53 protein-coding genes (2 of these 53 cut by a window edge) are annotated in these 55820 nt (G+C 64.5%); 29 read left to right on the top strand and 24 right to left on the bottom strand.

Going from position 1 to position 55820, the window contains the following annotated elements; translation table 11 throughout:
- Both lpxK and AC1Q7F_RS07640 read left to right on the top strand, forming a co-directional pair.
- Positions 1-427, top strand: the final stretch of a protein-coding gene (gene lpxK, locus AC1Q7F_RS07645; RefSeq protein ID WP_492505397.1) for a tetraacyldisaccharide 4'-kinase. 557 nt of this gene lie to the left of the window's left edge; 427 of the gene's 984 nt are visible here — the last part of the coding sequence; its start codon lies beyond the left edge, outside the window; it ends in the stop codon at positions 425-427.
- On the top strand, positions 420-1322 hold the full coding sequence (locus AC1Q7F_RS07640) for an LpxL/LpxP family acyltransferase (protein WP_492505395.1): 903 nt from the start codon (positions 420-422) through the stop codon (positions 1320-1322). The genes lpxK and AC1Q7F_RS07640 overlap by 8 nt, the downstream gene beginning before the upstream one ends.
- 3 nt (positions 1323-1325) lie before the next feature.
- Here AC1Q7F_RS07640 and AC1Q7F_RS07635 read toward each other — a convergent pair whose 3' ends face one another.
- Both AC1Q7F_RS07635 and AC1Q7F_RS07630 read right to left on the bottom strand, forming a co-directional pair.
- Positions 1326-1688 carry a cupin domain-containing protein gene (locus AC1Q7F_RS07635; protein WP_492505393.1) on the bottom strand — a complete coding sequence of 121 codons (363 nt, stop codon included), beginning with the start codon at positions 1686-1688 and terminating at the stop codon, positions 1326-1328.
- Between the two features lie 10 nt (positions 1689-1698).
- On the bottom strand, positions 1699-2166 hold the full coding sequence (locus tag AC1Q7F_RS07630; RefSeq protein WP_492505391.1) for a nucleoside deaminase: 468 nt from the start codon (positions 2164-2166) through the stop codon (positions 1699-1701).
- Between the two features lie 89 nt (positions 2167-2255).
- Between AC1Q7F_RS07630 and AC1Q7F_RS07625 the strand changes: the two genes are divergently transcribed.
- Positions 2256-3548, top strand: coding sequence for a pseudouridine synthase (locus AC1Q7F_RS07625; protein WP_492505389.1), 1293 nt, complete (start codon positions 2256-2258; stop codon positions 3546-3548).
- Positions 3529-4095: an RsmD family RNA methyltransferase gene (locus AC1Q7F_RS07620; RefSeq protein ID WP_492505387.1), complete on the top strand. Its 567-nt coding sequence runs from the start codon at positions 3529-3531 to the stop codon at positions 4093-4095. Before AC1Q7F_RS07625 ends, AC1Q7F_RS07620 begins: the two co-directional genes overlap by 20 nt.
- A 1-nt stretch (position 4096) precedes the next feature.
- On the opposite strand, the gene AC1Q7F_RS07615 is transcribed toward AC1Q7F_RS07620, so the two are convergent.
- From AC1Q7F_RS07615 to AC1Q7F_RS07605, 3 genes are all read right to left on the bottom strand, one after another.
- Positions 4097-5653 carry a sensor domain-containing diguanylate cyclase gene (locus AC1Q7F_RS07615; RefSeq protein ID WP_492505385.1) on the bottom strand — a complete coding sequence of 519 codons (1557 nt, stop codon included), beginning with the start codon at positions 5651-5653 and terminating at the stop codon, positions 4097-4099.
- 77 nt (positions 5654-5730) lie between these two features.
- A complete protein-coding gene (xseA, locus tag AC1Q7F_RS07610; RefSeq protein WP_492505383.1) occupies positions 5731-7314 on the bottom strand; it encodes an exodeoxyribonuclease VII large subunit in 1584 nt (527 codons plus the stop codon).
- Positions 7315-7356: 42 nt separating this feature from the next.
- Positions 7357-8454, bottom strand: coding sequence for a zinc-binding metallopeptidase family protein (locus AC1Q7F_RS07605; protein WP_492505381.1), 1098 nt, complete (start codon positions 8452-8454; stop codon positions 7357-7359).
- Between the two features lie 165 nt (positions 8455-8619).
- On the opposite strand from AC1Q7F_RS07605, the gene proS reads away from it, so the two are divergent.
- Both proS and AC1Q7F_RS07595 read left to right on the top strand, forming a co-directional pair.
- Positions 8620-9924 carry a proline--tRNA ligase gene (gene proS / locus AC1Q7F_RS07600; protein WP_492505379.1) on the top strand — a complete coding sequence of 435 codons (1305 nt, stop codon included), beginning with the start codon at positions 8620-8622 and terminating at the stop codon, positions 9922-9924.
- Positions 9925-10283: 359 nt separating this feature from the next.
- The gene (locus AC1Q7F_RS07595) at positions 10284-11867 is read left to right on the top strand and encodes an ankyrin repeat domain-containing protein (protein ID WP_492505378.1); all 1584 of its coding nucleotides are present in this window, start codon (positions 10284-10286) and stop codon (positions 11865-11867) included.
- A gap of 6 nt (positions 11868-11873) precedes the next feature.
- On the opposite strand, the gene AC1Q7F_RS07590 is transcribed toward AC1Q7F_RS07595, so the two are convergent.
- From AC1Q7F_RS07590 to AC1Q7F_RS07580, 3 genes are read right to left on the bottom strand one after another with little or no spacing between them, the layout of a single operon-like run.
- A complete protein-coding gene (locus tag AC1Q7F_RS07590; protein ID WP_492505376.1) occupies positions 11874-12485 on the bottom strand; it encodes a DNA-3-methyladenine glycosylase I in 612 nt (203 codons plus the stop codon).
- 13 nt (positions 12486-12498) lie between these two features.
- Positions 12499-12789 (bottom strand): YciI family protein, encoded by a 291-nt coding sequence (locus AC1Q7F_RS07585; protein ID WP_492505374.1) that lies wholly within the window; start codon positions 12787-12789, stop codon positions 12499-12501.
- A gap of 11 nt (positions 12790-12800) precedes the next feature.
- The gene (locus tag AC1Q7F_RS07580; protein ID WP_492505372.1) at positions 12801-13373 is read right to left on the bottom strand and encodes a TetR/AcrR family transcriptional regulator; all 573 of its coding nucleotides are present in this window, start codon (positions 13371-13373) and stop codon (positions 12801-12803) included.
- Between the two features lie 175 nt (positions 13374-13548).
- Here AC1Q7F_RS07580 and AC1Q7F_RS07575 point away from each other — a divergent pair, with 175 nt between their 5' ends.
- The 4 genes from AC1Q7F_RS07575 to AC1Q7F_RS07560 are packed head-to-tail and all read left to right on the top strand — an operon-like array spanning position 13549 to position 17587.
- Positions 13549-14790, top strand: a complete 1242-nt coding sequence (locus tag AC1Q7F_RS07575; protein WP_492505370.1) for a lipoprotein-releasing ABC transporter permease subunit — start codon at positions 13549-13551, stop codon at positions 14788-14790.
- Positions 14783-16030, top strand: a complete 1248-nt coding sequence (locus tag AC1Q7F_RS07570) for a lipoprotein-releasing ABC transporter permease subunit (RefSeq protein ID WP_492505368.1) — start codon at positions 14783-14785, stop codon at positions 16028-16030. The genes AC1Q7F_RS07575 and AC1Q7F_RS07570 overlap by 8 nt, the downstream gene beginning before the upstream one ends.
- A gap of 3 nt (positions 16031-16033) precedes the next feature.
- Positions 16034-16714, top strand: coding sequence for an ABC transporter ATP-binding protein (locus AC1Q7F_RS07565; RefSeq protein WP_492505366.1), 681 nt, complete (start codon positions 16034-16036; stop codon positions 16712-16714).
- A gap of 3 nt (positions 16715-16717) precedes the next feature.
- Positions 16718-17587: a DNA-3-methyladenine glycosylase family protein gene (locus AC1Q7F_RS07560; protein WP_492505364.1), complete on the top strand. Its 870-nt coding sequence runs from the start codon at positions 16718-16720 to the stop codon at positions 17585-17587.
- Here the strand turns inward: AC1Q7F_RS07560 and AC1Q7F_RS07555 are convergent.
- Together AC1Q7F_RS07555 and AC1Q7F_RS07550 are read right to left on the bottom strand one after the other, a co-directional pair.
- Entirely contained in the window at positions 17584-20148 is a 2565-nt protein-coding gene (locus tag AC1Q7F_RS07555) for a calcium-binding protein (RefSeq protein ID WP_492505362.1), read from the bottom strand. The genes AC1Q7F_RS07560 and AC1Q7F_RS07555 overlap by 4 nt on opposite strands.
- A gap of 147 nt (positions 20149-20295) precedes the next feature.
- Positions 20296-23541 carry a beta strand repeat-containing protein gene (locus AC1Q7F_RS07550; protein ID WP_492505360.1) on the bottom strand — a complete coding sequence of 1082 codons (3246 nt, stop codon included), beginning with the start codon at positions 23539-23541 and terminating at the stop codon, positions 20296-20298.
- A gap of 203 nt (positions 23542-23744) precedes the next feature.
- Here AC1Q7F_RS07550 and AC1Q7F_RS07545 point away from each other — a divergent pair, with 203 nt between their 5' ends.
- Positions 23745-24404 carry an RT0821/Lpp0805 family surface protein gene (locus AC1Q7F_RS07545; RefSeq protein WP_492505358.1) on the top strand — a complete coding sequence of 220 codons (660 nt, stop codon included), beginning with the start codon at positions 23745-23747 and terminating at the stop codon, positions 24402-24404.
- A 3-nt stretch (positions 24405-24407) separates the two neighbouring features.
- On the opposite strand, the gene AC1Q7F_RS07540 is transcribed toward AC1Q7F_RS07545, so the two are convergent.
- From AC1Q7F_RS07540 to AC1Q7F_RS07520, 5 genes are all read right to left on the bottom strand, one after another.
- Entirely contained in the window at positions 24408-24863 is a 456-nt protein-coding gene (locus AC1Q7F_RS07540; protein WP_492505357.1) for a hypothetical protein, read from the bottom strand.
- Positions 24864-25051: 188 nt separating this feature from the next.
- Positions 25052-25525, bottom strand: coding sequence for a transcription elongation factor GreA (greA, locus tag AC1Q7F_RS07535; RefSeq protein WP_492505355.1), 474 nt, complete (start codon positions 25523-25525; stop codon positions 25052-25054).
- Positions 25526-25607: 82 nt separating this feature from the next.
- Positions 25608-28892, bottom strand: coding sequence for a carbamoyl-phosphate synthase large subunit (carB, locus tag AC1Q7F_RS07530; RefSeq protein WP_492505353.1), 3285 nt, complete (start codon positions 28890-28892; stop codon positions 25608-25610).
- 194 nt (positions 28893-29086) lie between these two features.
- Complete coding sequence (locus AC1Q7F_RS07525) at positions 29087-29575, bottom strand: hypothetical protein (RefSeq protein WP_492505351.1); 489 nt, start codon at positions 29573-29575, stop codon at positions 29087-29089.
- Positions 29576-29577: 2 nt separating this feature from the next.
- Complete coding sequence (locus tag AC1Q7F_RS07520; RefSeq protein ID WP_492505350.1) at positions 29578-29910, bottom strand: hypothetical protein; 333 nt, start codon at positions 29908-29910, stop codon at positions 29578-29580.
- Between the two features lie 296 nt (positions 29911-30206).
- On the opposite strand from AC1Q7F_RS07520, the gene AC1Q7F_RS07515 reads away from it, so the two are divergent.
- The 5 genes from AC1Q7F_RS07515 (at position 30207) to AC1Q7F_RS07495 (ending at position 34670) form a co-directional block, all read left to right on the top strand.
- Positions 30207-30950: an N-acetylmuramoyl-L-alanine amidase gene (locus tag AC1Q7F_RS07515; protein ID WP_492505348.1), complete on the top strand. Its 744-nt coding sequence runs from the start codon at positions 30207-30209 to the stop codon at positions 30948-30950.
- On the top strand, positions 30931-31314 hold the full coding sequence (locus AC1Q7F_RS07510; protein WP_492505346.1) for a hypothetical protein: 384 nt from the start codon (positions 30931-30933) through the stop codon (positions 31312-31314). Before AC1Q7F_RS07515 ends, AC1Q7F_RS07510 begins: the two co-directional genes overlap by 20 nt.
- On the top strand, positions 31311-31808 hold the full coding sequence (locus AC1Q7F_RS07505) for a hypothetical protein (RefSeq protein ID WP_492505344.1): 498 nt from the start codon (positions 31311-31313) through the stop codon (positions 31806-31808). Before AC1Q7F_RS07510 ends, AC1Q7F_RS07505 begins: the two co-directional genes overlap by 4 nt.
- A 405-nt stretch (positions 31809-32213) precedes the next feature.
- Positions 32214-33890: an energy-dependent translational throttle protein EttA gene (gene ettA / locus AC1Q7F_RS07500; protein ID WP_492505342.1), complete on the top strand. Its 1677-nt coding sequence runs from the start codon at positions 32214-32216 to the stop codon at positions 33888-33890.
- A gap of 72 nt (positions 33891-33962) precedes the next feature.
- Positions 33963-34670: a pseudouridine synthase gene (locus tag AC1Q7F_RS07495; RefSeq protein ID WP_492505340.1), complete on the top strand. Its 708-nt coding sequence runs from the start codon at positions 33963-33965 to the stop codon at positions 34668-34670.
- Positions 34671-34672: 2 nt separating this feature from the next.
- Here AC1Q7F_RS07495 and AC1Q7F_RS07490 read toward each other — a convergent pair whose 3' ends face one another.
- Positions 34673-34810 (bottom strand): entericidin A/B family lipoprotein, encoded by a 138-nt coding sequence (locus tag AC1Q7F_RS07490; RefSeq protein WP_492505338.1) that lies wholly within the window; start codon positions 34808-34810, stop codon positions 34673-34675.
- Between the two features lie 64 nt (positions 34811-34874).
- On the opposite strand from AC1Q7F_RS07490, the gene AC1Q7F_RS07485 reads away from it, so the two are divergent.
- Entirely contained in the window at positions 34875-35639 is a 765-nt protein-coding gene (locus AC1Q7F_RS07485) for a TlyA family RNA methyltransferase (RefSeq protein WP_492505336.1), read from the top strand.
- A gap of 24 nt (positions 35640-35663) precedes the next feature.
- Here the strand turns inward: AC1Q7F_RS07485 and AC1Q7F_RS07480 are convergent, their stop codons facing one another.
- Positions 35664-37175: an AMP nucleosidase gene (locus AC1Q7F_RS07480; RefSeq protein ID WP_492505334.1), complete on the bottom strand. Its 1512-nt coding sequence runs from the start codon at positions 37173-37175 to the stop codon at positions 35664-35666.
- 182 nt (positions 37176-37357) lie between these two features.
- Here AC1Q7F_RS07480 and AC1Q7F_RS07475 point away from each other — a divergent pair, with 182 nt between their 5' ends.
- Positions 37358-37609 carry a hypothetical protein gene (locus AC1Q7F_RS07475; RefSeq protein WP_492505332.1) on the top strand — a complete coding sequence of 84 codons (252 nt, stop codon included), beginning with the start codon at positions 37358-37360 and terminating at the stop codon, positions 37607-37609.
- Between the two features lie 101 nt (positions 37610-37710).
- Here AC1Q7F_RS07475 and ftsY read toward each other — a convergent pair whose 3' ends face one another.
- From ftsY to AC1Q7F_RS07450, 5 genes are all read right to left on the bottom strand, one after another.
- Positions 37711-38820, bottom strand: a complete 1110-nt coding sequence (ftsY, locus tag AC1Q7F_RS07470; protein WP_492505331.1) for a signal recognition particle-docking protein FtsY — start codon at positions 38818-38820, stop codon at positions 37711-37713.
- On the bottom strand, positions 38820-40016 hold the full coding sequence (mtaB, locus tag AC1Q7F_RS07465) for a tRNA (N(6)-L-threonylcarbamoyladenosine(37)-C(2))-methylthiotransferase MtaB (RefSeq protein WP_492505711.1): 1197 nt from the start codon (positions 40014-40016) through the stop codon (positions 38820-38822). The genes ftsY and mtaB overlap by 1 nt, the downstream gene beginning before the upstream one ends.
- 137 nt (positions 40017-40153) lie before the next feature.
- Positions 40154-40996 carry a diaminopimelate epimerase gene (gene dapF / locus AC1Q7F_RS07460; RefSeq protein WP_492505329.1) on the bottom strand — a complete coding sequence of 281 codons (843 nt, stop codon included), beginning with the start codon at positions 40994-40996 and terminating at the stop codon, positions 40154-40156.
- Positions 40997-41065: 69 nt separating this feature from the next.
- Positions 41066-41968 (bottom strand): hypothetical protein, encoded by a 903-nt coding sequence (locus AC1Q7F_RS07455; protein WP_492505327.1) that lies wholly within the window; start codon positions 41966-41968, stop codon positions 41066-41068.
- 33 nt (positions 41969-42001) lie between these two features.
- Positions 42002-43015 carry a class I SAM-dependent methyltransferase gene (locus AC1Q7F_RS07450; protein ID WP_492505325.1) on the bottom strand — a complete coding sequence of 338 codons (1014 nt, stop codon included), beginning with the start codon at positions 43013-43015 and terminating at the stop codon, positions 42002-42004.
- A 101-nt stretch (positions 43016-43116) separates the two neighbouring features.
- Between AC1Q7F_RS07450 and AC1Q7F_RS07445 the strand changes: the two genes are divergently transcribed.
- Together AC1Q7F_RS07445 and AC1Q7F_RS07440 are read left to right on the top strand one after the other, a co-directional pair.
- On the top strand, positions 43117-43554 hold the full coding sequence (locus AC1Q7F_RS07445; RefSeq protein ID WP_492505323.1) for a GtrA family protein: 438 nt from the start codon (positions 43117-43119) through the stop codon (positions 43552-43554).
- 110 nt (positions 43555-43664) lie between these two features.
- Positions 43665-46682 carry a transglycosylase domain-containing protein gene (locus tag AC1Q7F_RS07440; RefSeq protein WP_492505321.1) on the top strand — a complete coding sequence of 1006 codons (3018 nt, stop codon included), beginning with the start codon at positions 43665-43667 and terminating at the stop codon, positions 46680-46682.
- A gap of 15 nt (positions 46683-46697) precedes the next feature.
- Here AC1Q7F_RS07440 and AC1Q7F_RS07435 read toward each other — a convergent pair whose 3' ends face one another.
- The gene (locus AC1Q7F_RS07435) at positions 46698-47591 is read right to left on the bottom strand and encodes a hypothetical protein (RefSeq protein WP_492505319.1); all 894 of its coding nucleotides are present in this window, start codon (positions 47589-47591) and stop codon (positions 46698-46700) included.
- 221 nt (positions 47592-47812) lie between these two features.
- Between AC1Q7F_RS07435 and AC1Q7F_RS07430 the strand changes: the two genes are divergently transcribed.
- Positions 47813-48775, top strand: a complete 963-nt coding sequence (locus AC1Q7F_RS07430) for a ribonucleotide-diphosphate reductase subunit beta (protein ID WP_492505317.1) — start codon at positions 47813-47815, stop codon at positions 48773-48775.
- 57 nt (positions 48776-48832) lie between these two features.
- On the opposite strand, the gene AC1Q7F_RS07425 is transcribed toward AC1Q7F_RS07430, so the two are convergent.
- Positions 48833-49954: a bactofilin family protein gene (locus AC1Q7F_RS07425; RefSeq protein ID WP_492505315.1), complete on the bottom strand. Its 1122-nt coding sequence runs from the start codon at positions 49952-49954 to the stop codon at positions 48833-48835.
- Positions 49955-50202: 248 nt separating this feature from the next.
- On the opposite strand from AC1Q7F_RS07425, the gene fabI reads away from it, so the two are divergent.
- The 8 genes from fabI to ruvB form a co-directional block, all read left to right on the top strand.
- Entirely contained in the window at positions 50203-50973 is a 771-nt protein-coding gene (fabI, locus tag AC1Q7F_RS07420; RefSeq protein WP_492505314.1) for an enoyl-ACP reductase FabI, read from the top strand.
- A gap of 12 nt (positions 50974-50985) precedes the next feature.
- Complete coding sequence (locus AC1Q7F_RS07415; protein ID WP_492505313.1) at positions 50986-51966, top strand: NAD-dependent epimerase/dehydratase family protein; 981 nt, start codon at positions 50986-50988, stop codon at positions 51964-51966.
- A gap of 107 nt (positions 51967-52073) precedes the next feature.
- Positions 52074-52826: a YebC/PmpR family DNA-binding transcriptional regulator gene (locus AC1Q7F_RS07410; protein WP_492505311.1), complete on the top strand. Its 753-nt coding sequence runs from the start codon at positions 52074-52076 to the stop codon at positions 52824-52826.
- 79 nt (positions 52827-52905) lie between these two features.
- On the top strand, positions 52906-53433 hold the full coding sequence (gene ruvC, locus AC1Q7F_RS07405; RefSeq protein ID WP_492505309.1) for a crossover junction endodeoxyribonuclease RuvC: 528 nt from the start codon (positions 52906-52908) through the stop codon (positions 53431-53433).
- Between the two features lie 61 nt (positions 53434-53494).
- Positions 53495-53776 (top strand): type II toxin-antitoxin system VapB family antitoxin, encoded by a 282-nt coding sequence (locus AC1Q7F_RS07400; protein WP_492505307.1) that lies wholly within the window; start codon positions 53495-53497, stop codon positions 53774-53776.
- Positions 53754-54191, top strand: a complete 438-nt coding sequence (locus AC1Q7F_RS07395; protein WP_492505306.1) for a type II toxin-antitoxin system VapC family toxin — start codon at positions 53754-53756, stop codon at positions 54189-54191. The genes AC1Q7F_RS07400 and AC1Q7F_RS07395 overlap by 23 nt, the downstream gene beginning before the upstream one ends.
- Positions 54188-54802 carry a Holliday junction branch migration protein RuvA gene (gene ruvA, locus AC1Q7F_RS07390; RefSeq protein WP_492505304.1) on the top strand — a complete coding sequence of 205 codons (615 nt, stop codon included), beginning with the start codon at positions 54188-54190 and terminating at the stop codon, positions 54800-54802. The genes AC1Q7F_RS07395 and ruvA overlap by 4 nt, the downstream gene beginning before the upstream one ends.
- A 44-nt stretch (positions 54803-54846) precedes the next feature.
- Positions 54847-55820: the 5' portion of a Holliday junction branch migration DNA helicase RuvB gene (ruvB, locus tag AC1Q7F_RS07385; RefSeq protein WP_492505709.1), read on the top strand. 106 nt of this gene lie beyond the right edge of the window; the window shows 974 of its 1080 coding nt (coding positions 1-974); it begins with the start codon at positions 54847-54849; the stop codon falls past the right edge of the window.

The raw sequence follows: 55820 nt of genomic DNA, 5'->3' as shown, positions 1-55820 counted from the left end.
GGTGGTCATCGGCGACGGACCGGGGCTGGCGGCCGCACGCGCCGTTGCCGGGGCGTGTCCGGTGCTGACCGCACGGTTGGTACCAGACAGGGCCGTGGCGGCTGGCCTGCGCGATCGCCACGTCCTGGCCTTTGCCGGCATCGGCCGCCCGGCCAAGTTCTTCGCCACCCTGCGCGGCATCGGCGCGCGGTTGGTGGCGGAATGTTCATTCGACGACCATCATCCGTTCAGCGCGGCCGAACTGTCTGCGCTGGCAGAGCAGGCCGCGCGGGAGGGAGCGATCCTGGTGACGACGCAGAAGGATGCGATGCGTCTGACACCCGCCTGGCGGGAACGGGTGATGACCCTGCCCGTGTGCCTGTCCTGGGACGATCCCACCGCTGTTGAAGGGCTGCTGGACCGGCTGATGGGAGATTGTCATGGCTAACCATGGGCGTCTGCGCCGTCGCTTCGACCGGGTGTTGGGCTATCGCCTGCAGGCTGGATTGGTCTGGCTGTTCATCCATGCCATGCGATTGCTGTCACCCGAACAGGCGTCGAACCTGGGGGGCGGGCTGCTGCGCCGGTTGGGGCCGCGCCTGTCGCGCTCCCGCCGCATGCGCCTTGATATCGAACGCGCCTTGCCTGGGCTGGAGCCGGCGCGGGTGGAGGCGATCATCCGCCAGGCGTGGGACAGTCTGGGCCGCACCTTCGCCGAATATGTGCATCTGGACCGGATATCGGCCGATTTCGACCGCCATGTCGAACTGACAGGGGCGGAGCATCTGCGCGCCCTGGCCACGGATGGGCGGCCGGGCATCGTCTTCGCCGGCCATTTTGCCAATTGGGAATTATGCGCCATGGTCTCGGCCCGGATGGGCGTGCATCTGACCTATGTGTTCCGCAAGCCCAACAACCCGTATGTCGCCCGGATGCTGGCCGCCGCGCGGACGGCGCTGGGCGGCACCATGGTGCCCAAAGGGCGCGAGGCGGCGCGGGGCCTGCTGTCGGCGATCCGCACCGGCGGCCATGTCGGCCTGCTGGTGGATCAGAAACTGAACGAGGGGCCGCTGCTGCCCTTTCTGGGGCGGGGGGCGCGGACGGGCACGGTGCTGGCCGACCTTGCCCTGCGGCATGACGCGCCGGCCGTGCCCATCCGGGTGACGCGGACGGGGGCGGCACGGTTTCGTGTCACTGTGCTGCCGCCGCTGGATTTCGTGCGCACGGGCGACATGCAGGCCGATACGCTGGCCGCCATGACACAGGTGAACCGGCTGCTGGAGGATTGGGTGAAGGAAGATCCCGGCCAGTGGATGTGGCAGCATCGCCGCTGGCCGGATTGAGGCTCACTCATACACCGCGTAATATTTCCGTGCCGGCTCCAGAATCTCCCACACGCCGGTGAAGCCGGCGGGCATGACGAATGCGTCTCCGGCGGCAAAGCGGCGCTTCGACCCGTCATCGCCCGTCACCACCACCACGCCGTCCAGCAGCTGGCAGAACTCGTTTTCCGTGAACACCACGCGCCAGGACCCGACCGCCCCGGTCCAGATGCCGCAATTGAAGCGGCCATCGGCGCTGCTGAACCGGTTGCTGACGCTTTGCACCGGGTCGCCGGACAGGATGCGGTCCTGAGCCGGGCGGTAGGTTTCCGGCTCAAGGCCGGCATCGGCAAGCGCCACCAAGGCGGGGAAGGGGGGCGGGGTCATCATTGTTCTCCTATCGCCTGTCCTTGAAGAAATCGCGCAGCAACCCAGCCGCCCGCGCCTCCCCGAAGCCGCCATAGGCGTCGGGCGCGTGGTGGCAGGTCGGTTGCTGGAAGTAGCGGGGGCCATGGTCCACGGCCCCGCCCTTGGGATCATAGGCCGCGAAATAGACGCGGCGCAGCCGGGCGAAGCTGATGGCGCCCGCGCACATGGCACACGGCTCCAGCGTGACGTATAGGTCCAGGCCCGGCAGGCGCGGGCTGCCCAGGGCCGCTGCCGCCTGCCGGATGGCCAGCATTTCCGCATGCGCCGTGGGATCGGCCAGTTCTTCCGTCCGGTTGCCGGCGGCACCCAGGATGGCGCCCGTGGCGGGATCGACCACCACGGCACCCACCGGCACCTCCCCGCGTGCGGCGGCCTGCTCCGCTTGCGCGAAGGCGATATCCATGGGGGAGGGGGCGCTGGGCGGGTCGGTGGTCATGATGCGCGCAAGGCTGCATGGGACGGTCGCGCCCGTCAAGGCGGGGGTCTGCTTGCGGCCATCCGGTTTCGCGCGTAATCTCCGCGCCCATGTCCCAGAATTCATACGACCCTTTGCGTCAGGTATCGGTCAACGCCGTCGCCGACGAAACCGATAGTGATGCCACGCCCGAGCTTGCCGGGGGTGAACGCATCGCCAAGCGGCTGGCCCGCGCCGGCGTCTGTTCCCGCCGCGATGCCGAACGCTGGATCGCCGACGGGCGCGTGCGCGTCAACGGCGTGACCCTGGAGAGCGCCGCCTTCCTGGTGCGCGACGGCGATCGCATCCAGGTGGACGGCCAGAATGTCGGGGAGCCGGAACCGACCCGTCTCTGGCGCTATCACAAGCCGGAAGGGCTGGTGACGACGGCACGCGACGAGAAGGGCCGGGCCACGGTGTTCGACCACCTGCCGACCACCATGCCGCGCGTCATTTCCGTCGGCCGCCTGGATCTTTCCTCCGAAGGGCTGCTGCTGCTGACCAATGACGGCGCCCTGGCCCGTCATCTGGAACTGCCATCCACGGGCTGGCTGCGCCGGTACCGTATCCGCGTGCACGGGGTCCCGACGCCGGAAACGATGCGCAAGCTGGCCGATGGTGTCGTCGTCGATGGTCTGGCCTATGGCCCCATCGAGACGGTGATCGACCGCACCGTCGGCTATAATTCCTGGCTGACCGTGGGCCTGCGCGAGGGCAAGAACCGTGAGGTCCGCCGGGTGTTCGAATGGCTGGGCCTGCCCGTCAGCCGCCTGATCCGCGTTGCCTATGGCCCGTTCCAGCTGGGCAAGCTGGAGCGCGGTGCGGTGGAGGAGGTGCCCAATCGCGTGTTGCGCGATCAGATGCCGGGCTTCTTCCCGGCTGGTGCGGAACTGCCGGTGGCGACGCCGCCCACGCCGGGTGCCGCCCCGCGCATGCGCTATGACCGCCTGCCCAAGGCCATGGCCGCGTCCGCCCCGTCCAGCGCCACCAAGGGCAAGGCCAAGCCGTCCGCCGCCAAGGCCCGCGACAGCGTGGAACGCCTGATGGGGGGGGGGCGCAAAGCCGCTTCCACCGTGCCGAAGAAGCCCGCCCCGGCAGCCCGGCTGGAATCGGAAGTGCCCAAGGCCGCCCGCCGTGGTGCGGGTGCCGAGTTGAGCGAGAGCGCGCGCCGCGCCGTGGCCAAGCTGGACCGTGCCTTGTCCGGCGCCGACATCCCCGATGACGACGCGCCGGCGCGCCGTCCCGCCAAGGCCGCGCCTAAGCGCCCACCGGCCGCCGTCGCCGCCCCGGCCAAGACCCCTCGTCCGTCTGGCGCCAGCAAGCCGGCGCCCAAGGGGGCCCCGCGTGCGGATCGTCGCCGGTAGGCATCGCGGCCGCCGGCTGGAGGCCCCCACCGGCCGCGACGTGCGTCCCACCAGCGACCGCACCCGCCAGTCCCTGTTCAACATCCTGGCCCATGGCGACTGGATGGGCGACGGGTCGGACGTGCTGGAAGGGGCGGATGTGCTGGACGCCTTCTGCGGCACCGGCGCCCTGGCGCTGGAGGCGCTGTCGCATGGTGCCGCTCGCGCCGCCTTCCTGGACAAGGCGCGGCCATCGCTGGACGTGGCGCGGCGCAACGCCGAGATGCTGGGGGAGGGGGCGAATTGCCGTTTCATCCTGGGCGATGCCGCCCGGCCGTCGGCAGCCCCCTTCGCCGCGCGCCTCGCCTTTCTGGACCCGCCCTATGGCCAGGACCTGTCGTCGCCCGCCTTGACCGGCCTGTCGCGGGCCGGCTGGCTGGCGCCCGGTGCGCTGGTTATCGTGGAGGTGGGGGCCGACGACGTCTTCGCGTCGCCCGAAGGGTTCGAGACTCTGGACGCGCGGGACTATAGCCAGGCGCGTATCCATTTCCTGCGCTATCTGGGCTGATTCAGGCGGCGATCATCGTGGGGCTGGCGATCTCCACCCGGTCGCGCCCGGCCGTCTTGGCGATGTAGAGGGCCTGGTCGGCGCGGTCGAGCGTCTTGTCCAGATTGAGTGCGCCGGTATCGCAAGTCGAGGCGGCCAGTCCGATGGAGACGGTGACATGGCCGTGCGGCGAGCCTGTATGGCGGATGCCCAAGGCGGCCACGGTGGTGCGGATGCGGTCGGCCACGGCGGTGGCACCCGACAGGTCGGTCTGGGTCAGCAGCACGGCGAATTCCTCGCCCCCGATGCGGGCCACCAAATCGCCGCCCCGCGTAACGGACCGCGTGACCGCATGGGCGACGGAGCGCAGGGTGGCGTCGCCGGCGCCATGGCCATAGGTATCGTTGAACGACTTGAACAGGTCGATATCGATCATCAGAACGGCGGCATCATGCTGGGTGCGGGTGGCCCTGGCCTCCTCCCGCCGCAACGTCTCGTCGAACATGCGGCGGTTGGGAATGCCGGTCAGCGGGTCGGTGGTGGCCATGCGTTCCAGCGTGGCGTTGGCCAGGGCCAGGGCCGTCTGCGCCTGGGTGTGGCGTCTGGATTCACGATGGAACAGCGCGATCAGGCTGATGATGCCGACAATCAGCGCGGTGGTGGTGATACTGATCGTCCAGGCCTTGGTCTGCCAATGCGCTTGGATCGTGTCCAGCGATTGGGCCATCTGCACCCGCATGCTGGACCCCTCCACCGCCGTGGAAACGACCAGCCGCGTGCCGGACACGTCATCTGCCGACTGATAGACGGCCAGCGGTGAACCGGCGGCCGCCGCGACCAGCGGGTCATTCCGCAGGTCGCGGCCTACGGCATCGGGGTCTCGGGGTTGGTGGGCCATGACCACGCCCTGGTCCAGCAGCAGGGTCAGGGTGGTGCCCTTCTCCAGCGACAGGTCGGCCATCAGCTCATCGAAATAATCGAGCAGCATGGAGGCCACGACCACGCCCTTGAACGATCCGTCCGGATTGTTCAGCCGCATGGACAGTACGATCACCTTGTCGCCCGAGGTGGCGGACACCATCGGCCCCGTGATCAGCAGGGCGGGATCATCATTTTGCTGGTGATAGGTGAAGTAGGGACGCCAGGCCCGGGTTTGTCCCTTGATGCCGTTGCGGCCGGATTCGGCGATGATGGTGCCATTTTCATCCGTCACGAACAGCACGCCCAGCGCCTTTGGGGCCGCCGTGTGGGAGAACAGTACAATATCATGCAGGTCGGGGGGGACGCGTTTGAATGCGTCGGAGGTCACCGTATCGCGCAGGGACGACAGTACGAAACGGAACAGGTCGACATGCCGGGAGACATCGCGTGCGATGGCACTGGTCAGGTTGATGGCGGATTCCTGCGCCTGGATTCTTGTATTGTCCCGGTCATGCAACAGCTGCAGGACGATGATCAGCGCCAAGGCCAGTGACATCACCACGCCCAGCGACAGCCCCAGCCATTCCGCGCCGCGCCGTCGGAGGCGTGGAACGGGGGTAGCCTCCAGGGCCGGTGGGGTGGAAAACAGGTCATTCATGCCTGCAAGCATACCGGGAGATGCTTGCTGCCGCATCGCGGCGGACTAATACCAGCGGATAGGTCTGGGTTATGCCGTCAGAACAGGCTGCCTTGCGGACCGCCGGTTGTTTTCCGCGCCGTCCGGACCGATTTCGGCGTGGGCGGTTGTGCCGCTCCACCATCGCCAATGACGGCGGCGCGTTCGCCATCCTGGAAGGCGATGGCCACCTGCTGCCCGTCGGCCAGGCCCGCCGCGTGCGTTACCGGATGGCCGGCCGCATCCGTAACCAGGGCGAAGCCGCGCGACAGCACCCCGCGGTAGGATACGCTCTCCAGCAGCCGGGCCAGTTGCGCCAGCCGGTCGGTACGGGTCGACAGGGCGGCCAGATGGGCCCGTTCCATGCGGGCCGGCAGGTCCGCCAGCCGGGTTGCGCCCTCCGCCATGGCACGGCGCAAGGCCCGATCGGACAGGCGGTCGGCGATGCGGTGGTAATGGCCCTCCGACAGGCGGATGGAGCTTTCCAGCCCCGTGCGCAGGGCCCGCGATGCCCCGTCCAGACGCGTGGCGGCCAGCCGCAACGCCTCGCGCGGGTGGCGCAGTTTCAGGCCCAGCTGACGTATGACGGTACCCCGCCGTTCGATGCCGGAACGCATGCACAGGATCAGCCGTTCGCCCCGGTCATCCAGCCGCTGCGCCAGCCCGTCCAGCAGGCTGCGCGGATCGCCCAGGCCGCGCGCCAGCCCCTGCACATAGGTGCGGCGCTGGTCCAGGGCACGGGTCATGGCCCGGTGCAGCCGATGCTCGTCATCCAGCACCTGGCTCAACAGTTCCGCCCGTACCGGCACGGCCATTTCCGCCGCCGCGGTGGGGGTCGGTGCCCGCCGGTCAGACGCGAAGTCGATCAGGGTCGTGTCGGTCTCGTGCCCCACAGCGGAGATCAGGGGGATGCGGCTTTCGGCCGCCGCCCGCACCACGATCTCCTCGTTGAAGGCCATCAGGTCTTCCAGGCTGCCGCCGCCGCGCGCCACGATGATCAGGTCGGGGCGCGGCACAGGGCCGCCCGGTTCCAGGCTGTTGAAGCCCTGGATGGCGCGGGCCACCTGGGCGGCCGCCCCCTCACCCTGCACGGCCACCGGCCAGAGCAGGACAGGGCGGGGGAAGCGGTCGGCCAGCCGGTGCAGGATGTCGCGGATGACCGCGCCGGTGGGGCTGGTGACGACGCCGATGACGCGCGGCAGAAAGGGCAGGGGCTTCTTGCGCTCCGGATTGAACAATCCCTCCGCCGCCAGCCGCCGCTTGCGCTCCTCCAGCATCTTCAGAAGCGCGCCCTCACCGGCCAGTTCCATGCTGTCGATGACCAGCTGGTACTGCGAACGGCCGGGATATGTCGTCAGCTTGCCAGTGCAGATCACCTCCATCCCTTCCTCCGGCCGGATGGACAGACGGGATGCGGTGCCTTTCCAGCACACGGCCTCGATCACGGCCGCATCATCCTTCAGGCGCAGGTACAGGTGGCCCGACGAATGGCGCTTGGGCTGGCTGATCTCGCCGCGCACGCGGACATAGCCGAAGGCATCCTCCACCGTGCGCTTCACCGAGCGGGCCAGGTCGCTGACCGTCTGTTCGGGAAGGTTGGTGCCGGGGCGGGTGGGGGCTGGGTCGGAGAAAAAATCGCTCATGGTGGCGCGATCATAGGGGTGGCGGCAGGCATCGGCAATGCTTCACGCCTTGACCATGGCACCACGCACCAGACCATGGATGAAGCTCAGCTTGCGCCGCACCGGATCGGGCAGGGCGAAAGGGTACAGGTCGGCCATGCCCATGGATCGGTTCAGCGTGTTCAGCGCCACGGTCAGCGGCACCCAGGCCGACAGCAGCCGTTCGGCCCGCCGCACGCGGTAGGGATCGAAATCGACGGCAGCGGACAGGTCCCCCTCCTCGTCCACCGCCGGCTCGATCCGCACGCCCAGGGCGCCGGCGCTTTCCAGCGTGTCGACCATATGCAGGTAATGGGCCCAGGTTTCCGCCCAATCTTCCCATGGGTGCATGGTGGCATAGGCGGAGACGAAGGAATCCCGCCAGCCGGGCGGCGGGCCTTCCTTGTAATGCCGCTTCAGCGCCTGGCCGTAATCCTGCCGTTCGTCGCCGAACAGGGCGCGGAAGGGTTCCAGGGCTTCGGTATCGCGGACCAGCAGGTCCCAGTAGTAATGTCCCACCTCATGCCGGAAATGGCCCAGCAGGGTGCGATAGGCTTCGCCCATCTCCGTCCGGGTCTTCTCGCGCGCCGCGTCGTCGGCCTCCGTCAGGGCGATGGTGACCACACCGTCGGCATGGCCGGTGATCACGCGGTCGTCGCTGTCGGGATCGTCGGCCAGGAAGTCGAAGGCCAGTGGCTCCGGATGGCCGTCGCCGGGTGCCGGATGCGGCAGGCCCAGGCGGCGGATGGTATAGATCAGCCGGCGCTTGGCCGCCTCGATCTTCTGCCAGCTGGCATGCTGCGCCGGGTCCGTCAGGTCGGGCACCGTGCGGTTATGCTGGCAGGCGGGGCAGAAGGCGGGGGCGTCATCCAGATCATCTCCGTCGGCGACGGGCACCATCCAGTTGCACGCACTCAGTTCCCAGTTGCGGCAGAAGCGCCAGCGCGCCGCGTCACGCGCCACACCCTCCGGGCCGGGTACCTGCCAGCAGGCGCCATCGGCCTCCACCGCCGCCATGCGGTCTTGTTCCGGCAGATAGCCGACCGACCGGCCGCAACGCAGGCAACTGGTATTCTCGAAATGCAGCGCCTGGGTGCAGCATTGGCATTGAAACAGCTTCATGGGCGGGTGTCCTTGGCAAGGGCTGCTGCGGCAACGCCGCCGGGGCGTTGGGGGTTCCGGATCGTACCGCAATCCGGCCCAGCACTCTCCCGCCTTGCCGCCGGCCCGATCTGCCCATAAAGTCGCCGCGCAAACCGTCACCCCACACCCGTGAGTTCCTCTCCCATGCGTATGTCCAGCTACTTCCTGCCCACGCTGAAGGAAACGCCGTCGGAGGCGCAGATCGTCAGCCACCGCCTGATGCTGCGCGCCGGCATGATCCGCCAGACTTCGGCCGGCATCTATGCCTGGCTGCCGCTGGGCTGGAAGGTGTTGCAGAAGGTCAGCCAGATCGTGCGGGAGGAGCAGGACCGCGCCGGGGCGCAGGAACTGCTGATGCCGACCATCCAGTCGGCCGATCTGTGGAAACAGTCGGGTCGGTACGAGGCCTATGGCAAGGAGATGCTGCGCATCACCGACCGCCATGACCGCGAGATGCTGTTCGGCCCCACGAATGAGGAGATGATCACCGACATCTTCAAGACCTTCGTGAAATCCTACAAGGACCTGCCCAAGAATCTCTACCATATCCAGTGGAAGTTCCGGGACGAGGTGCGCCCCCGCTTCGGCATCATGCGCGGCCGTGAATTCCTGATGAAGGACAATTACTCCTTCGATCTGGATGCCGAAGGCGCGCGCCTGTCCTATCGCCGGATGTTCCTGGCATATTTGCGCACCTTTGCCCGCATGGGCATCAAGGCCATTCCGATGCGTGCCGATACCGGCCCCATCGGTGGTGACCTGTCCCATGAATTCATCATCCTGGCCGATACCGGCGAAAGCCAGGTGTTCTGCGACAAGGCCTGGCTGGACATGGATGTGCTGGCCGACAACCCGGACGCCCATGGCGACCTGAAGGATTTCTTCACCAAATACACCAGCATCTATGCCGCGACGGAGGAGATGCACGACGCCGCCAAGGCGCCGACCGATCTGGTGACGGCGCGCGGGATCGAGGTGGGGCACATCTTCTATTTCGGCACCAAATACTCCGCCCCCATGGGTGCGGTGGTGACCGGCCCCGATGGGCAGCCGGTGACGGTGGAGATGGGGTCCTATGGCATCGGCGTGAGCCGCGTCGTCGCCGCCCTGATCGAGGCCAGCCATGACGATGCCGGTATCATCTGGCCCGACCAGGTGGCGCCGTTCAAGGTGGCGCTGATCAACCTGAAGGTGGATGACGAGGCCTGCCGCACCACCTGCGACGATCTCTACGCCCGCCTGAACGCTGCCGGCGTGGACGTCATCTATGACGACCGCAACGAGCGACCGGGTGCGAAGTTCGCCGATATGGACCTGATCGGCATCCCCTGGCAACTGACCATCGGCCCCCGTGGCCTGAAAGCCGGCACGGTGGAACTGAAGCGCCGCGCCACCGGTGAGAAGCTGGAACTGTCGTTGGAAGAAGCGCTGGCCAAGGTGATGGCGTAAGCGGCGTCTCTGGTTTGGTGTGATGGAAGGGCGGCGGTGCCGATGGTGCCGCCCCCTTTTTCATTGTGGGCAAATCTGATGCTACTCGATATGCTTCCACCAGCGGGAGTGGTGATTTTCTTTGCAGCCGGGAATTTCCGCAGGGGTGTACCGTGCCACGCATCTGCAATAGATTGAGTCTTTTCATTTTCCTGCCCCTTCTTACAGCATGTTTTTTTTCATGCTCTCCCGCCCAGGCTGAAGACTGTTGGGCGCAAGTGGCCGACACTGCGGATTCAGGCGTGACAGTTACGGTTGGCGGTGCTGAACAGGTAACGGTTCAGCAAATACTGGCGCGGGGGCAGGAGATAACGCCGCCCATGATGATCATGAAGGCGTTGGCCGGTATCGATCATTTCATTGATCATCCGCGAGAATGCCTGTCCGTATACACGGATTCGCTTCAGCTCCTGGAGAAATACATCCTTGCCAAGGACATCGACAATGCCGCCGAATGGAAGAAATATGTTGGAGAGCCCTGGTGGGTGGCACCATCGGCGCGCCTGAAACAAGTCCGGGAGAAATCTGAGGCCCTCATCTCTGCTGGGGGCATCGACGGCATTCCAGACATGATTTGGAATATCGAATCCGCCTCAGAAGGATCGGTGTTCAGGGCGATTGTTTCACTATTCGATCCCGACGACCTCTCCAGGATCACCGTGTCATGCAAGACTCTACGGGCCAGCGCCTTCTGGCGCTCTGTCATGGTGACGAGGATGGAAGGCGTCTATGAGGTCGTCGTCCTGAACGAGCAAAGTTGCACGTTCGAGGACTTCAACCTTCAAAATGCGATCCGTTATCGAGAAAATATAAATCGCACGTTTGGTGAAGGCTGGGGTGCCATCCACCGAGCGATCGATCAAATCCTCAAGGATCCATCCAGATACGTACGGGACCCCTGGCCGGGCAAGCCGCTTTGGCCCTATTTCAGCGCATGGAACTGGTTGAAATGGCGGGAGGCCGAACGCCTCGGCCTCAGTGCCGGGGACGAGTTGGCCGACTTCTTCCAGTCGGTAGGGCTTGAAGAGCACGATGCCCGCGCGGCGGCCGGTAACGCTGTCGTATCCCTGCTGCCCGTGGCGACATCGCTGCCCATCCCCGAACAGGATATCAGGGTGATTATCCTGCGCGGTGGTTCTCTGGATGAGATTGCAAGGGCGTATGAGACGCGGCGTGCAGGCAGCTTCGATGGCGAGGGGTACCGGTATCTTGATACCCACTACTACGGTCTAAGGGACCTTTGCCCGTACAAGTCTTCACATGACGAACCCTGCGCGTACGATCTCTACTATGATGCCGATTATCGCTGGGCGGAACATCTCAGGCTAATCGGCACGCCGGACCCCCCGCTGCTGATCGCGGTGCTTCGTCCGGAGGCGACAGCGTGGCTGCTGGATCGGGGCGAAAATATCGAGCAGACGAACCAGTTTGGGAAGACTGTGCTGATGACAGCGGCGCATTTGAATCAGGAGGAGACGGTGAGACTGCTGCTACAGCGTGGGGCCGAGGTCAATCATCGTACCTATGGGGAGATTTTGGCGGAGCGGCAGTTGGGCGACCCATATAAATATTTCAGCTATATGGAAGATACTGTCCGCAAGCCCCGTTCCCTGCTGCATGCAGGCCGCACGGCTTTGATGTACGCGGCGGAGAATGCCGATAGCGGCACCATCGACCTACTGCTGAAGGCTGGTGCCGACCCTTGCCTGGTGGATAGCCAGGGCAAGTCGCCGGGCGATTATTTCATGGGCTTCAGCAGGGAGGGTTTGCGCAAACAGGGTTCCGGCAACATCCGCGTCACCGACGAAGGGGAGCGTCGGCGCTTGGATGAGGCGCTGTACTGCCCGGTGGAGAGACATGTCGGCCCGCCACTGTTCGTCTCGCCGCAGGAAGAAGGCGAATAACCGCCCTCATTGTTTTGGCACCCGGAATGCCGCCCTGGCCTTCGCCGCTTCCTCCCGGATCACGCAGCCCTCTGCATGGTCGTTGATCAGGCCCATGGCCTGCATGAAGGCGAAGATCGTGGTGGGGCCGACAAATTTCCAACCGCGCTTCAGCAGGTCCTTGGACAGTTTCACCGAGGTGGGGGAGGTGGAGGCCGATTGCGGCACCCCATGTTCGCCCGGCGGCGGCTCATGGCGCCAGAAATACGCGGCCAGCGAGCCCTCCGTGGCGATCAGGTCCTGGGCGCGGTGGGCATTGTTGATCGCGGCTTCGATCTTGCCGCGATGGCGCACGATGCCGGCATCGGCCAGCAGCCGCTCCACATCCGCCGGCCCGAAACCGGCGACGGCATCGATGTCGAACCCGTGAAAGGCGGCGCGGAAATTCTCCCGCTTGGCCAGGATGGTGCGCCAGGACAGGCCCGACTGGAACCCCTCCAGGCACAGTTTCTCGAATAGCCGCCGGTCATCGGCCACGGGGAATCCCCATTCCGTGTCGTGGTAGTGCGGAAATTCCGGTGCCGATGCGCACCAGCGGCAACGGAGACGGCCATCGGGGCCGGGCAGGGTCTTGTCCATGATGACGGCTCCGTCAGGCTGCGCGCAGGAAGCCCAGCCGGTCATCCAGACGACCGGGGGCGATGGTGTGGATGTCGGGGGTGACGATCCCTTCGATCACAAAGGGATCAGCGGCGACACGGGCCGCGATCGCTGCCGCATCGGTGCCATGGGCCAGGATCGCCCCACCCTGACCGGCGTCCAGACCGCCGGCCAGCAGAAAGACACCATCCTCGAAGCCTTGCCGGACCCAGGCATTATGCGCCTCCATGAATTGCGATGCGCGCACCCTGTCTCCCGTGAAGCGCAGGAAGATGATGAACATGCGATGCTCCCTCATTGATTTGCGGGTGGTCCAAGCCGGGCCAGCCAGTCGCGCATCGCCGCCACCTCCCGCTGGATGAAGGCGCCATCCTTGAAGGCCGTGGCCAGCGTCGCCACACCCTGGCTGCGGCCCAGCAGGTGCAGCGCCAGTTCATCGGCATTGCCCCCCTGGCCCAGGGCTGTGAACTGCCGGGCCAGCCATGTCCGGAACAGGGTGAAGAGGCGGGCGGCATCGGGCAGGGCGGCATGGTCGAGCTTGGCGAGTTCGTTCGACAGGGTGCCGACGGGGCAGCCATGGGCCATGATCTTGGCCTGATTGGTGATCAGGATATGAATGAAGCGGGCGATCCGCGCCGCCGGCCCGTCTGCGTCGGCCTCCCACACATCCAGCATGGCCTGGGCGGTCGCTAATCGTCGGTCGATGACGGCGGCCAGGATCTCGTCCTTAGCGCTGAAATGATAGGTCAGGTTGCCCCGCGCGATCCCCACCGCCGCCGCAATATCCGCCAGCGACGTGTGGTCGAACCCGCGCTGATAGAACAGCGCGTCGGCGGCTTCCACGATATGGGTGCGGGTGTCGGACATGATGGTATTTAGGGTGATTGACCTAAATTGAAATTAGGTCGATTGACCTATATTCGTCAAGTCCTGTTGATCGCGCTGAAGCCCCCGTACCGACACCACCCTTCCGCCCACGCCCCATTTCCGCCTATAAGCAAGGCTAGACCCATGGCACCCCCACCCCGTATCCAGGGCCCCGATGATCTTCACCCCCTTTGAGCGCATGGTTGCCTTCCGTTACCTGCGGGCGCGGCGGCAGGAGGGGACGGTGTCGGTGATCGCCGGCTTTTCCTTCATCGGGGTGGCGTTGGGGGTGGCCACCTTGATCATCGTCATGTCGGTGATGAATGGCTTCCGGGCGGAGCTGGTCAGTCGCATCCAAGGTGTGTCGGCCCATGCCGCCGTGACGGTCGCGGGCGGCGGGCCGCTGACCGACTATGCCGGCCTGATGGACCGCCTGCGCGCCGCCCCCGGCGTGGTGCAGGTGATGCCGGTGGTGGAGGGCCAGGCCCTGGCCACCGTCAATGGCCGCGCCGTCGGCGTGAAGGTGCGGGGGCTGGATGTGGCGGATTTCCAGGCCCGGCCCATCGTGGGGCGCAGCGTGATCCGCGGCCTCTCCGACCTGGGCGAGGATGGGGTGGCGCTGGGCTTCACCCTGTCGCGGTCCCTGGGCATTTCGGCGGGCGGCACTGTCACGCTGATCAGCCCCAAGGGCACTGCGACCGCCTTTGGCACCATGCTGCGGCGCAAGGAATTCCCCGTCTATGCCGTCGTCGATCTGCGCATGCCCGAACAGGACGGCACATTGATCTATATGCCGCTGCCGACGGCCCAGGCGTTTTTCCGCATGGGCCAGGGGGTCAGCGCTATCGACGTGTTCGTCCGTGACCCACGCGACGTTGGGGCCATGCGTGCCACCCTGGAACAGGCGGCGGGACCCGGCTTCAAGGTTACCGACTGGCGCCAGTCCAACCAGGGGCTGGTGACGGCGCTGGGGGTGGAGCGGGTGGCGATGTTCATCGTGCTGACCCTGATCATCCTGGTGGCCAGCTTCAACATCGTCTCCTCCATGGTCATGCTGGTGCGTGGCAAGGCGGCCAGCATCGCGATTTTGCGCACCATGGGGGCAGAGCGGGGCAGCATCTCCCGCATCTTCCTGCTGGCCGGTGCGTCCATCGGCGCCATGGGCACCCTGATCGGCTTTCTGCTGGGCTGGGTGCTGACGGAGAATGTGCAGGCCATCGGTCATGCGCTGGGCCGGATACCGGGGGTGGGCGGCTCGCAGATGCTGGTGTTCCTGACCACCCTGCCGGCCATCATCGATTGGGCGGAGGTGGCGTTGGTGGTGGCTTTGGGCCTGTTCCTGTCGGTGGGGGCCACGATTTATCCTGCCCGCCGGGCGGCTTCGATGGACCCGGTGGAGGCGCTGCGCCATGGCTGACCGTTCCCGCATGTTCGGCGCGCTGGAGCGCTGGATCGCCTTTCGCTATCTGGGGGCCCGGCGACATGAGGGGTTCATCTCCGTCATTGCCGGTTTCTCCTTCCTGGGCATCGCGCTGGGCGTGGCGACGCTGATCATCTCGTTGTCCGTGTTCAACGGGTTTCAGCGTGACCTGCTGGCGCGTGTCTTGGGCTTCCAGGGGCATGTCGTGGCCATTGGCGGATCGGGGCCGTTCCCGGCATCCGACGCGCTGCTGGAGGGGGTGCGCACCGTGCCCGGCGTGGTCAGCGTCATGCCCAGCCTGGATGCGCAGGGGCTGCTCTCCTTCCGGGAGTTCGCGGGCGGTGTGCTGGTCAAGGCGCTGCGACCGGCCGACATGGCGGCCCGGCCGGCCTTCGCCGGGTCGCTGGTGGAGGGCACGCTGGCGGACGGCGACGGCATCGCCATCGGCAAGCGCATGGCGGAACAGGGTAATATCAAGGTCGGCGACCGCGTCACCCTCCTGTCGCCCAAGGTGGACGGGCAGGGCGGGTCACCGCGGTCGCGCGCCTTCACCGTGGTGGGAATCGTGGCGCTGGGCGTGTCGGAGTTCGACAATACGCTGGTGCTGATGGATCTGGCCACGGCCCAGGATTTCTTCGAGGTGGAGGATAATGTCACCGCCATCGAGGTGGATTTCACCGACCCGGCCCTGGCGCCGCTGGCCGTGTCCGACGTGGCCCGGCACCTGCCCGGCAGCCTGTTCGTGCGCGACTGGCAGCAGGTGAACGGCGCCTTCTTCGGGTTTATCGAGACGCAGCGCAACGTCGTCTCCCTGATCCTGGGGATGATCGTCGTGGTCGCCGCCTTCAACATCATTTCGGGCATGATCATGATGGTGCAGGACAAGGGGCGGGAGATCGCCATCCTGCGCACCATGGGGGCAGGGCGGGGCACCATCCTGCGCATCTTCCTGATGTCGGGTGCCTCCATCGGCATGGCCGGCACAGCGGCGGGGCTGGCGCTGGGTCTGGCTTTGTCCGGCCATATGGAACAGTTGCGCCAGTTGGTGAAGGCGGCGACGGGCATCGATCCGTTCAATTCGGACATCTATTTCCTGTCCTCCTTGCCCTCCTTCACCGATCCGTGGCAGGTGGCGCAGGTGGGTCTGGCCTCGGTGGCATTGTCGCTGCTGGCCACGCTCTACCCCTCCTGGCGGGCGGCGACGCTCGACCCCGTCGATGCCCTGCGATACGAGTGAACCATGGCTGATACCGTCCTGCGCCTGACCGGCATCCACCGGTCCTTCACCCAGGTGGAAAGCAAGCTGCATGTGCTGCGCGGCGTCGATGCCGCCATCCAGGCGGGGGAGATGGTGGCCCTGGTGGGACCCAGCGGGGCCGGCAAATCCACGCTTCTGCACATTGCGGGATTGCTGGAACCGGCCGACCAGGGCGGGATCGAGATTGCGGGGCAGCGGGCCGATGGTCTGTCGGATGCCCAGCGCACCGCCATCCGCCGCGACAAGATCGGCTTCGTCTATCAGTTCCACCACCTGCTGCCGGAATTCACGGCGGAGGAAAACATCACCATCCCGCAGATGCTGGCCGGTGTGGCGCGCGACCGGGCGCGTGAGCGGGCGCGGGAATTGCTGGGCCTTGTCGGCCTGGGCCCCCGCGCCGGCCATCGCCCGGCCAAGCTGTCGGGCGGCGAACAGCAGCGTGTGGCCATCGCCCGCGCATTGGCCAACCGCCCGCGTCTGCTGATCGCCGACGAACCGACGGGCAATCTCGACATGCATACCGCTGAGACTGTCTTCGCGCTGTTTGCCGATCTGGTGCGTGGCCAGGGGCTTGGCGCTCTGGTCGCCACCCACAATCTGGATCTGGCGCGGCGCATGGACCGGATCGTGGAGATGCGCGACGGCGTGCTGGTCGGGGGCTGATCCATGGCAAGCCTGCCCGATATCCCTTTGCCCGCCGGATACCGGGCCGACTGGGTGCTCTCCTACCATGGCCGCGACCCGGACGGGCTGTCGGAACGGGTGGTCGGCAACATCATCACCAAGCTGCTGGCCCCCGCCGGCCGGGCCATCCGGGTGGAGATCACGATCCACCCGTCCCATGCCACCCTGGCCGCCGATCCCGCCGATGTGACCGACGCCGAAGCCATCAGCCTGTCGGCGTCCGCCGCCCGCATGCTGGGCGTGTCGGGCGATGTCTCCGGGCTGGAGGCGCTGGCCGCGCGGGATGAACAGGTGGCCCGCCTGCTGTCGCGCTGCGGCCCCGGCCTGCGTCTGGCGCAGACGGCCAGCGTGTTCGAGGCCATGTGCTGGGCCATCGTCGGCCAACAGGTCAATCTGCGCTTCGCCGGTCAGTTGCGCCGGACCCTGATCGAACTGGCGGGCATTCCCCATGCGTCGGGCATGAAGGCCCACCCGACCCCGGCCGGCATCGCGGCATTGGACCCGGACCTGCTGGGCACCCTGAAATTCTCCCGCTCCAAGGCCGCCTATCTGATCAATGCCGCGCGCAGCGGCATCGATTTCGAAGGGCTGCCCAATGGCGATGCTGCTGCGGCAGACGCGGCGATGACGGGGGTGAAGGGTATCGGGCCCTGGACCCGTGCATATGTGCTGCTGCGCGCCTGCGCCTTCCCGGATGTGGCGCCCATCGGCGATGCCGGGCTGGCGGCCGCACTCCAGAATTTCCACGGGCTGGACCACCGGCCGACCATTGCCGAGCAGGAGGCGCTGATGCGCCCCTTCGCGCCGTGGCGCAGCCTGGCCACGGCGCATCTCTGGGCCGGGTGGGCTTAACCCAGTTCCGTGAAGGTCAAGGCAAGATTTAGCGGATAACCATCGTTCAGATAATGCAGCAGCGGGTTCATTCCCGTGGGGATCATATCTGCATAGCTCTGCTGATAGGCGCTGATATCGAACCAGCGTGAAGGGTCGCGCCCTTCCTTCCAGCCATATTGTGCGAAATGGGTAAGGGCGTCGGTGTAACCCGCCGTCACCGCAGCGGCCACGTCGGGATTGCTGGCCAGATACCAGTCCGTGTCGAACAGGATGTTCGGGTCGCGCCCCTCCCGTGCTCCCCATTGCTTGTAATGGGTCCAGGCATCGGTGATCACCCCGTCGCGGACGGCGCGGGCCACGTCAGGGTTGGCCAGCAGATAGTAATTGCTGTCGAACATCGCCAGCGGGCCATTGGCCAAGGCGGGCGAGGCGCGGTGTTCCCTTTGCCCGAAGGCCAGGAAATGTTCCTCCCCGTTCTTGAAAATGCCATTGGCGACGGCGGAGGCCACGTCAGGGTTCATGGCCAGATAGGCGGTATCATCGAACTGGGCATGATCATAGGGCTGAACCGTTGACCGGCCCGTCGGTGCAATCAGCGGCAGGATGATATCGTCGAAGATGCCGATCTCGACCCCGTTGAGCCTGTCGGTGCCTTCACCTGTGGTCCGGTGGTCGAAGACCTGGAAAAGGACATTGCCGCTGGCATCCGTTCCCTGGGTATAGCTGATGACGAAGGCGTTACCTGGCGGTGCAGTGAAATAGGCGGCGTCGATCCCGTCTCCGCCCTGCAGAATGTCATTGCCATCCCCGCCGATCAGCAGGTCGCCGCCCTTTCCGCCGATCAGGCTGTCCTCGCCCAACCCGCCGCGCACAATGTCGTTGCCATCACCACCGGTCACGGTCTGGGACTGGTATTGCGCCAGGATCGATAGATCGTAGCCCTGCACGAAATCGTTGCTGGTCAGGCTGCTGGCCTGGACATTCTTCAGCCGGGCCAGCACGCCCCGGTCCGCATTGTTCCAGGACAGGCCGCCCGCGTCGGGGTCGAGCGTGATCAGCGTGTCCGCCCCGTCCTGTTCCAGGCGGAGATACCGGCCGAAGGGATTGCCGCCCTCGAACCCGGCGATGGTGCGGATGATGACGTCCAGGTCGATCTTGTCGCCCTGGGCCGCGCTGAAATCCGTGATGACCGTGGTGTCTACGCCGTAATATTGCCAGGAACCGGCATAGGGCCGTGTGACTCCGCTCAGAACGAAGCGGTCTGCGCCTGCCCCCCCTGTCATCTGGCCTGACGTGACCAGCAACACGTCGTTGCCGTCGCCACCATCTACCGTGGCCCCGCCCGCCGTGATCGTGTCATCGCCGGCCTCACCGAAGAACTGGGCGCCGCCGCCGCCGGTCATCGTGTCATTGCCGGCCCCGCCGCGAACCGTATGCTGGCCGATGCTGTTCAGCGTGTCATTGCCGTTGCCGCCCAGCAGCAGGCCGCTGCCATCCAGGGTATCGTCGCCGTCACCACCATCCAGGGTGCCGTTGCCCTCAAGCTCGTCATGGCCGTTGCCGCCCAGCAGTAGGCCGTTGCCGGAAAGCCAATCGTTACCGGCTCCCCCCTGCAATGTGTCATTGCCGCTGCCGGAGATCAGGCTGTCATTGCCGTCGCCGCCCGACAGGGAATTGTTGCCGGACTTGTCGGAGATGAAATCATCGCCGGCGGCTCCATCAATCGTGTCATTGCCCCAGCCGCCGGCCAGGGTTTCGGATGCCGCCGTGCCGGTCTGCGTGCCGTCGACACGTTTCACATCGCGGGTCGGCACCATGCCACCGGCAAAGTTGGCCGCCGTCAAATCGTTGGCAAAGACACCATTGAGAACGACAAGTGTCTCCCGGCCATAGAACTCACCATACTGAAGCCCGGCACCGTCGCGGTCGAGGGTGATCAGGGTGGTGCCGCCCTGGACGGCCTCGATCCAGAGGTGGGTTCCGAACGGATCGCTGCCCTGCAGCCCGATCAGGTGCGGCAGTATGGCGCTGAGGTCCAGGATGTCGCCATTCGCACCTGCGGTGAAATCGGCTACCGTCACCCGCCAGGGATTTGGACCGTAACCGGTGGCGGACGGGACGATCACGAACCGATCCAGGCCGCTGCCGCCGCTGACGGGGTTGCTGACGTCGCCGCCGGCGACGGTCAGGACGTCGTTGCCATCCTCGCCATAGATCCAATCCAAGCCGCCGGCACCATTGACGGTGTCGTTGCCGGTGCCCCCCCTGACCGTATTGTTGCTCCCTGCCAGGGTGATCAGATCGTCGCCGGCATCCGCCGTGACCAAGGTGAAACTGTTGGCGAATATCTGATCGTTGCCGTCACCGGCATCGATCGTGTCGAAGCCCAGCCCCCCCGACTGCGATGAGCCGATGCCTGCCGACAATATATCGTTGCCGGCCCCGCCGACCAGGCTGTCACTTCCGGCCCCCCCGGACAGGCTGTCATTGCCGTCCAGCCCGATGATCGTGTCGTCATCGGCGCCACCCGTCAGCGTATCGTCGCCGTTGGTGCCCGTCAGAACCAGTCCCGTCGCCATGTTTCTCTCCCGGCTGCATCCGGCAATTTTCAGGAAGCATTAAGTGACTTTAATACCCACTGAAAGGAAGGGGTAGTCCCCATTGGTAGTAGGCAGTAAGCGATTCAGGACAAAGGGAGATGCAGTTTCCGAACTGGACAAGATCGCTCAGATCAGGCCCTCATTGTAATAGACCGCCCGGCCCTCGCCATAGCCGTAGAGCAGGTAATGGGTTAGCGGGTTGATGCCGGTGGCCGCCACGTCGGGATTGTCGGCCAGATACTGGCTGGTGTCGAACCAGCGCGACGGGTCGCGGCCTTCCTTCCAGCCATAGGTGGCGTAATGGGTCAGCGCGTCCATGCCGCTGGCTTTCACATCCTGATAGGTGGAGAGGTACCAGTCGGTGTCGAACAGGCTGTTGGGATCGCGCCCTTCCTTGGCGCCATAGAGCGTGTAATGCGTCCAGGGGTCCATGGACCGGAATGCATCCGACACATCGGGATTCTGGGCCAGGTAGAAGGCGCCGTCGAACAGGACCAGCGTCCCGTCCAGCCGGGGGGGCGCCAGCCGGGCCTCCGCCTGGCCTCGGGCCAGGTAATGCGCTTCGCCGCTGGCATATTCCCCACGCCGCACCGCGTCGGCCACATCCGGATAGAGGGAGAGATAGGCGGCCTCGTCGAACTGTGTATGGTCATAGGGGCGATAGGACGACAGGGACTGGGGAACATGCAGCGGGATCACGCGGTTGGCGAAGATCGCGACTTCCACCCCATAGAGATTGTCCAGGCCATCACCCGTGGGCCGGAAGTCGGAAATGCGGAAATGGTATTGCCCCTCGGACTGCCAGACCTGCTCGATGGAAATCTGCGGGCCGACCAGATCCAGGGTGCCGGTGAAGCGCACCGCGTCGATGCCGGCACCGCCGTCGAACCGGTCATTGTTCCTGGCGCCTTGCAGCAGGTCGGACCCGGCCCCGCCCTGCACCGTCACGGACTGATAGGCGGTGTCGGCCGGATTGAAGTCCTGGACGAAATTGGCCCGGGTCAGGGTGGCCGGATCGACATTCTGCAAGCGGATCAGCGTGCCGGGCTGTGCGAAGATGTAGGGGCTCTGGTTCAGCGGGTCGGCATCGACCAGCAGCAGCGTATCGGCCCCGTCCTTGACCACCTGGAAGAACCGGCCCAGCGGCGTGCCGCCGCCGATGTTCCACAGGTACGGTGTCACCTGCGACAGGTCGATGATGTCGCCGGCGGCGGCGTTGAAGTCGGTGATGGTCACGGTGCTCACGGGCCCGCCGCCGGCCAGATCGTTCAGTCCCGTCGGCACGAACCGGTCCGCCCCCGCCCCACCGGTCAATTGGCCCGCCCTGGCCTGCAGCAGGTCGTCGCCGGCCCCGCCATCCAGGCTGGAGGCGCCATAGACGGAGATCAGCGTGTCATTGCCATCGTCGCCGAACAGCAGGTCATTGTCGCCGGTATTGCGGATGCTGTCGTCACCGGCCCCACCGCGCAGCGTATCGGCAAATTCGTCGCCCAGGCCGGCGAAGATCGGGTCGCCATACCATTGCAAGCTGTCATTGCCGTCGCCACCCTCCAGCGATTCCGCGCCGTTGCTGCCCATCAGCGTATCGCTGCCGGCCCCGCCGGACAGGCGGCCATCGACGCCGCCGGTGATCAGGTCGTTGCCGCCTCCGCCCTCCACGGTGCCGTCGCGGCCGGCATAGAGTGTGTCGTCGCCCTCATCACCGCTGATCCGGTCATACCGGCTGCCGCCACGGACCGTGTCGTTGCCGGACCCGCCCGACAGGCTGTTGGTGCCGCTGGCATCGCTGATGACATCATTGCCGCCGGCGCCGTTGATCGTGTCGTCGCCATAACCGCCGACCAGCGTCTCCCCCGCTGCCGTACCGGTCTGGGTGCGGTCGGAAACGTCGCTGGTGGTGGTCAGGACCAAGCCGCTGGCGAAATTGGCGGCCACCAGGTTGGCGGCCGCGACATTGTTCAGATAGGCCAGCACATGACCGCTTTGCCCACCGCCGGAATCCGCGTCGACGATCACCAGCGTGTCGGACCCCCGCTGGGACAGAGTGATATAGCGTGCCAGACTGTCACCGGGCTGATAGCCCAGCAGGGTGGTGACCACACTGGACAGGTCCAGGACGTCGCCGCCGCTGCCGGTGGTGAAATCCGTGACGGTCACATCGGAAATCGCCGTGATGGTGCCGCTATGGTTGGCAAAGACGATGCGGTCGCGGCCGGTCCCGCCGGTGACGGAGCCGCCGGCCGTGGTCAGCACGTCATCGCCCGCACCGCCGTCCAATGTGGCGCGGATGGCCATCAATACATCGTTGCCGTCGCCGCCCAGGACGGTGTCGTTGCCGCTGTCGCTGATGATCGTGTCGTTGCCGGCGCCGCCATCCAGCAGGTCGCTGTAATAATCCAGGATCGTGCTGCCATCGATCAGGTCGTCGCCGGCTCCGCCCGTCACCTGGTCGTAACCGCCGCCCGGCGTGATCACATCGTTGCCAGCGCCGCCATCGATCGTATCGGAACCGTCGCCGCCGATGATCGTGTCGTTGCCATCATCACCCGACAGCCGGTTGCCGCCGCTGCTGGTATCGGAGATATGGTCATTGCCGGCCCCGCCGGATATCGTGTCCCAGCCCCAGCCGCCCGTCAGCGTGTCGTCACCGGCCGAACCCTGGATGGTTGCATCCGCGCCCTCCGGGCGGGTTACGGGGACGAAGCCCCCGGTGAAATGGCTGGCATTCAGGGCGGTAATCGGCAGGTTGCGGAAGGTGACCAGCGTTTCGGTAGTGTGAAGCGCACCGGCCCCGTCGCGGTCCAGGCGCAGCAGCGTGTCGGACCCGTTCTGTTCCAGCCACAGATAGCGGCCGAACGGATTGCCCCCCTGATAGCCGGTCAGGCTGGACAGGATGGGGGACAGGTCCAGGCTGTCACCCAGAAAGCCCGTGGTGAAATCGGTGATGGTGACCGACCATTGCGGCCCTACACCACCGATGACGAATCGGTCGCGTCCACCGCCACCTGTGGCGATGCCGTCGGAAAGTGTCAGGATGTCGTTGCCGGTCCCGCCGGAAATCGTGCCCTGCCGGGCGGTCAGGGTGTCATCACCCGCCCCGCCATCAATCGATTCCTCGCCCAGGCTGCTGGTGATCGTGTCATTGCCGGCCCCGCCGCGCGCCACATCGATATCGCCGAACTCCCCGGCTGTCAGGTCGATGCGGTCATTGCCGTTCCCGCCATCTGCCGTGTCGAACCCGAAGCCGCCGACCAGACTGTCATTGCCATCGCCGCCGGACAGGCTGTCATTGCCGGACAATCCCGTGATCGTGTCGTCCGCGCTTGTCCCGACCAACACATCATCCCCGACGGTTCCTGTCAGCACAGCCATGGTCCCACCATTCCCTGTTCCGTGTCGCTTGTTGGAAACAACACGATACGCGAACAGGGTGTCAATTATGAACGCGCTTGGGTGTTATGACGGACGGGCAGGGGCCGGGGAAATCCTGCCATAAATTCGCCGCGGGCAGGGCGCAGCCTGTGATTATGAACGATGTTCCAATTCGGAACATGCTTCCTGGTGGTGAGGCGATCATGGCTTTGCGTGATGTTGGCAAATTGGCGGTGGCAGCTGTCCTGGCCCTTTCCCTGGCTGTGCCGCCGGCTGTGGCGGGCGACTGGGATCGGGATGGCCGTGACCGCGACCGCCATGACGACCGGGATCGGGGGCGTGACCACGACCGCTACAACGGGCCCGACCGCCGGGATGATCGCGGCCGCGGCCCCGGTTATCACTATGGTGCGCCGCCGCCGGGCTGGTACGACCGCGGCGGCTATCCGGTCCGGCACTGGGATGTGCCGCCGGCCCGCCGCCGCGTCTATCGCGATGTGGTGGTCGTCCGGCCCTATGGTCACTGGTATGGCGGCTATGGCCATTACCGCCGCGATAATGACGCGCTGGCCTTCCTGGGTTTGACGGCCATCACCCTGCTGGCGCTGAATTCCCTGAATGAGTCCCAGCAGCGCGCGCATGAGGATGCGCAGATCCGGGCCACCACCGCCCCCATCGGCCAGCCCATCATCTGGTCCGACGGGCAGGCCACCGGCACGGTCACCAGCCTGCGCGAGGGGCGCACGCCCCAGGGCGCCTATTGCCGCGAGTTCCAGCAGCGGGTGACCATCGGCGGCCGGACGGAGGATGCCTATGGTACCGCCTGTCAGCAGCCCGACGGGTCCTGGCAGGTGGTAGGCTGAGGATCAGGGGCTGAGCGATGCCAGCTCGGCCCTTACCTCCGTCACCTGCAGCGGGCCGCGTCCCGGCGGGACCGCCTCACCGGGCTTGCAGCCCTCATCCATCAGGAAGCGTAGCTTCAGGTCGGGATGGGTGCTGTTGAAGGCGTGGGAAGGGACGGCACCGTCGAACCACAGGATGCCGTTTTCCGCCGGCGGCGGCGGGGTCCTGGGATCGATCATGATCTGGGCCACGAAGGCGGGCCCCGTCGGCACATCGACGATGATATGGCGGGTACCGTAGAAACTCTCTTCCCGGATACCGATACGCAGAGCCACCAGCTCGTCCGCCGTGGGGATGCGCGTCAGCGGCACCTTGCGCCAGGCCGGCCTGTCCGCCGTGACCTCTGTCACGTCCCCGGCCCCGGCCGCCGGCACCGGTGCCAGTATCAGGCCGAACAGAAGCAACAGAACGGCCCGCATGGCAAACCCCGCATCGACGTTGTTGCGATGATGATGCGCGGCAGGATACACGTATGCAATGTAAAAGTTATAGGTTGTGAGCGCGCCAAAGTGGTGGCGCCCATCCGCCGGATCAGGAAAAGCAGAACCCGCCGCGGCCGGGGCCGGGCGGGTTCGGTGCTTTCAGGCGGATGTCGCGGGTGATCGCCCTACTTGAAGGCGATGCCCACGACCTCATAACTCTTGGAGCCGCCTGGAGTCGTCACCTCGACGCTGTCACCGACCGTCTTGCCGATGAGGGCGCGGGCCAGCGGGCTGGTGATGCTGATCAGGCTCTGCTTGATGTCGCTCTCATCCTGGCCAACGATCTGATAGGTCACCTCTTCATCGGTGTCCTCATCAGCCAGCGTGATGGTGGCGCCAAACTTCACGGCATTGCCGGACAGTTTGGTTGGCTCGATCACCTCGGCCCGGCTGATCTTGTCTTCCAGCTCCATCACGCGGCCTTCGATGAAGCTCTGCTTCTCCCGTGCCGCATGATATTCGGCATTCTCGGACAAGTCGCCATGCTCGCGGGCTTCCGCGATGGCCTTGATCACCGCTGGACGCTCAATGCTCTTCAGGTGCTTTAACTCATCCTGCAGCCGGTTATACCCCCGAGCCGTCATGGGAACTTTTTCCATCGTGCCCTATCCCAGTAAAGGTAGCCCAGAAACAAAATAAGCCTGTCGGGGCGGCGTCCCGCCCCGGCCGACCAGACCGTCCTTAGTAAGATCCGCTCAAGTAAGACTGGAGCGGCGCCACGTCCAGACCGCCGACCTTCAACGCCGAGATGGCTTCAACTGCCGCTTCGGCTCCGGCCACCGTGGTGTAGTAGGGGATGTTATTGGTGAGCGCGGTGCGGCGCAAGCTGAAGCTGTCGGAAACCGCCTGCGACCCTTCGGTCGTGTTGAAGATCAGCTGGACATCGCCGTTGATCATGGCATCGACGATATGCGGCTGGCCTTCCACCACCTTGTTGATGGCCGAAACCTTGACGCCATTATCGATCAGCAGCTTGGCGGTGCCGCGCGTGGCGACAACCTTGAAGCCCAGCGACACCAGCTTGGCGGCCACCGGGATCATCGCCGCCTTGTCGCCATCGCGCACGGAGATGAACACGGTGCCCTCCTTGGGCAGCGTCACGCCGGCGCCCAGCTGGGCCTTGGCAAAGGCCAGGGCGAAGTTCTTGTCCAGGCCCATGACCTCGCCCGTCGACCGCATTTCCGGTCCCAGCAGCAGATCCACGCCGGGGAAACGGTTGAACGGGAAGACGGCTTCCTTGACCGCCGTGTGCGGCGGGAAGGGGCCGGACAGCTTGAACTGCGACAGGGTTTCCCCGGCCATGACCCGCGCCGCGATCTTGGCGATGGGCGTGCCGGTGGCCTTGGCCACGAAGGGCACGGTGCGGCTGGCGCGCGGGTTCACTTCCAGGATGTAGATGTCGTAGCCGCCAATGCCCGACCCGTCCGCGCTCTGCTTGACCGCGAACTGGATATTCATCAGGCCGACGACGTTCAGCCCCTTGGCCAGCTTCACCGCCTGCACCGTCAGCTCGTCGATGACCGGCTTGGAGAGCGTATAGGGGGGCAGGGCGCAGGCGCTGTCGCCGGAATGGATGCCGGCTTCCTCGATATGCTCCATGATGCCGGCGACATAGACCTCGCCCGTGGCGTCGGCCACCGCGTCCACATCCACCTCGATGGCGTTCTGGAGATAGCTGTCGATCAGCACCGGGTTGTTGCCCGACACTTTCACCGCCGTGGCGATATAGCGGTGCAACCCTGCCATGTCATGGACGATCTCCATGGCGCGGCCGCCCAGCACGTAGGAGGGGCGGATGACCACGGGGAAACCGATCTTCTCGGCGACCGCGACGGCCTCTTCCAGCGACCGGGCCAGGCCGTTGGCCGGCTGGCGCAGTTCCAGCTTGTGCAGCAGCTGCTGGAACCGCTCACGGTCCTCGGCCAGGTCGATGGCGTCCGGCGTGGTGCCCAGGATGGGCAGACCGGCTTCTTCCAGGGCCTTGGCCAGCTTCAGCGGCGTCTGGCCGCCGAACTGCACGATCAGGCCCTTGACCTCGCCGTTCTGGTTCTCCTTCTCCACCAGCTCGATCACATCCTCGGCCGTCAGCGATTCGAAGTACAGGCGATCAGCGGTGTCATAGTCGGTGGAGACGGTCTCCGGGTTGCAGTTGACCATGATCGTCTCATAGCCCGCTTCCTGAAGCGCATAGACGGCATGGACGCAGCAATAGTCGAACTCGATACCCTGGCCGATGCGGTTGGGACCGCCGCCCAGGATGACGACCTTCTTCTTGTCGGTCGGCGCGCTCTCGCACTCCGCCGGCTCCAGGCCGTTGCCCTCATATGTGGAATACATATAGGGCGTGCGGCTGGCGAATTCGGCCGCACAGGTGTCGATGCGCTTGAACACCGGGCGGACATTCAAGGCCCGGCGATGGGCCGACACGGCCGCTTCCGTGGCGTTGGTCAGGGTGGCGATGCGGGCATCGCTGAAGCCCATGGACTTGATACGGGCCAGATATTGCACATCCAGGCCGGACAGGCCGGCGGCGCGGATGGCCTCCTCCTCCTGCACGATGGCCTCGATCTGGCGCATGAACCAGGGGTCGTACTTGCACTCCTCATAGATCTGCTCGACCGTCCAGCCATGGCGCATGGCCTGGGCCACGATCAGCAGCCGTTCCGGGGTCGGCCGGCTCAGCATGTGACGCAGACGGCCCTGATCGACATTGCCGTTGGCATCGCGCAGGTCGATCTCGTCAAAGCCGGTCAGGCCGGTCTCCAGCCCGCGCAGCGCCTTCTGCATGCTCTCCGCGAAGGTACGGCCGATGGCCATGACCTCACCCACTGACTTCATGCTGGTGGTCAGCGTGTTGTCGGCGCCGGGGAACTTCTCGAACGCGAAGCGGGGGATCTTGGTGACCACGTAATCGATCGTCGGCTCGAAGCTGGCGGGCGTCGACCCTGTGATGTCATTGTCCAGCTCGTCCAGCGTGTAACCGACGGCCAGCTTGGCCGCGATCTTGGCGATGGGGAAGCCGGTGGCCTTGGACGCCAGGGCGGAGGAGCGGGACACGCGGGGGTTCATCTCGATCACCACCATGCGGCCGGTGTCGGGATGCACGCCGAACTGCACGTTCGACCCGCCGGTATCCACGCCGATCTCGCGCAGCACCGTCAGGCTGGCATTGCGCATGATCTGGTATTCTTTGTCGGTCAGCGTCAGGGCCGGGGCGACCGTCATGCTGTCGCCCGTATGCACGCCCATGGCATCGATATTCTCGATGGAGCAGATGATGATGCAATTGTCCTTGCTGTCGCGGACAACCTCCATCTCATACTCTTTCCAGCCCAGGACCGATTCCTCGATCAGCACTTCGTGTACGGGGCTGGCGCGCAGGCCGCCGCGGACAATGTCCTCGAACTCCGCCCGGTTGAAGGCGATGCCGCCGCCGGTGCCGGCCAGGGTGAAGGACGGGCGGATGATGGCGGGCAATCCCACCACAGCCAGCGCATCCAGCGCCTCGTCATAATTGCGTACGACGCGCGAGCGCGGGCTTTCCAGCCCGATCTTGTCCATGGCGTCGCGGAACTTCAACCGGTCTTCGGCCTTCTCGATGACGTCGGCCTTGGCGCCGATCATCTCGATCCCCAGGCGCTCCAGCGTGCCGTCATGGAACAAAGCGAGTGCCGTATTCAGCGCCGTCTGGCCGCCCATGGTGGGCAGCAGCGCGTCGGGCCGCTCCTTCTCCAGGATCTTGGCGACGACGGCCGGCGTGATCGGCTCGATATAGGTGGCGTCGGCCAGACCCGGATCGGTCATGATCGTGGCCGGGTTGGAATTCACCAGGACGACCCGGTACCCTTCCTCCTTCAGCGCCTTGCAGGCCTGAACGCCGGAATAGTCGAATTCGCAGGCCTGTCCGATGATGATCGGACCCGCGCCGATGATGCAGATGGATTTGATGTCGGAGCGCTTGGGCATGATCAGTCGGACCGTCTTTTTCGGGCGGGAAGGGCGATATGGTCGCGGCAAAACGCCCCCCGCGCCACAATGGGTGCGGGGGGCGCCCGGCTGAGGGGCCTATATAGAGGGGTCGGGGGCGGAGTGGAAGTGCCGAGCTTGGGGCGCTGGGATGCGCCGGGCGGGACGCAAAACACGGGTAATTTCGTTGCCCGTTACGGCCCGATATAAAAGCCGCGCAGATCATCCTGCCGGGCCGTGAAGACAGTGCAGTTGGTCGTTTCCTGCCCCTTGAAGAAATAGACCAGCCCCTCGTCACGCTGGCGCGTCGGGTCGAACAGGTTCACCGCCATGCGGCCATAGGCCACGCCCCAGGGCCGCTCGTCCGGCCCGAAGGCGCGGTAATGCAGATTGATCAGCTGGTTGAACCGGCCGGCCCGGCACAGTTTCGACAATTCCAGATTGACCGTCAGCAGCCCGCGCGACGGTGCGTCGAAGGCATAGACGATGCGGTCGCGCCGCTGTGGCACGGGGCGGGGCTTGGCGATGGCGGGGTCGATCCAGCTCTGCCAGGGCAGCTTGCCGAATCCACGCCCCTGGTTGGGCTGCGCCGGTGCGGGGCGGTCAGCCAGGGCGGGGCTGGCGGTTGCAAGCAGCAGACAGGCCAGGGCGGCACGCCCCGTTGTTCGAAAGCAACGCGTCATCATCAGCGCGCGATGGCGAGCCGGGCCAGGAACAGCGCCACGGCCTTCTTGCTCTCTTCCGGCAGGCTGGTGAAATTGATCTTGGTGCCGGTTTTCTTATCCACCGACGCCACGGTGCCGGCCCCCTTCAGCTTCAAATTCTGCTTGGGGTCCTTCAGCGCCAGATCGAAGGTGACCGACTGCCCGACCTTCAGCTTGGCCCCCGACACGGTGACGGAATTGACGCCCAGATTGGCGACGGTCAGTTCCTTGCCATCGATATTCAGGTGCGCGGTATATTTCGGCACCTTGACCTTCTCGATGACATCCACCTTCAGGAAGTCGAACATGCCCATGGGTGACCTTCCGACAGGATAGGTCACCATATTACAGCTTGTCTGCGTGACCGGTTAGCAGATTCCGACAGCGAAAGGTTAGGAGTTCGGCGAAGTGTCCGATCCTGCCCTCGGTCGGCCGCCTCCGTTCTGCTGAATTCGCATGAGGGGTTGCAATTTTTACACAAATTGTCATAGCGATATCGTCTAATTTTATATAAAGTCATATAACTATTTATCTGGAGCAATGAATGATTATCAAGGATCACTTCCTTCATGGTGACCAGGGGCCTGTGGCTCAACGCCCAAGCCCCAATGTGGGCGACCCCCTCACGCCCCGCTATCTTGTGATGCATTTCACGGCCGGGGCCAGTGCGGAAAGTTCGATCAACCATCTGTGCAATCCCGGCAGCAACGCTTCCGCGCATCTCGTGATCGGCCGCGACGGCGCCATCACGCAGTTGGTGCCGTTCAACCGTGTCGCCTGGCACGCCGGCAAGAGCGAATGGCACGGTCTGGTCGGGCTGAACAAGGCCTCCATCGGCATTGAGCTGGACAATGCTGGTGAGTTGCGGCGCACGAGCGGCGGATGGGTCTCCTGGTTCGGCGCCAAATATCCCGACGGGGTTGTGGATGTTCTGGCCCATAAATACGACCTGAAGGAAGGCGGCTGGCACCGCTATACGCAGGAACAGCTGGCGGCGGCGTTGGCGGCAGCGGCGGCCATCTGCCGGGAATATAAGTTGGTCGATGTCCTGGGCCATGATGACATCGCACCCGGTCGCAAGCGCGACCCCGGCCCCGCCTTCCCCATGGAACAGTTCCGTTCCTATCTGCTGGGCCGCCGGGATGACCAGTATGACCAGCTGGTCACCCTGACCGAGGTGAATATCCGTCAGGGGCCGGGCACAGAATATGAGAAGTTGACGGGATCGCCGCTTCCCGCCGGCCGGCAGCTTGCCCTGAAGTCACGCGAAGGCATCTGGTGCTTCGTTGAAGTTCTGGAGGCGCAAGGCAAGTCTGCCATGACGGGATGGGTGCATGGGAATTACATCGGCTAGACCGGTTCGCTTTGCTTTCCGTGCCATCGGTACTCTCATTTTATCCCTGCTTGCGGGCGGATGCGCTCTGGTGCTCCGGGATGAGGGTGGTGACAAGGGATTCGCCGCGTCTCTGGAGGGGCTGTCGGGTACCCCCAACCCGCATCCGCCCGGCATCGTCACGGAAAAGATCATGGGAATCGCGATACGCGGGGATGAATTGCTGGTCGGATACAAGAGCAGCATCAGGATCACGCTGCCCATCGATGATTGCCGCATCATCATCCTCGATGGTGACGAGGTGACGGCGAAACAAATGTCCAGCTTCCTGCGGGGCAAGAACATCTGTCTTTACGGGGCCAAGAACCAAGGAGAACCACGATGAAGCGACTGATGCTGCTGCCATGTCTCATTCTGGCCGGCTGCACGAACAAGGACGCCACTTACCTGGTGTTCGCGCAGCAGCAGACCTTCGGCCTCAGCATCAGCGGCTCCGTGCCGCAGCAGGATGCAAAGATTTCGCTGGGCTTCGCGGACAACAATATCGCGGTGATTCCGGCTACGATTAAAAGTGGCGATTCAGTTCACCCCATCACAGGCTCGATCGGAGGGGATTCATTCAATCGGTGCGCGACCGAACCTGCTCCTCCAGCGACGGATTCCGACGCCTTGTCGACTTTTGGCCAATTTAGCTTGGACAATACAACCGGCGACCAGAACAAACTGGGACTTGGCAAATTCTTCGCCACTGGCAGCGCTGCACAGGTCATATCGCAGGGTTTCGCCGATAAGGTTGGCAACCGCACCCCGGTCTCTCCGCCTGCCGTCCATTGTCCGAATTCGGCGCCGCCCGCCGCCGCGGCGGGTCCGGCGGGATAATCAAGGGGATGATCTGACATCATCCGGGCTGTCCGCAGTCCGGATTCGCGCTGCCTTGGCCGATGGGGGCGGGGTTAGGGCCTGACGCGAACCGGTTGCAGGGAAAGGACTTTTGCCATGGCAGACGAGAGCGATGTCGAGGACCAGGAAGATGTGCCGTCGCGACCTACGGTTCCCGGCACTGTCCCGTCATTCCAGTCGCGACGGGTCAATACAGTCCATCGTGTTCGAACGGTCCATACGGTCAAGACGGTGAGAACTGTACGGCGTGTCGGATACGTACCCGGCACCGCATGGCGATGGCCCTGACGGGCGGCTCGTCGGACGCGCCATCGAAACTCGCCGCATGACATTGCAGGCCACCGCCACTATGGTGCGCTCAAACTCCGCATCGAGGGTGTGACGATGGCCGCGTATCAATATGTCTATGTGATGAAGGGTGTGACCAAGGCCTATCCCGGCGGCAAGAAGGTGTTCGAGAATATCTGGCTGTCCTTCTATCCCGGCGCCAAGATCGGCGTGCTGGGTGTGAACGGGTCGGGTAAGTCGACCCTGCTGAAGATCATGGCCGGGCTGGACAAGGATTATAATGGCGAGGCCTGGTCGGCCGAGGGCGTGAAGGTCGGCTATCTGCCGCAGGAGCCGCAATTGAACCCGGACAAGAATGTCTGGGACAATGTCATGGAGGGCGTGGGCCCCACCAAGGCGCTGCTGGACCGGTTCAATGCGGTGTCGGAGGCGATGGCCGATCCCGATGCCGATTTCGATGCGCTGATGGCCGAGCAGGCCGAGCTGCAGGAAAAGATCGACGCCGCCGACGCCTGGGACCTGGACCGCACGGTCGAGATCGCCATGGACGCGCTGCGCTGCCCCGCCGGTGATGCCGCCGTGGACAAGCTGTCGGGCGGTGAGAAGCGCCGCGTGGCGCTGTGCAAGCTGCTGCTGTCCAAGCCCGACATGCTGCTGCTGGACGAACCGACCAACCATCTGGATGCCGAAAGCGTGGCCTGGCTGCAGCGCTTCCTGGCCGATTACGCCGGCACCGTTGTGATGGTCACCCACGATCGTTACTTCCTGGATGCCGTCACCGGCTGGATCCTGGAACTGGATCGCGGGTCGGGCATCCCGTATGAGGGCAATTATTCCGCCTGGCTGGAGCAGAAGCAGAAGCGGCTGGAGCAGGAAGGTCGCGAGGAAGGCGCCAAGCAGAAGAGCCTGGCCCAGGAACTGGAATGGGTGCGCGCCAGCCCCAAGGCCCGTCAGGCCAAGTCCAAGGCCCGTATCCAGGCCTATGAGGAATTGCTGGCATCCGCCAACCAGAAGGAAGCCATCGGCGAGACGCGCATCGTCATCCCGACGCCGCCGCGCCTGGGCAATGTGGTCATCGAGGCCGAACATCTGCGCAAGGGCTTTGGCGACCGGCTGCTGGTGGATGATCTGTCCTTCCGCCTGCCGCCCGGCGGCATTGTCGGCATCATCGGCCCCAATGGTGCCGGTAAGACCACGCTGTTCCGCATGATCACCGGGTCGGAGAAGCCCGATGGCGGCACCTTCCGCGTGGGCGAAACGGTGCAGCTGGGCTATGTCGACCAGAGCCGTGACAGCCTGGACGCCAAGAAGAATGTCTGGGAGGAAATTTCCGGCGGGCTGGACATCATCGAGCTGGGCAAGAAGTCCATGCCGAGCCGCGCCTATGTCTCGGCCTTCAATTTCCGCGGTGCCGACCAGCAGAAGAAGGTCGGACAGTTGTCGGGCGGTGAGCGCAACCGCGTGCATCTGGCCAAGATGCTGAAGTCCGGTGCCAATGTCCTGCTGCTGGACGAACCGACCAACGATCTGGACGTCGAAACCCTGCGGGCATTGGAAGAGGCGTTGAGCAGCTTCCCCGGCTGCGCCGTGGTCATCAGCCACGATCGCTGGTTCCTGGACCGTCTGGCCACCCACATCCTGGCGTTCGAGGGCGATAGCCAGGTCGTGTGGTTCGAAGGCAATTATGCCGATTACGAGGCCGACAAGCGCCGCCGCCTGGGTGCCGAGGCCGACCAGCCGCACCGCATCAAGTACAAGCCGCTGGAACGTTGATCCCGCCGCATACCGTTGGTCTGGGGCCGGGGATCACTCCCCGGCCCTTGTTCATTCAAAGAGGTCCTTTCGATGCGCCTTGTCCGCCTGATCGCCAATCTGGGCTATGGCAGCCAGCGGGACGTGAAGATGCTGCTGAAGGAAGGTCGCGTGACGCTGGCCGACGGCACCATCCTGTCCGATGGCGACAAGGCGGCGCATGGCGATATCCGCATCGATGGCGAGGCGCTGGACCCGGCCCAGGGTTCGGTGCTGATACTGCACAAGCCCGCAGGTTACACCTGCTCCACCTCTGATCCCGGCCGGGTGGTCTATGAGCTGCTGCCCGAGCGGTTCGGATATCGCAACCCGATCATCGCCCCGGTGGGCCGGCTGGACCGCGACACGACGGGCCTGCTGCTGCTGACCGATGACGGCCAGTTGCTGCACCGCATCATCTCGCCCAAGGCCGACGTGCCCAAGGTCTATGAGGCGGAGTTGGCACGGCCCCTGACGGGGGAGGAATCGTCCGTCTTCGCGTCCGGCACCCTGATGCTGAAGTCGGAGAAGACGCCGCTGCTGCCGGCCACACTGGAGGTGCTGGGCGAGCGGCGGGCGAGGCTGACCATCCGCGAGGGGCGTTATCACCAGATCCGCCGCATGTTCGCCGCCGTCGGCAACCATGTGGAGACGCTGCATCGCGTCTCCATCGGGGGCCTGACGCTGGGCGACCTGGATGAGGGGGCGTGGCGGCAGTTGGACGCGGGCGAGATTGCATCCATCTTCACCGCCGCCGGATGACCCTATTTGGCGCCGTTGGCGCTGCCTTCGATGGCCTTGCCGGCGCTCTTGATATCCTTGCCTACGCCTTCGACGGTGTTGCACGCAGACAAGGACAGGGCGGCGAGGGCCAGGGTGGTGACGATCAGGGCGCGTTTCATTGGCTTATCCGTTGTTCCGGGACTATCAATCCTAAGTAACCCATTATTGCAAAAGCGTGTCGCCATGTCCAAGCCGCCAAAAGTTAAAGAGCCGAAAGTCAGGGTGGATCAGGCTTTGGTTGATCGCGGCTTGGCCGAAAGCCGGTCCAAGGCCCAGGCCCTGATCCTGGCCGGCCTCGTCTATGCCGATACGCGCCGCATCGACAAGGCCGGCGAGACGGTGCCGGAAAGCCAATTGCTGATCGTCAAGGGCCAGGACCATCCCTGGGTCAGCCGGGGTGGCTTGAAACTGGTTAAGGGGCTGGACCAGTTCGGGATCGACCCGACCGGCTTCATCGGCATCGATGTCGGCGCCTCCACCGGCGGCTTCACCGACGTGCTGCTGACACGGGGTGTCGCCAAGGTCTATGCTGTCGATGTCGGCCATGGGCAGTTGGCCTGGAAAATCCGCGAAGACCAGCGGGTCGTGGTGCTGGAAAAAACCAATGCCCGCCACCTGAATGCAGAGATCATCCCCGATCCCATCGACATCGTGGTGTGCGATGCCAGCTTCATCGGGCTGGAAACCGTGCTGCCCGCCGCCATGGCCCTGACCAGGCCCGGTGCATACCTGGTTGCGCTGATCAAGCCGCAGTTCGAGGTGGGCAAGGGCCGCGTCGGCAAGGGCGGGGTGGTGCGCGAGCCGGAACTGCACCAGGAGGTCTGTGATCGCATCACCGGCTGGCTGACGGGGCAGCCGGGCTGGACCGTGCTGGGCGTGGTGGAAAGCCCGATCACGGGGCCGGAGGGAAATAGGGAGTTCCTGATCGGGGGGCGGCGGGCGGGGTAATCCACCCCACCCGCCTTACCGCCCTTACTGGAACGCGGCCTCGGCAAAGCTGCGCAGCTTGCGGCTGTGCAGCCGTTCCAGACCGGTATCGCGCATCATCTCCATGGCGCGCATGCCGATGGCCAGATGCTGGTCCACGCGGGCGCGGTAGAAATGGTTGGCCATGCCGGGCAGCTTGATCTCGCCATGCAGCGGCTTGTCCGACACGCACAGCAATGTGCCGTAGGGCACGCGGAAGCGGAAGCCGTTGGCGGCGACCGTGGCCGATTCCATGTCCAGCGCGATGGCGCGCGACTGGCTGAACCGCTGCACTGGCTCGCTATGGTCACGCAGTTCCCAGTTGCGGTTGTCGATGGTGGCTACGGTGCCGGTGCGCATGATCGATTTCAGTTCCCAGCCCGACAGGCCGGTCACTTCCTCCACCGCATCCTCCAGCGCCACCTGCACCTCGGCCAGGGCGGGGACGGGGACCCAGGTGGGCAGGTCTGCATCCAGCACCTTGTCGTCACGCACATAGCCATGGGCCAGGGCATAATCGCCCAGGCGCTGGGTGTCGCGCAGGCCGGCGCAATGGCCCAGCATCAGCCAGACATGGGGACGCAGCACGGCGATATGGTCGCTAATCGTCTTGGCATTGGACGGGCCGACGCCGATATTGACGATGGTGATGCCGTTGCCGTCCTTGCGCTTCAGGTGATAGGCGGGCATCTGCGGCAGGCGCGGCACCTTCTGGCCCTCTGCGTCGCGGCCCGGGGGGGTGGCCTGGTTCCAGGTGATGTGGTCACCCGGTTCGATGAAACATTCATACTGCCGGCGATAGGCCTGGGTGGCCGGATCATCCGACGGCTCCATGATCTCCAGGCCACGGCGCACGAACTCGTCGATATAGAACTGGTAGTTCGTGAACAGCACGTAATTCTGAAAATGATCAGGCTTGGTGGCCGTGTAATGCTTCAGCCGGTGCAGGCTGTAATCCACGCGAGGACCCGTGAACAGGGCCAGCGGGCGGGGCGCGCCCGGCGGCGTGACATGCGTGCCGTTGACGATGCTGTCATCCATATAGACCAGATCGGGCAGATCAAAATAATCCCGCAGCTGGTATAGCCGCTCCGGCGTCAGGTCGCCTTCGACATGCATGCCTTCGGGGAAGGCGAACTGGATGGGGATGGGGCTGTCGCTGATCCCCACCTCCAGCGGCACGCCATGGTTCTTGACCAGCAGGCTCAGCTGATGGTGCAGGTAATGGTCGAACAAGTCGGGCCGGGTGATGGTGGTGCGGAAGGTTCCCATGCCATGGACGAAGCCATAGGCCAGCCGGCTGTCGATACGGGGTTCGGCATCGATGCGAATCTGGATGAATGGGTAACAGGCGCGCACGCGCCCCCCCAGATCCTCGCCACGGGCAAAGGCGGAAAACCGGCCGCGCAGAAACTCAACAGCCTCGTCATAAAGCGCCCGGACGCGGGCATACGCACTATCGGCGTCGGGGAAGCTCTCCACCGACGGAACAACGGTCGAATTGTTGGATGAATTCACTGTGCAAGCTCCTATGAGTTTGCACTTCTTTATGCGCCAGAGAGGGGGTGGTTGGGAAGGGGAGATTTTTGAAGACGGTCAGATCGGCCGGGGTACGCAACAGGTTGCATAGAATGCTGGAGGATGTGGGGAGTATATATATGTCCACCACAGGATGTTGTGGACATATGATGGAGAAGAGAATGAGTGCTGATAACCCCACCTATGAAGGTCCCGTCACCTCGATTCAGTCCTTCCCCGGTACACCGTCCAACCCCGGCTATCTTGCCGCGTCGGTCGGGGGCAATTCCTTCTATATCGACGAATCGACGCCGACCTTGCTGACCGTCCTCAGCGCGGCTTTCGTCAAGGGCAACAATGTCACGGTCCAGGCCCTGCGCAAGGACTTCCTGCATTTCGGTCCGCAGGTCGTCGCCTATCGTGTGATGAGCTGACATCGTCCGGTATCCGCCGGTCACGCGGCCAGCCGGGGGTTGGTCGCGTGACCGCAAGCGGTGCCGCACCACAGATGGCGAAACCCCTTTGCGGCAACCGCCTATTCAAGCCCCACCAGCGCCCGCGCGAAGCCCTTCGCCTCGAACGGGCGCAAATCATAGACGCCTTCGCCCACGCCGATGGCATGCACCGGCAGCGTGAACTTTTCCGCCAGCGCCACCAGCACGCCGCCGCGCGCCGACCCGTCCAGCTTGGTCAGGACCAGGCCGTTGATGGCCACCATATCCTTGAACACCTCAATCTGGCTGTGGGCGTTCTGGCCGGTGGTGGCGTCCAGGGTTAGCAAGGTGGTGTGCGGGGCCTCGGGATTGATCTTCTTGATCACGCGCACGATCTTGCGCAATTCCTCCATCAGCCCGGCTTTGTTCTGCAACCGGCCGGCCGTGTCGATCAGCAGCACGTCGGCACCGGCGGCCGTGGCCTGCTGGATGGCGTCGAACGCCAGGCCAGCGGCGTCGGCGCCCGTATCGCGGGCCACGACGGGGCAGCCCGTGCGCTCACCCCAGACCTTCAGCTGCGCCACGGCGGCGGCGCGGAACGTGTCGCCGGCGGCCAGCCAGACGCTCTTGCCCTCGTCGCGGAACTGGCGGGCCAGCTTGCCGATGGTGGTGGTCTTGCCGGTGCCGTTGACGCCGACCAGCAGGATGACGTGCGGTTTCCTGGAGGTGTCGATGATCAGCGGTCGGGCCACCGGCTCGACGATCTTCTGCAGCTCCGCCGCCAGGTATTCCTTCACCTCCTCGGCCGAGACCTCCTTGCCGAAGCGGGTCTTGGCCAGGCCGGCGGTCAGGCGCGCGGCGGTGAGGGGGCCAAGGTCGGCGCGGATCAGAAGCTCTTCCAACTCCTCCAGCGCCTCGTCATCCAGCTTCTTCTTCGTGAAGATGCCGGTGATGCCCTCCGTCAGGCGGCCGGTGGACTTGGACAGCCCGTCCTTCAGGCGGGAGAACCAGCTTTTGCGCTCCGGTTGGTCCTCCAGCTCCGGCAACGCCTCCAGGAGGGGCGCCGGCTCGATGACGACCGGGGCGGGTTCGACCGCGATCGGTTCCGCCGCGGCCGGCGGAAGCGTTTCCGCCAGCGCCGATGCCGGTTCGACCTGCGGATCCGGCGTTTCCGGGGTGGCGGCCGGCTTCTTCTTGAACCAGTTCAGCATCAGTCGAGGACTCGCGCGGTCAGTTGTGTGCCGGCGACGCCGGTGACGGTGCAGCGGATAATCGTTCCGGGTTCATAATGATCTGGCACGATGATCTCGGCAAAGCCCTCATTGCGGCCCAGGCCCCTTCGTTCGACCAATACGTTGGCGGAATGACCGACCTGGGCCGCCAGATAGCGGCCGACCTGCGCCGCGCCGGCGGCGCGCAGGCGGGCCGCGCGTTCCTTGCGGATGGGGCCGGGGACCTGGGGCATCTTGGCGGCGGGGGTGCCGGGACGGGGGCTGTAGGGGAAGACATGCAGCCAAGTCAGGCCGCATTGTTCCACGATATCCAGGCTGTTCTGGAACATCGCCTCCGTCTCGGTCGGGAATCCGGCGATGATATCGGCACCGAACACCATGTCGGGGCGCAAGGACCGCGCCTTGTCGGCGAAGGCGATGGCGTCGCCGCGCAGGTGCCGGCGCTTCATGCGCTTCAGGATCATGTCGTCGCCGGCCTGCAAGGACAGGTGCAGATGCGGCATCAGGCGTGGTTCTTCCGCCACCAGCCGCCACAGGTCATCATCCATCTCCACCGCATCCAGCGACGACAGGCGCAGGCGGGCCAGATCCGGCACCAGGGCCAGCAACCGGCGCACCATCTGGCCCAGCGACGGCTGGCCTGGCAGGTCGGCGCCATAGGAGGTGACGTCCACGCCGGTCAACACGACCTCGTTATAGCCGGCTTCCACCAGGGCGCGGACCTGGTTGACGATCTCCCCCATCGGAACGGAGCGGGAATTGCCGCGGCCATAGGGAATGATGCAGAAGGTGCAGCGATGGTCGCAGCCATTCTGCACCTGCACGAAGGCACGGGCGCGGCCCTCCATGCCCTGGATCAGGTGGCCGGCCGTCTCCTTCACGCTCATGATGTCGTTGACGACGACACGCTCGGCATTGGCGCCGCCGAACGCCACCCAGGGGGCGGCGGTCAGCTTGGCATCATTGCCCAGCACATGATCAACCTCGCCCATGGCGGCGAACTTTTCCGGGCTGACCTGGGCGGCGCAGCCGGTGACGATGATCTTCGATCCCGGCCGCTCGCGGCGCAGACGGCGGATGGTCTGGCGGGCCTGCCGCTCCGCCTCTGCCGTCACGGCGCAGGTATTGACGATGACCACATCATCCAGCCCGGCCTGTCGCGCATGGGTGCGCATCACTTCGGACTCATAGGCATTCAGCCGGCAACCGAACGTCACCAGCGTCGGCTCCCCGGCCCCGCCGGTCACCTCCGGCGGGCCGCCTTCGCCGCTTTCATGCACATGCTCGGCCTCGGCGAGGCTGGTATCGACGCTCACAGCGTCTCTCCAAGCAATTCCGGCCCCAAGGTCCCGGCGAAGGAGGTGGCGACAGGGCCGGTCATCAATACATGCCCATCGTCACGCCATTCGATATGCAGCACCCCACCATCCAGGGTGACGGCGACACGGCGACCCTCCACCAGACCCCGGCGGATGGCAGCCACGCCAACGGCACAGGCACCCGACCCGCAGGCCTGGGTGATGCCGGCCCCGCGTTCCCACACCCGCATGCGCAGGGATGCCGGGCCGATGACGCTGGCGATCTCGATATTGGCGCGATCGGGGAAGAAAGGATGGCGCTCCAGCTGCGGACCCCAGTGGGTCAGGTCCACGGCGTCGGCATCCGGCACGAAATGCACGGCATGCGGATTGCCCATATTGACGCCGACCCCATCGGACAGGGGCCCGGCAACGGGCGGCAGGTGCAGCGTGTCGCAGGCCTGCGACACCGGGATCTGCTGCCAGTCCAGCCGGGCCGGACCCATATCGACGGTGACGGTGCCATCGGTGTGCAGCCAGCAGCGCAGCAGACCGGCAATGGTCTGGATCACCAGTTCGTCCCGCCCCATCCCCTTGCCGACCAGGGAGGCGACACAGCGCGTGGCATTGCCACAGGCCCCGGCCTCGCTGCCATCGGGGTTCAGGATGCGCATGAAGATGTCCGCCGCCTTGTCCTGCGGCGGTTCGATCAGGATCAACTGGTCAAACCCCACCCCGCGCCGCCGGTCGCCAATGGCAACCACCTGCGTCGCCGTCAGGGGGACGGGGACCTCTCGGGCATCGATGACCACGAAGTCATTGCCCAGCCCATGCATCTTCAGAAACGGTATCGTCATGGGGCCTTATATAAGCCCGTGCGCGCAAGGCGTAAACGGCGGTGGGGACGGGGCGGGAATGCAGATGCCTCACGGCGGGGCGCTGCCGTCGGTTGCCACGCGGCAGGGAAGTCCAAGGCCGAAGAGTATCTTGGCTTTGGTCTGCGCGATGGATGCTTCCAGTTCTGCATTAACCTTGGCCCATATTCTTATTGGCACCGGATGTTCCACAGCCACACCTTCGCCCTTGTCATTCCAGACGACATCCGGGCTATTCGCGTGCTCCGCTGCGTAGTGGACCATCAGGCGGCATTCCATCTCGCGTCGGACGAAGGCCCACCGTTCGGGGTCAGCTAGAGAGAGCCTTCCATCTGACAACGATAGTTCGGCATGGAGAGGAATGCTGGGTTGTTCCCACACCAATTTTAGTTTGGGTATCACGTCGATCTGCAAGGCAAGATGGTCATCGGTGAAGCGAACGCGGAATTGCCAATAGGATGGGGAGGCGATCGAACCCTGCCAGGGCAGTCCCGCATCGCGTAAAATGACATCGAGTCTGTAAGCGCGGAGCAAATCACCATTGCGATTGAAAACCAGGACTTTATCAACGTAGTCTTTGCTGTCAAACCACAGAGTAGCCAACAGGTTGGCATCTTCATCCATCAGCCAATCGGCTGCGGAAAGCCCGTCAGGCAACGGCTTTGTCCAAAGGACACGCCATGTACCGTCATCGTTCCTGGCGGTGAATTCGCCGATGAAAACCCGCTTTGAATTGAGGCAAGCGGACATGTATTGCTGCTCGCCCACGGGGCGCTCCGGGACATACGGTCCATCTGGTAGAATGGCCCAGGCATTGTCGTGACATATATCGGTAACCGTGAAACGACTGCGACCATCAGGCGATTGCACCAGTTGAGGGGGATGGACGATCTCGGTGATGATCGTGGCGCTGACGGAAGGCAGATGGAACATCGCCAGCAAACCGCCAATCATTGCCTTTCGCCCTCGCCGCATGGCCCAGTCCCTCTACCGCTTCCCCTCGATCACCTTGAACCCGTCGGCCTCCGCCACGGTCCGGCGGGACTTGAAGTGCTTTTCCACCACCGCCTCATAGGGCAGGTGTTTATTGGCGACCAGCAGCACGGTGCCGCCACTACCCAGCGCCTCGGCCGCGCGGGTGATGAACTGGGTGCCCAGCGTCACATCGGTGGTCTTGCCGGCATGGAAGGGTGGGTTGGTGATGACCCAGTCGAAGCGGCCTCTGGGCAGGCCCGCCGTCACGTCGGCCCAATGGTATTTCAGCACCGTGTTGCCGGCCAATGGCGCAACGTTCACGGCAGCGGCGGCCAGCGAGGCGGCATCCGCCTCATACAGGTCCAGGCCCGTGATGCGGCCGGGGGCGGCGCGCAGCAGTTCGGCCGACAGATAGCCCCAGCCCGCACCCAGATCGGCCACGCGGCCGCGGATGGATCCTGGAAACTGGGCGGCCAGAAGCCGTGATCCGATATCGATCTTGTTCCAGCCATGCATGCCCGGCCCGGCGGTGAAGCCCGTGGCGGCCACGGGCCGCACGGTGCCGCCGGCCCGCCAGTCGGCCAGCACCGACGGTTCCGCCCCCGCACCCTTGCGCAGCCAGAAGGTGCGGGCATGGTATTTGGACAGGCTTTCGACCTCGCCAAGTACATCCTTGGTGGCCTTCATCAGGCTGGTGACGCCGGTATCGTTGTCACCGCAGCAGACCAGCAGCCCGCCCACGGGCAATGCCGCCCAGGCCTGGGCGATGCTGGCCAGGCTTTCGGCCTTGTGCTTGGTCAACAGGCACAGGCCGGCCTGATAATCACCCTCGGGCAGGTCCTGCACCACGCGGAACCCGGCCTTGATCAGCGCGTCGAAGGCGGGCTTGAAGCCGGTGACACAAGTGAGGGCACGCAGGGCCGGCAGCAATTCGCTGTCGGCCTGGGCGTTCAGGATGAAGCCGCTGGCCGGCAGTGGCAGCAGGGATGCGGCGAATGGATGATGGATGGCTTTGGCAATGGACATGGGGCCAACGCCTAACCCATCGCAGGCCCCCTGTCGAGCGGCGTGACCGCAGGCGTGAAAGCGTGTAGGCAAGGGGCAGCCGCCACGGACAGCCGCCGATCATGACCAAGCCTGTTTCCCGCCAGTTCGCGACCTTCGCCCTGATCGGCGTCGGTGGCCTGTTCGTCGATATGGCGGCGCTGGCCGTGGCCCTGCATGTGGCTGGCCTGGATCCCTATGGCGGTCGCGTCTTCTCCTATCTGATGGCGGCGACCTTCACCTGGTACATGAACCGCCAATTCACCTTCACCGGTGTTTCCAGGCGCGGTGCGGCCCGGCAATGGGCGCGCTTCCTGATGGCCAATGCCGTGGGAGCGCTGGTCAATTACGGGGTCTACGTGCTGGTGCTGAATATCGGGCCCTGGGTGGTCGATGCCATCGGGCTGTGGCCGGACCCGCTGACGGCGCTGCTGCCCTATGCCGGGGTGGCGGCGGGCAGCGTCGCGGGGCTGGTTTTCAACTTTGTCTTGTCAAAGAAGCTGGTCTTCCGCAATGCCTGATATAGGCCCTCCCATCCATAAGACAGAGGGCGCAGGCACCGGTGGCAAAGCCGTCCGGCACCATGCTATGCATGCCTGAATAACAAGGGGTTCGGGGAGTTTTTCGGGGCATGCCGTCGGCACGGTTCTATCGCTGGATGACCTGGGGCATGACCCTGGCGCTGACGGTGGGTGCCGGTGCCGCCCTGTGGCAGGAGGCGCAGACCTCTGCCCTGCAATCGGAAGTGCTGGCCCGCTATGGCCGCGACCTGGGCTGGAAGGTGGAGCCCGGCCCCAATCCCGATATCCGTTTCCCAGGCTTCGGCCCCTATGACGCGCGGCTGGGTTATGCCAGCCTGCCCAGTTTCGTGGAACGGCTGCTGGCCGCCGATTACCGCGTGGATCTGCAGGCGCGGCCGACCCCGGCCCTGCGCGATTATATGGAATTCGGCGGCTTCGCGCCCTATGCGGAGAAGATTTCGGGCGGCCTGTCCATCCGGGATCAGATGGGCAACCCGCTGTTCGATGCCCGCTACCCGGAGCGCATCTATGCCGGCTTCAACGAGGTGCCGACGCTGGTGGCCGACACGCTGCTGTTCATCGAGAACCGGGAGTTGCTGGACCCCACCTTTCCCAACCGCAACCCGGCGGTGGAATGGGACCGGTTTGGCCTGGCCCTGGTCAATATCCCGCTGAAATTCATCGATCCGGACAGCCCGCGTGCCGGTGGTTCTACGCTGGCCACCCAGATCGAGAAATACCGCCATTCACCGGAGGGCCGCACGGGCAGCGGTGTGGAGAAACTGCGCCAGATGATGTCGGCATCGGTGCGCGCCTATAAGGGCGGGGCCGACACGACGCGGGCCCGCCACCAGATCGTCGTGGATTACCTGAACTCCACGCCGCTGTCGGCACGACCGGGGGTGGGGGAGGTGAATGGGCTGGGTGACGGGCTCTGGGCCTGGTACGGCACGGATTTCACCGTGGCCAACCGCGTCCTGCGGTCCCACCCCAAGAAGGAAGAGGACCTTCAGGTCCAGGCCGTCGTCTATAAGCAGGTGTTGAGCCTGCTGCTGGCCCAGCGCCGCCCCACCGCCTATCTGGGGGCGAGCGGGCGCAAGGCGCTGAACGATCTGGCCAACAGCCATCTCAGCCTGCTGGAGAAGGCGGGCGTCGTCCCGGCACCCCTGGCCGATGCCGCCCGCTTCTTCCCCCTGCGCTTCCGGGCCGAACCACCGCCAGTGCCGGAACCCAGCTTCGTGGAGCAGAAGGCCACCAATGCCATTCGCGCCCGTCTGCTGGGCCTGCTGGGCGTACCCAGCCTCTATGCGCTGGACCGGCTGGATCTGGCCGTGGATACCACGCTGGACCAACCGACTCAGATGCGGGTGACCGACACACTGAAGAAGCTGGCCGACCCGGCGCAGGCGGCAGCATTGGGTCTGGTGGGTGAACGGCTGCTGAACAATGCCGACCCGGCCCGCATCGTCTATTCGGTGACCCTGTTCGAGCGCACGGCGGATGCCAATCTGGTGCGGGTGCAGGTAGATACACTGCCGCAGCCGCTGGACCTGAATGAGGGTGCGAAGCTGGACCTGGGCTCCACCGCCAAGTTGCGCACGCTTGTGACTTACCTGGAGATCGTCGCCAAGCTGCATGACCGCTACATCACCCGCGAGCCGTATGAGCTGGAGGCGGCGGCCCTGGAGGCGCCGGACCGGCTGTCGCAATGGGTGCTGCGCGCCATGGCGGCGCAGCCGGGGATTGGCATCGCCACCATCCTGGACCAGGCAATGGAACGGCAATATTCGGCCAGTCCGGCCGAACGCTTCTTCACCGGCGGTGGCCTGCACAGTTTCGGCAATTTCGACGACAAGGATGATGGCCGCATCGTGACCGTGGCCGAGGCCTTCCGCCATTCCATCAACCTGGTGTTCATCCGCATCATGCGGGACATCGTGAACCATTATGTGGCGGAGGGGCCGGACAGCCGCGACGACCTGATGGATGACCCGCGCCATCCCGCCCGCCGCACCTATCTGGCGCAGTTCGCCGATCAGGAGGGCAGTGCGTATCTGAACAAGTTCTGGTCGGACTATAAGGGGCTGGAGCCGGAAGCGGCGCTGGACAAGCTGGCCAAGCGTGTGCGGACCACGCCTGACCGGCTGTCGGTGGTGTTCCGTTCGGCCTTGCCCAATGCGCCGGTGGACGATCTGGCCCTGTTCTTGAACCGGCACATGCCGGCGGGCGGCCCGCCCGAGGCGCAGGTCAAGGCGCTTTATGACCGCTACGCGCCCGACAATTGGTCCTTGAACGACCGCGGCTATATTGCCGGTGTGCATCCGTTGGAACTGTGGCTGGTCTCCTATCTTCAGGACAGCCGCCGGCCACAGCGCGGCGACATGCTGAAGGACAGCAGCGCGCCGCGCCAGGAAAGCTACAAATGGCTGTTCTCCTCGCGCTCCAAGCAGGCGCAGGACACGCGCATCGGCATCGTGCTGGAGGAGGAGGCGTTCAACCGCATCCATGAGGAATGGACGCGCCTGGGCTATCCGTTCGGCAGCCTGCTGGCCAGCTACGCCACTTCCATCGGCAGTTCCGCCGACCGGCCGGGTGCCCTGGCGGAGTTGATGGGCATCATCCTGAATGACGGTGTGCGCCTGCCGACGCTGCGCGTCGGGCGGCTGCATTTCGCATCCGGCACGCCGTACGAGACCAGCTTCGTGCCGTCCCGCCTGCTGGACGGGGCGGAGCAGGTGATGGCCCCGGAAGTGGCGCGCGTCGTCCGCCGCCACCTGCGCGACATCGTGGATAATGGCACCGCCCGACGCGTGAAGGGCGCCTTCTCCGGCCTGGACGGGCAGGAGATCGCCGTGGGCGGCAAGACCGGCACGGGTGACCACCGGTTCGAACGCTATGGGCCGGGTGGCGTGGTGCTGGAAAGCCGCGTGGTCAACCGCACAGCCACTTTCGTCTTCTATATCGGCGACCGGTTCTTCGGCGTGATCACCGCCCATGTGCATGGGCCGGAAGCGGCGGAATACCGCTTCACCTCGGCCCTGCCGGCACAATTGCTGAAGATATTGGCCCCGGCGCTGAACCCGCTGATGAATGCCGATACGCAGACGGCGGAGCGGAACGGGCGGTAGGAGTGATGTTTTCGGTCAGTTGGAGGTTTCTGGGTTGGGCAGTGCGTTAACTGTAAGGAGTCCATCCCTAAAATTTAGAATCGAGAGGTGCCAGTTGTTTCCAATCGTTTCGTTGTATGCAACTCCTCTTTTGCGAATTTCCTTCATTTCATCTTCAACCGCTTTTACTGCGGCTGCACCAAGCAACATTGTTTCGTTCGGTTTCATGATTGATGGATTTTCATACGTGTCGCGTTGAAATGAGCGCATCGTACGCGAAAATTTATCTCCAGAATTTGGTCGGGAGTCCACTATCGCAATAATAGTATCATCTTCTATATTTTCTATTTTCAGTCTTTTGGACATTTTCTTTCTTTCGTCCCCGGAAAGAATTCTTGTCGATGCTGTGCGGTGGTATAGGTCTTGCATATTTTCAATCGCGGCGCCGGTAAGAATTTTTCTTATTTTTGGCGTCGCTCCAATTGACGCGTAATCAATCTTATGTCTGTTCGTTATAATGATGGCTGTGTTTTCTTGGAATGAAAATTCAAACTCAGCAAGATTAAATACTTGTGATCCGTGTTTGTGCCTTACGCTCGCATATATAATTTGAGCAGAATATTCTGATGATTTAAAAATATTTTTTGATATCAATTCTATGTATCTATCTTTTAATTTTTTTTGAACCATATGATACCATCCGTTATCGGGTATTGAAGAAAGATCGTGCTCTATGTCATGCAAAATAGCCTTAATTAATCCGATAGATCCTGCAAAAGAAAAAAAGCATCTCTGATTTGGGCTCCATATTTTCTGAAATTCTTCACTTTCAATCTCAATATCTCCATATTTTGTGTATCGGCTTATTCTGGTGTCTGAAAGAATTCCTATTCCGTTGCCTGGGACTATGAATGCAAAACAGAAGGTCATATATCCTCGCATTTGATGTCAGTAGTGAATTGCTGCGTCTGCCGACTGGTTTGGTCTATGATTCCACCGAAGCGTCGGATCGACAAGGTGGGCAAGGCATAGCCTTACCCACCCGTTCGACCATCCCCTTTATCCACGTCATCCACAGCCAAAGACCTCTTCCCACCGCCGCCCATTGTGCTAGGGTGCGGCATCCACCCCCTACATCTAGTGTCGGTGCCATGTCCCTGTTGACGCCCAATCCCGTCTACAAGCCCTTCCGCTATCCCTGGGCCTATGAGGCCTGGCTGACGCAGCAGCGAATCCATTGGCTGCCGGAGGAAGTGCCGCTGGCCGATGACGTCAAGGATTGGCGCAACAATCTGTCGGACGGCGAGCGGAACCTGCTGACGCAGATTTTCCGGTTCTTCACGCAGGCCGATGTCGAGGTGAACAACTGCTACATGCGTCATTACAGCCGCGTGTTCCAGCCGACCGAGGTCTGCATGATGCTGGCCGCCTTCTCCGCCATGGAGACGGTGCATATCGCGGCCTACAGCCATCTGCTGGATACGATCGGCATCCCCGAGGTCGAGTACTCCGCCTTCCTCCATTACAAGGAGATGAAGGACAAGTACGACTACATGCAGAATTTCAATGTCGACGGCAAAGCGGACATCGCCAAGACCCTGGCGGTGTTCGGTGCCTTCACCGAGGGCCTGCAGCTGTTCGCCAGCTTCGCCATCCTGATGAACTTCCCGCGCTTCGGGAAGATGAAGGGCATGGGCCAGATCGTCACCTGGTCGGTGCGCGACGAGAGCCTGCATACCCAGTCGATCATCCAGCTGTTCAAGACCTTCATCTCCGAGAATCCCGAGGTCTGGACGGAAGCCTTCCAGGAGGAATTGTACGAGGCCTGCCGCACCATCGTGCATCACGAGGATGCCTTCATCGACCTGGCGTTCGAGATGGGGGCGGTGAAGGGCATGGAAGGCGAGGATGTGAAGAAATACATCCGCTATATCGCCGACCGCCGCCTGGTGCAGCTGGGCCTGGACCCGATCTATGATACGGAGAAGAACCCGCTGCCCTGGATGGATGCCATCCTGAACGGCGTGGAACACACAAACTTCTTCGAGAACCGCTCCACCGAATATTCCAAGGCCGCCACCAAGGGCAGTTGGGAAGAAGCGTTCGGGGATTGATGAACGTCGATTGACGATAGAAAAGGGGCGCGCCGGTGATGGCGGGCCCTTTTTGTTTCAGCCTGCGGGCAGCTCCCCGCGCCGGCCACGCAGCAAGGTCTCTGCCAATGCGCCCAGTCCCAATGCTGCGGCAAGGGCCAGCGCCACCATTCCCGCCACGGGCAACAGCGACACCAGGATCAACGCCAACACGACCAGGCCATAGCGCCGCATCAGGGCCGCCGCTTCCGTCCCCGCCTGGGCCGGCCCGCGCCGGATCATCAGGGCCAGGCCGAATCCGGTCACGGCGATGCCCACGGGCACGCAGAGCAGCCACAGGCCCAGCAGCAGCACCCCCAGCGGGATACCCACCACACTGACCATCAGCAGACCCAGCAGCAGCGGCGACAGCAGCAGGATGGCGCCGCCCAGCAGCAGGTGGCGCAGCGGGTGCCGGCGCACGCCGTCGGCCGCCCGCGTCACCGGGCCGGGCAGCAGCCACAGTACACCCACCCCCAGCAGGAACAGGGCCAGCGCCTTGCCCAACGTGCCCAACAGGGTGGGACCGTCGCCGGCCATGATCTGATGGTGATAACGCATGGTGCCACCGATGCTGGCCCCGTCCGGCACCTCGATCGCCTGCGGCCCGGTATGGCGCAGATCGCCCAACACCTGTGCCCCCGGCTTCAGTTCCAGGACATTGGCGGTGACCTCCAGGTCGCCCATCACCCGGCCTTCGATGACCACATGGTCGCCGGTCAGGCTGGCGTCGCCATCGACCTGGCCGGCCAGGGTCAGTTCAGTTCCGCTGGCCTGAAGATCGCCGGCGATATGGGCGCCGCGTTGCAGGTCGATCTCCGTCCCCCTCAGCATGGCATCGCCGGCCACGTCGCTGTGCAGCGACAGGTCGAACGCCGCCGCCGCCAGGTCACCGTGCACCGGCCCCTTCACCGACAGGTCGAACCCGGCCAGCATGGCATCGCCGCCGATAGGGGCGGTGACACGCAGTTCCAGCCCCGCCGCGATCACGTCGCCGTCGACGGGCGCGTCGATGGAAACGGAATGGCCCGCCGCCGCCAGGTCGTCCGGCAGGGGGGCAATCAGGCGCACCTCCGTCCCCGACCGGAATTCCGTTCCGGCATGGGCGGGGCCGGCGAGGGCCAGCCCCAGGGCGGCAAGTGACAGCAAACGGGAGAACATGGGGACGCTATCCTGCCTTCCGGGGCGATGATGACGGGGCGATGATGACGGGGCGATGATGACGGGGCGATGATCCGCCCCGCATGGGCCGGGGCCAAGGTCCACCGTGCCTTACCGGTCTGGCTCCACCTTGATACAGGTCAGTTACCGTCGCAGTCCAGGCGGCTAGAGGATGGCATATGGGCTTGATCGGGGACGACGTCCACCGCACCCTGGCGCCTTTGTGCAATGCGAAAAGAGGATGAGCCATGGGTCTGTTCGATCTTTCCGGCAAGCGCGGCCTTGTCGTCGGCATCGCTAATGGTGCCTCCATCGCCTATGGCTGTGCCAAGGCCTTCCGTGCCCAGGGGGCCGATCTTGCCATCACCTATTTGAACGAAAAGGCCGAACCGCATGTCCGGCCCCTGGCGAACGCGTTGGCCGCGTCCCTGGTCCTGCCCTGCGATGTACGCGTGCCGGGGGAACTGGAAGCCGTGTTCGCAACGATCGGCGCGCAATGGGGCCGGCTGGATTTCCTGCTGCATTCCATTGCCTTCGCCCCGCGGGAGGATCTGCATGCCCGCGTTGTGGACAGCAGCCGGGAAGGCTTCCTGACGGCCATGGACGTGTCGGTGCATTCCTTCATCCGCATGGCCAGGCTGGCCGAACCGCTGATGACGGATGGCGGCTGCCTGATGAATGTCAGCTTCTATGGCTCGGAGAAGGTTGTGGAGCATTACAATCTGATGGGCCCGGTGAAGGCGGCATTGGAGGCGACAACCCGCTATCTGGCGGCCGAACTGGGCCCCAAGGGCATCCGTGTCCATAGCCTGTCGCCGGGGCCGCTGAAGACGCGGGCCGCCAGCGGCATCGACCGGTTCGACGAGTTGCTGGCGCGCGCCGCCGAACGGGCACCCATCCGCAATCAGGTGACCATCGATGATGTCGGCGCCTATGCCGCCTTTCTGGCCAGTGACGGCGCTCACGCCGTTACCGGCTCGTTGCCCTATATTGACGGGGGCTACAACATCGTGGGCTGAAGGGTAGCGAAGATGACGATCCTGGTGACGGGCAGCGCCGGCCATCTGGGTGAGGCGCTGATGCGCACATGGCGGGCGGCCGGGCGCGCCGTGATGGGGCTGGATATCAAGCCATCTCCCTTCACCGATCATGTCGGTTCCATCACTGACCGGGCCTTTCTGACGGGGCACATGCGGGGCGTGCGGTACGTGTTGCACGCGGCGACCCTGCACAAGCCGCATGTGGCGACCCACGACCAGCAGGATTTCATCGATACCAATATTGCCGGCACACTGGCCTTGCTGGAGGTCGCCAAGGCGTGCGGCGTGGAGGGTTTCGTCTTCACCAGCACCACCAGCGCCTTCGGCGCCGCCCTGACCCCGGCGGCGGGGGAGCCGGCGGCCTGGGTGACGGAGGATGTCACGCCCATCCCCCGCAATATCTATGGCGTCAGCAAGGTGGCGGCGGAGAGCCTGTGCGAGCTTCATGCGCGTCGCCAGGGCATGCCGGTGATCATCCTGCGCACCTCCCGATTCTTCCCGGAAATGGATGATGATGCGGATATGCGGTCCCGCTACAGCCTGGAGAACGCACAGGCGTTGGAACTGCTCTACCGCCGTGTCGATATCGCCGATGTCGTCGGCGCGCACGAATGCGCACTGGCGCGGGTGGGCGAAATCGGCTTCGGCCGCTACATCATCTCCGCGCCGACGCCCTTCGCGCCCAGTGATGCGGCGGAATTACGCCGGGACATGCCCGTGGTTCTGCACCGCTATCATCCTGATGCGGCCGGTCTGTTCGCCGTCCGCGGCTGGTCGCTGTTTCCCGGCATCGAGCGCGTCTATGACAGTGCCCGGGCCGTGCGGGAGTTGGGCTGGCGGCCCCGATACGGCTTCGCCCATGTCCTGGAGAGCCTAGGTCGGGGCGTTGATTTCCGCTCCGATCTGGCGCTGGCTGTCGGCAGCAAGGGTTATCACGACCGGGTCTTCGCCGACGGTCCCTATCCCGTGTGACAGCATGCCCGGGCCAGCGTGTATGCGGGGTGCCCAAAGCGCACAGGATATGGTATCAAGCGGCAGTTTCACCTCATATATCAAAACGATACGAAGCAGGCGTCTCCATGGCCGGTCATAGCCAATTCAAGAACATCATGCACCGTAAGGGCGCGCAGGACGCCAAGCGGTCGAAGATCTTCAACAAGCTGGCGCGCGAAATCACCGTCGCGGCGAAGTCGGGTCTGCCCGACCCGGCCATGAACCCGCGCCTGCGCGCCGCTATCCAGGCCGGCCGCGCCCAGAACCTGCCCAAGGACCGTATCGACCGGGCCATCAAGATGGGCATTCCCGGCAGCGCCGACGATACCAATTATGACGAAGTGCGGTACGAGGGCTATGGCCCCGGCGGCGTGGCGCTGATCGTCGAGGCGTTGACCGACAACCGTAATCGCACGGCATCCGAAGTGCGTTCCGCCTTCACCAAGCATGGCGGCTCGCTGGGGGAGACGAACTCCGTCTCCTTCATGTTCAACCGCATCGGTCAGGTCACCTATCCGGCCAGCGTGGCGTCGGCGGATGACATGCTGGAAGCCGCCATCGAGGCGGGGGCCGAGGATGTGCAGTCCGACGAACATGGCCATTCCATCATCACCGGCACCGATACGCTGGGCGAGGTGCGCGACGCGCTGGAAGCCCGGTTCGGTGCACCGGAAAGTGCCAAGTTGACCTGGACGCCGCTCAACCTGCTGCCCGTTACGGCGGAGGACACGGCCCAGACGCTGCTAAAGCTGCTGGACGTGCTGGAAGACAATGACGATGTCCAGACGGTGCTGGGCAATTTCGACATTCCGGCCGATCTGCTGGAAAAGCTGGGCTGATCGACGGGGCAGGGGGCCGGTTTCTTGGCCCCCGCCACGCCCTTGCGTATGGGCCTGGTTTTTTGGGAATGGTGAAGCCATGGTGGGACAGGCACCCGTGCGCATCCTGGGGCTGGACCCCGGGCTTCGCCATCTGGGCTGGGGCGTCATCGACGCCGCCGGCAACCGGCTGAGCCATGTGGCTGACGGCACGATCAATACCGACAGCGGCGACGATCTGGCCAAGCGGCTGCTGGAACTGCATGAAGGCATCGCCGCCGTTATCGAAGAGTGGCAGCCGGACGAGGTGGCGGTGGAAGAGACGCTGTCCAACGTCAACCCATCCTCCACCCTGAAACTGGGCATGGCGCGCGGCATCGCCCTGTTCAGCGCCGCCAAGGCGGGGCTGCCGGTGGAACAATATCTGCCGATGCTGGTGAAGAAGTCTGTGGTCGGCACGGGTCATGCCGACAAGAAACAGGTGCAGCACATGGTGAAGATGCTGCTGCCCGGCTTCCAGCGCTCCACCGCTGACGCCGCCGACGCGCTTGCCGTTGCCATCTGCCACGCCCACCACGCACAGACACGGCGCAAGGTGGACAACGCCATTCTAGGGATCAAACGGTAACAAGTTGCCGTTTTGTTCATATGGTGTAGAATTCTTCCCCAGCAGGAAGAAAGGCCCTCCCATGGCGCTCAACATCAAATCCCCGGAGGCGGAAAAGGACGTCCGCCGCTTGGCCGAACTGACGGGTGAAAGCCTGACGGAGGCCATGCACAAGGCCGTGCGCGAGCGGCTGGAGCGTGTCGGCCAGCGATCGCATGAGATGGATGAGGCGCGTTGGGCGAGGGTGGAGGCGATTGTCGCCCGCGCTCAGGCCATCCCGCAGACCCATGATCTGACCGAGGATGAAATCCTTGGCTATGACGTTATGGAAGGACTGCGCGATGATGACGCGGATCGCCATTGATACGTCTTCTATCTACGCGATCCTGTGTGGGGAAGTGGATGCCGCCTTCCATCTGCGGGCCATCCGTCGGGCGCGTGGGGTAATGATGTCGGCCTTGTCGGCTTTCGAATGTCGCACCGTCCTGCTGCGCCGGTTCAGCATGTCCAAGGTTTGGGAGTTTGATGCCTTCCTGGAAGAGACAGGAACGCATCTCTTACCGTTCGATGATGATCAGGCGGGTATCGCTTTCACTGCCTATGGCCGTTTCGGTCGCGGTTCGGGCCATAAGGCACAACTGAACTATGGTGACTGCGCCTCCTACGCTTTATCCCGTTCGGCAGGTGCCCCCCTGCTGTTCAAGGGCCAGGATTTCATCCATACCGACATCGTCGCGGCCCTGCCTTTGCTGGTGCCCGAGGCGGGAGTGAGCCAATGATCGCGAAATTGTCCGGGCTGCTGGACAGCACGGGACTGGACTGGGCCATTATCGACGTTGCCGGCGTGGGATATCTGATCTCCGCCTCCACCCGCACCCTGCGCCGGTTGGGCAGCACGGGCAATGCCGTCTCCGTGCATACGGAGATGTGGGTGTCGGAGGACAAGATGGCGCTCTACGGCTTTGCCGACATCACCGAGCGCGACTGGTTCCGCCTGTTGACCACGGTACAGGGAGTGGGGGCGCGCGTAGCGCTCAACATCCTGTCGGTCCTAGCGCCCGACCGTCTGACCTCTGCCATCGCCGCCCAGGACAAGACGACCCTGTGTGAGGCCGATGGCGTCGGGCCGAAGCTAGCCGCCCGAATTTTGAACGAATTGAAGGATAAGGTGGCCACGCTCGCCACCACGCCCGTGGCGGCGGGCCAAACCCATGCGGCGGCACAGCCCGCCGTCAGTTCTTCTGTCGGGGATGCGGTGTCGGCTCTGGTCAATCTCGGATATAAGCGGATCGAGGCGTTCACGGCCGTGAACAAGGCCGCCCAGACCCTGGGCGCCGATGCCGATGTCTCCGCCCTGATCCGCGCCGGCCTGAAGGAACTGAGCCAGTGAGCCGCGCGCCCAAGCCCAAGCCGGAGGCGCCGCGTCCCGAGCGCATGGTGGAACAGGACCGCATCGGCGGCGATGGTGCCGAAGGCTCCATCCGGCCCTTGTCCCTGGCCGAATTCACCGGCCAGAAACAGGTCCGCGAAAACCTGGCCCTGTTCATCCAGGCGGCCCGGTCGCGCGGGGAGGCGCTGGATCACGTTCTGCTGTTCGGCCCGCCGGGTTTGGGCAAGACCACCCTGGCCCAGATCGTAGCCAAGGAACTGAATGTCGGTTTCCGCGCCACCTCCGGCCCGGTCATCGCGCGGGCGGGGGATCTGGCGGCGCTGCTGACCAATCTCCAGCCCCATGACGTGCTGTTCATCGATGAGATCCACCGCCTGTCCCCGGCGGTGGAGGAAATCCTCTACCCCGCGATGGAGGATTTCCAGTTGGACCTGATCATCGGCGAGGGGCCGGCGGCGCGCAGCGTGCGTATCGACCTGCCGCCCTTCACCCTGGTCGGCGCCACCACCCGGTCCGGCCTGATCACCCGGCCCTTGCGGGAACGGTTCGGCATTCCCTTGCGCATGCAGTTCTACGAACCGGAGGAACTGCAGCTGATCGTCAGCCGTGGGGCCCGTATCCTGGGTGTCGACATGACGGATGAGGGGGCACTGGAAGTCGCCCGCCGGTCGCGCGGCACGCCACGCGTCGCCGGCCGCCTGCTGCGCCGCGTGCGCGACATTTGCGGGGTGCAGGGGACCCTGGTGGTGGATGCCAAGGCCGCCGATCTGGCGCTGACGCGGCTGGAGGTGGATCGGTTGGGCTTCGATGCCATGGACCGCCGCTATCTCGCTTGCATCGCCGACCATTATGGCGGCGGGCCGGTGGGGGTGGAGACGCTGGGGGCCGCCCTGGGCGAACAGCGCGACGTGCTGGAAGAAACCATCGAGCCCTACCTGATTCAACAAGGATTGTTGCAGCGCACACCGCGCGGGCGCATGTTGACCGATACGGGCTACCGCTATCTGGGCCTGCCCGT

The sequence above is a fragment of the Niveispirillum sp. GW835-FHT14G11 genome (assembly GCF_058793615.1).
The sequence above is the reverse complement of the archived record's forward strand: the minus strand, read 5'-3'. Positions and strand labels throughout refer to the sequence as shown.

Excerpts from the sequence above, each read along its gene's own strand:
- AC1Q7F_RS07455 (WP_492505327.1), bottom strand. The coding sequence starts at position 41,968 with ATGATTGGCGGTTTGCTGGCGATGTTCCATCTGCCTTCCGTCAGCGCC.
- xseA (WP_492505383.1), bottom strand. The coding sequence starts at position 7,314 with ATGAGCGATTTTTTCTCCGACCCAGCCCCCACCCGCCCCGGCACCAAC.
- AC1Q7F_RS07595 (WP_492505378.1), top strand. The coding sequence starts at position 10,284 with ATGATGATCATGAAGGCGTTGGCCGGTATCGATCATTTCATTGATCAT.
- AC1Q7F_RS07580 (WP_492505372.1), bottom strand. The coding sequence starts at position 13,373 with ATGTCCGACACCCGCACCCATATCGTGGAAGCCGCCGACGCGCTGTTC.
- AC1Q7F_RS07560 (WP_492505364.1), top strand. The coding sequence starts at position 16,718 with ATGGCAAGCCTGCCCGATATCCCTTTGCCCGCCGGATACCGGGCCGAC.
- AC1Q7F_RS07625 (WP_492505389.1), top strand. The coding sequence starts at position 2,256 with ATGTCCCAGAATTCATACGACCCTTTGCGTCAGGTATCGGTCAACGCC.
- AC1Q7F_RS07520 (WP_492505350.1), bottom strand. The coding sequence starts at position 29,910 with ATGGGCATGTTCGACTTCCTGAAGGTGGATGTCATCGAGAAGGTCAAG.
- ruvC (WP_492505309.1), top strand. The coding sequence starts at position 52,906 with ATGGTGGGACAGGCACCCGTGCGCATCCTGGGGCTGGACCCCGGGCTT.
- AC1Q7F_RS07475 (WP_492505332.1), top strand. The coding sequence starts at position 37,358 with ATGAGTGCTGATAACCCCACCTATGAAGGTCCCGTCACCTCGATTCAG.
- AC1Q7F_RS07415 (WP_492505313.1), top strand. The coding sequence starts at position 50,986 with ATGACGATCCTGGTGACGGGCAGCGCCGGCCATCTGGGTGAGGCGCTG.
- AC1Q7F_RS07585 (WP_492505374.1), bottom strand. The coding sequence starts at position 12,789 with ATGTTCATCATCTTCCTGCGCTTCACGGGAGACAGGGTGCGCGCATCG.
- AC1Q7F_RS07445 (WP_492505323.1), top strand. The coding sequence starts at position 43,117 with ATGACCAAGCCTGTTTCCCGCCAGTTCGCGACCTTCGCCCTGATCGGC.
- AC1Q7F_RS07410 (WP_492505311.1), top strand. The coding sequence starts at position 52,074 with ATGGCCGGTCATAGCCAATTCAAGAACATCATGCACCGTAAGGGCGCG.
- carB (WP_492505353.1), bottom strand. The coding sequence starts at position 28,892 with ATGCCCAAGCGCTCCGACATCAAATCCATCTGCATCATCGGCGCGGGT.
- AC1Q7F_RS07495 (WP_492505340.1), top strand. The coding sequence starts at position 33,963 with ATGCGCCTTGTCCGCCTGATCGCCAATCTGGGCTATGGCAGCCAGCGG.
- AC1Q7F_RS07430 (WP_492505317.1), top strand. The coding sequence starts at position 47,813 with ATGTCCCTGTTGACGCCCAATCCCGTCTACAAGCCCTTCCGCTATCCC.
- AC1Q7F_RS07545 (WP_492505358.1), top strand. The coding sequence starts at position 23,745 with ATGGCTTTGCGTGATGTTGGCAAATTGGCGGTGGCAGCTGTCCTGGCC.
- proS (WP_492505379.1), top strand. The coding sequence starts at position 8,620 with ATGCGTATGTCCAGCTACTTCCTGCCCACGCTGAAGGAAACGCCGTCG.
- AC1Q7F_RS07555 (WP_492505362.1), bottom strand. The coding sequence starts at position 20,148 with ATGGCGACGGGACTGGTTCTGACGGGCACCAACGGCGACGATACGCTG.
- ftsY (WP_492505331.1), bottom strand. The coding sequence starts at position 38,820 with ATGCTGAACTGGTTCAAGAAGAAGCCGGCCGCCACCCCGGAAACGCCG.
- AC1Q7F_RS07395 (WP_492505306.1), top strand. The coding sequence starts at position 53,754 with ATGATGACGCGGATCGCCATTGATACGTCTTCTATCTACGCGATCCTG.
- ettA (WP_492505342.1), top strand. The coding sequence starts at position 32,214 with ATGGCCGCGTATCAATATGTCTATGTGATGAAGGGTGTGACCAAGGCC.
- AC1Q7F_RS07485 (WP_492505336.1), top strand. The coding sequence starts at position 34,875 with ATGTCCAAGCCGCCAAAAGTTAAAGAGCCGAAAGTCAGGGTGGATCAG.
- AC1Q7F_RS07635 (WP_492505393.1), bottom strand. The coding sequence starts at position 1,688 with ATGACCCCGCCCCCCTTCCCCGCCTTGGTGGCGCTTGCCGATGCCGGC.
- AC1Q7F_RS07640 (WP_492505395.1), top strand. The coding sequence starts at position 420 with ATGGCTAACCATGGGCGTCTGCGCCGTCGCTTCGACCGGGTGTTGGGC.
- ruvA (WP_492505304.1), top strand. The coding sequence starts at position 54,188 with ATGATCGCGAAATTGTCCGGGCTGCTGGACAGCACGGGACTGGACTGG.
- AC1Q7F_RS07490 (WP_492505338.1), bottom strand. The coding sequence starts at position 34,810 with ATGAAACGCGCCCTGATCGTCACCACCCTGGCCCTCGCCGCCCTGTCC.
- AC1Q7F_RS07435 (WP_492505319.1), bottom strand. The coding sequence starts at position 47,591 with ATGACCTTCTGTTTTGCATTCATAGTCCCAGGCAACGGAATAGGAATT.
- AC1Q7F_RS07525 (WP_492505351.1), bottom strand. The coding sequence starts at position 29,575 with ATGACGCGTTGCTTTCGAACAACGGGGCGTGCCGCCCTGGCCTGTCTG.
- AC1Q7F_RS07605 (WP_492505381.1), bottom strand. The coding sequence starts at position 8,454 with ATGAAGCTGTTTCAATGCCAATGCTGCACCCAGGCGCTGCATTTCGAG.
- AC1Q7F_RS07570 (WP_492505368.1), top strand. The coding sequence starts at position 14,783 with ATGGCTGACCGTTCCCGCATGTTCGGCGCGCTGGAGCGCTGGATCGCC.
- AC1Q7F_RS07510 (WP_492505346.1), top strand. The coding sequence starts at position 30,931 with ATGGGAATTACATCGGCTAGACCGGTTCGCTTTGCTTTCCGTGCCATC.
- AC1Q7F_RS07565 (WP_492505366.1), top strand. The coding sequence starts at position 16,034 with ATGGCTGATACCGTCCTGCGCCTGACCGGCATCCACCGGTCCTTCACC.
- AC1Q7F_RS07630 (WP_492505391.1), bottom strand. The coding sequence starts at position 2,166 with ATGACCACCGACCCGCCCAGCGCCCCCTCCCCCATGGATATCGCCTTC.
- mtaB (WP_492505711.1), bottom strand. The coding sequence starts at position 40,016 with ATGCGCACCCATGCGCGACAGGCCGGGCTGGATGATGTGGTCATCGTC.
- greA (WP_492505355.1), bottom strand. The coding sequence starts at position 25,525 with ATGGAAAAAGTTCCCATGACGGCTCGGGGGTATAACCGGCTGCAGGAT.
- AC1Q7F_RS07450 (WP_492505325.1), bottom strand. The coding sequence starts at position 43,015 with ATGTCCATTGCCAAAGCCATCCATCATCCATTCGCCGCATCCCTGCTG.
- fabI (WP_492505314.1), top strand. The coding sequence starts at position 50,203 with ATGGGTCTGTTCGATCTTTCCGGCAAGCGCGGCCTTGTCGTCGGCATC.
- AC1Q7F_RS07505 (WP_492505344.1), top strand. The coding sequence starts at position 31,311 with ATGAAGCGACTGATGCTGCTGCCATGTCTCATTCTGGCCGGCTGCACG.
- AC1Q7F_RS07540 (WP_492505357.1), bottom strand. The coding sequence starts at position 24,863 with ATGCGGGCCGTTCTGTTGCTTCTGTTCGGCCTGATACTGGCACCGGTG.
- AC1Q7F_RS07550 (WP_492505360.1), bottom strand. The coding sequence starts at position 23,541 with ATGGCTGTGCTGACAGGAACCGTCGGGGATGATGTGTTGGTCGGGACA.
- dapF (WP_492505329.1), bottom strand. The coding sequence starts at position 40,996 with ATGACGATACCGTTTCTGAAGATGCATGGGCTGGGCAATGACTTCGTG.
- AC1Q7F_RS07425 (WP_492505315.1), bottom strand. The coding sequence starts at position 49,954 with ATGTTCTCCCGTTTGCTGTCACTTGCCGCCCTGGGGCTGGCCCTCGCC.
- AC1Q7F_RS07590 (WP_492505376.1), bottom strand. The coding sequence starts at position 12,485 with ATGGACAAGACCCTGCCCGGCCCCGATGGCCGTCTCCGTTGCCGCTGG.
- AC1Q7F_RS07440 (WP_492505321.1), top strand. The coding sequence starts at position 43,665 with ATGCCGTCGGCACGGTTCTATCGCTGGATGACCTGGGGCATGACCCTG.
- AC1Q7F_RS07575 (WP_492505370.1), top strand. The coding sequence starts at position 13,549 with ATGATCTTCACCCCCTTTGAGCGCATGGTTGCCTTCCGTTACCTGCGG.
- AC1Q7F_RS07400 (WP_492505307.1), top strand. The coding sequence starts at position 53,495 with ATGGCGCTCAACATCAAATCCCCGGAGGCGGAAAAGGACGTCCGCCGC.
- AC1Q7F_RS07615 (WP_492505385.1), bottom strand. The coding sequence starts at position 5,653 with ATGAATGACCTGTTTTCCACCCCACCGGCCCTGGAGGCTACCCCCGTT.